Annotated in this window: 53 protein-coding genes and 1 pseudogene (2 of these 54 running past the window's edge); 32 read left to right on the plus strand and 22 right to left on the minus strand. The window is 72.3% G+C overall.

Annotated features, from left to right (window positions below; genetic code table 11):
• The 3 genes from KU893_RS18645 to ilvC all read left to right on the plus strand — a co-directional run.
• On the plus strand, nt 1-953 hold the 3' portion of the coding sequence (locus tag KU893_RS18645; protein WP_218235890.1) for an acetolactate synthase large subunit. 823 nt of this gene lie to the left of the window's left edge; 953 of the gene's 1,776 nt are visible here — the last part of the coding sequence; its start codon lies beyond the left edge, outside the window; its stop codon occupies nt 951-953.
• A gap of 2 nt (nt 954-955) precedes the next feature.
• Nucleotides 956-1,495, plus strand: a complete 540-nt coding sequence (ilvN, locus tag KU893_RS18650; RefSeq protein ID WP_218235891.1) for an acetolactate synthase small subunit — start codon at nt 956-958, stop codon at nt 1,493-1,495.
• A gap of 82 nt (nt 1,496-1,577) precedes the next feature.
• Nucleotides 1,578-2,603, plus strand: a complete 1,026-nt coding sequence (gene ilvC / locus KU893_RS18655; protein WP_218235892.1) for a ketol-acid reductoisomerase — start codon at nt 1,578-1,580, stop codon at nt 2,601-2,603.
• A gap of 95 nt (nt 2,604-2,698) precedes the next feature.
• On the opposite strand, the gene KU893_RS23710 is transcribed toward ilvC, so the two are convergent.
• From KU893_RS23710 to KU893_RS18670, 3 genes are all read right to left on the minus strand, one after another.
• Nucleotides 2,699-5,584 carry a PKD domain-containing protein gene (locus KU893_RS23710; RefSeq protein WP_218235893.1) on the minus strand — a complete coding sequence of 962 codons (2,886 nt, stop codon included), beginning with the start codon at nt 5,582-5,584 and terminating at the stop codon, nt 2,699-2,701.
• Nucleotides 5,585-5,732: 148 nt separating this feature from the next.
• On the minus strand, nt 5,733-6,551 hold the full coding sequence (locus KU893_RS18665; protein ID WP_218235894.1) for an ABC-2 transporter permease: 819 nt from the start codon (nt 6,549-6,551) through the stop codon (nt 5,733-5,735).
• Nucleotides 6,548-7,486, minus strand: coding sequence for an ABC transporter ATP-binding protein (locus tag KU893_RS18670; RefSeq protein WP_218235895.1), 939 nt, complete (start codon nt 7,484-7,486; stop codon nt 6,548-6,550). Before KU893_RS18670 ends, KU893_RS18665 begins: the two co-directional genes overlap by 4 nt.
• A gap of 200 nt (nt 7,487-7,686) precedes the next feature.
• Here KU893_RS18670 and KU893_RS18675 point away from each other — a divergent pair, with 200 nt between their 5' ends.
• Nucleotides 7,687-8,331: a DsbA family oxidoreductase gene (locus KU893_RS18675; RefSeq protein WP_218235896.1), complete on the plus strand. Its 645-nt coding sequence runs from the start codon at nt 7,687-7,689 to the stop codon at nt 8,329-8,331.
• Between the two features lie 15 nt (nt 8,332-8,346).
• Here the strand turns inward: KU893_RS18675 and KU893_RS18680 are convergent, their stop codons facing one another.
• Nucleotides 8,347-8,799, minus strand: a complete 453-nt coding sequence (locus KU893_RS18680; protein ID WP_218235897.1) for a MaoC family dehydratase — start codon at nt 8,797-8,799, stop codon at nt 8,347-8,349.
• A gap of 159 nt (nt 8,800-8,958) precedes the next feature.
• Here KU893_RS18680 and efeU point away from each other — a divergent pair, with 159 nt between their 5' ends.
• The 4 genes from efeU (at nt 8,959) to serA (ending at nt 14,033) form a co-directional block, all read left to right on the plus strand.
• Nucleotides 8,959-9,843 (plus strand): iron uptake transporter permease EfeU, encoded by an 885-nt coding sequence (efeU, locus tag KU893_RS18685; protein WP_246592863.1) that lies wholly within the window; start codon nt 8,959-8,961, stop codon nt 9,841-9,843.
• Nucleotides 9,844-9,847: 4 nt separating this feature from the next.
• Nucleotides 9,848-11,041, plus strand: a complete 1,194-nt coding sequence (gene efeO, locus KU893_RS18690) for an iron uptake system protein EfeO (RefSeq protein WP_218235898.1) — start codon at nt 9,848-9,850, stop codon at nt 11,039-11,041.
• Entirely contained in the window at nt 11,038-12,306 is a 1,269-nt protein-coding gene (gene efeB, locus KU893_RS18695; protein ID WP_218235960.1) for an iron uptake transporter deferrochelatase/peroxidase subunit, read from the plus strand. The genes efeO and efeB overlap by 4 nt, the downstream gene beginning before the upstream one ends.
• A 128-nt stretch (nt 12,307-12,434) precedes the next feature.
• Entirely contained in the window at nt 12,435-14,033 is a 1,599-nt protein-coding gene (gene serA, locus KU893_RS18700; protein ID WP_218235899.1) for a phosphoglycerate dehydrogenase, read from the plus strand.
• 99 nt (nt 14,034-14,132) lie between these two features.
• Here the strand turns inward: serA and yczR are convergent, their stop codons facing one another.
• Entirely contained in the window at nt 14,133-15,587 is a 1,455-nt protein-coding gene (gene yczR, locus KU893_RS18705; protein WP_218235900.1) for a MocR-like transcription factor YczR, read from the minus strand.
• Between the two features lie 61 nt (nt 15,588-15,648).
• On the opposite strand from yczR, the gene yczE reads away from it, so the two are divergent.
• The 12 genes from yczE to KU893_RS18765 all read left to right on the plus strand — a co-directional run bounded on the left by yczE (nt 15,649) and on the right by KU893_RS18765 (nt 29,904).
• Complete coding sequence (yczE, locus tag KU893_RS18710) at nt 15,649-16,311, plus strand: membrane protein YczE (RefSeq protein WP_218235901.1); 663 nt, start codon at nt 15,649-15,651, stop codon at nt 16,309-16,311.
• A gap of 102 nt (nt 16,312-16,413) precedes the next feature.
• A complete protein-coding gene (locus KU893_RS18715) occupies nt 16,414-17,643 on the plus strand; it encodes a toxic anion resistance protein (RefSeq protein WP_218235902.1) in 1,230 nt (409 codons plus the stop codon).
• 34 nt (nt 17,644-17,677) lie between these two features.
• Nucleotides 17,678-18,193: a hypothetical protein gene (locus tag KU893_RS18720; protein ID WP_218235903.1), complete on the plus strand. Its 516-nt coding sequence runs from the start codon at nt 17,678-17,680 to the stop codon at nt 18,191-18,193.
• On the plus strand, nt 18,190-19,878 hold the full coding sequence (locus KU893_RS18725; protein WP_246592864.1) for an AAA family ATPase: 1,689 nt from the start codon (nt 18,190-18,192) through the stop codon (nt 19,876-19,878). Before KU893_RS18720 ends, KU893_RS18725 begins: the two co-directional genes overlap by 4 nt.
• Nucleotides 19,875-21,161, plus strand: a complete 1,287-nt coding sequence (locus KU893_RS18730; protein ID WP_218235904.1) for a GlnX family signal transduction membrane protein — start codon at nt 19,875-19,877, stop codon at nt 21,159-21,161. Before KU893_RS18725 ends, KU893_RS18730 begins: the two co-directional genes overlap by 4 nt.
• Complete coding sequence (locus tag KU893_RS18735; protein WP_257441554.1) at nt 21,158-22,096, plus strand: glutamate ABC transporter substrate-binding protein; 939 nt, start codon at nt 21,158-21,160, stop codon at nt 22,094-22,096. Before KU893_RS18730 ends, KU893_RS18735 begins: the two co-directional genes overlap by 4 nt.
• Complete coding sequence (locus KU893_RS18740; RefSeq protein ID WP_218235905.1) at nt 22,093-23,223, plus strand: hypothetical protein; 1,131 nt, start codon at nt 22,093-22,095, stop codon at nt 23,221-23,223. The genes KU893_RS18735 and KU893_RS18740 overlap by 4 nt, the downstream gene beginning before the upstream one ends.
• Entirely contained in the window at nt 23,220-25,643 is a 2,424-nt protein-coding gene (locus KU893_RS18745) for a serine/threonine-protein kinase (RefSeq protein ID WP_218235906.1), read from the plus strand. The genes KU893_RS18740 and KU893_RS18745 overlap by 4 nt, the downstream gene beginning before the upstream one ends.
• The gene (locus KU893_RS18750) at nt 25,640-26,806 is read left to right on the plus strand and encodes a PP2C family protein-serine/threonine phosphatase (protein ID WP_257441553.1); all 1,167 of its coding nucleotides are present in this window, start codon (nt 25,640-25,642) and stop codon (nt 26,804-26,806) included. Before KU893_RS18745 ends, KU893_RS18750 begins: the two co-directional genes overlap by 4 nt.
• The gene (locus KU893_RS18755; protein WP_218235907.1) at nt 26,799-28,088 is read left to right on the plus strand and encodes a vWA domain-containing protein; all 1,290 of its coding nucleotides are present in this window, start codon (nt 26,799-26,801) and stop codon (nt 28,086-28,088) included. The genes KU893_RS18750 and KU893_RS18755 overlap by 8 nt, the downstream gene beginning before the upstream one ends.
• Before the next feature lie 67 nt (nt 28,089-28,155).
• Nucleotides 28,156-28,959: a double zinc ribbon and FHA domain-containing protein gene (locus KU893_RS18760; protein ID WP_218235908.1), complete on the plus strand. Its 804-nt coding sequence runs from the start codon at nt 28,156-28,158 to the stop codon at nt 28,957-28,959.
• 51 nt (nt 28,960-29,010) lie between these two features.
• Nucleotides 29,011-29,904, plus strand: coding sequence for an SDR family oxidoreductase (locus tag KU893_RS18765; RefSeq protein WP_218235909.1), 894 nt, complete (start codon nt 29,011-29,013; stop codon nt 29,902-29,904).
• A gap of 124 nt (nt 29,905-30,028) precedes the next feature.
• Here the strand turns inward: KU893_RS18765 and KU893_RS18770 are convergent, their stop codons facing one another.
• A complete protein-coding gene (locus tag KU893_RS18770; protein WP_218235910.1) occupies nt 30,029-30,598 on the minus strand; it encodes an O-methyltransferase in 570 nt (189 codons plus the stop codon).
• A gap of 561 nt (nt 30,599-31,159) precedes the next feature.
• Between KU893_RS18770 and KU893_RS18775 the strand changes: the two genes are divergently transcribed.
• The 3 genes from KU893_RS18775 (at nt 31,160) to KU893_RS18785 (ending at nt 33,594) form a co-directional block, all read left to right on the plus strand.
• Nucleotides 31,160-31,324, plus strand: coding sequence for a hypothetical protein (locus KU893_RS18775; protein WP_218235911.1), 165 nt, complete (start codon nt 31,160-31,162; stop codon nt 31,322-31,324).
• A gap of 11 nt (nt 31,325-31,335) precedes the next feature.
• On the plus strand, nt 31,336-32,433 hold the full coding sequence (locus KU893_RS18780) for a 3-isopropylmalate dehydrogenase (protein ID WP_218235912.1): 1,098 nt from the start codon (nt 31,336-31,338) through the stop codon (nt 32,431-32,433).
• A gap of 81 nt (nt 32,434-32,514) precedes the next feature.
• A complete protein-coding gene (locus tag KU893_RS18785) occupies nt 32,515-33,594 on the plus strand; it encodes a branched-chain amino acid aminotransferase (RefSeq protein ID WP_218235964.1) in 1,080 nt (359 codons plus the stop codon).
• Nucleotides 33,595-33,819: 225 nt separating this feature from the next.
• Here KU893_RS18785 and KU893_RS23830 read toward each other — a convergent pair.
• Nucleotides 33,820-34,512, minus strand: a pseudogene (locus tag KU893_RS23830) (alpha/beta fold hydrolase); the annotation flags it as partial.
• A gap of 191 nt (nt 34,513-34,703) precedes the next feature.
• Here KU893_RS23830 and KU893_RS18795 point away from each other — a divergent pair.
• From KU893_RS18795 to KU893_RS18805, 3 genes are all read left to right on the plus strand, one after another.
• On the plus strand, nt 34,704-36,443 hold the full coding sequence (locus KU893_RS18795) for a serine/threonine-protein kinase (RefSeq protein WP_218235913.1): 1,740 nt from the start codon (nt 34,704-34,706) through the stop codon (nt 36,441-36,443).
• A 152-nt stretch (nt 36,444-36,595) separates the two neighbouring features.
• Nucleotides 36,596-38,203 (plus strand): citramalate synthase, encoded by a 1,608-nt coding sequence (gene cimA / locus KU893_RS18800; RefSeq protein ID WP_218235914.1) that lies wholly within the window; start codon nt 36,596-36,598, stop codon nt 38,201-38,203.
• Between the two features lie 52 nt (nt 38,204-38,255).
• Entirely contained in the window at nt 38,256-39,077 is an 822-nt protein-coding gene (locus tag KU893_RS18805; RefSeq protein WP_218235915.1) for an SMP-30/gluconolactonase/LRE family protein, read from the plus strand.
• Here the strand turns inward: KU893_RS18805 and KU893_RS18810 are convergent.
• Complete coding sequence (locus KU893_RS18810; protein WP_218235916.1) at nt 39,050-39,661, minus strand: TetR/AcrR family transcriptional regulator; 612 nt, start codon at nt 39,659-39,661, stop codon at nt 39,050-39,052. The two genes, KU893_RS18805 and KU893_RS18810, sit on opposite strands and share 28 nt — an antisense overlap.
• Before the next feature lie 146 nt (nt 39,662-39,807).
• Here KU893_RS18810 and KU893_RS18815 point away from each other — a divergent pair, with 146 nt between their 5' ends.
• The 3 genes from KU893_RS18815 (at nt 39,808) to KU893_RS18825 (ending at nt 42,876) form a co-directional block, all read left to right on the plus strand.
• Nucleotides 39,808-40,365, plus strand: coding sequence for an NADPH-dependent FMN reductase (locus KU893_RS18815; protein WP_218235917.1), 558 nt, complete (start codon nt 39,808-39,810; stop codon nt 40,363-40,365).
• A 206-nt stretch (nt 40,366-40,571) separates the two neighbouring features.
• The gene (locus tag KU893_RS18820; protein WP_218235918.1) at nt 40,572-41,405 is read left to right on the plus strand and encodes a hypothetical protein; all 834 of its coding nucleotides are present in this window, start codon (nt 40,572-40,574) and stop codon (nt 41,403-41,405) included.
• Between the two features lie 46 nt (nt 41,406-41,451).
• Nucleotides 41,452-42,876 carry an amidase gene (locus KU893_RS18825; RefSeq protein WP_218235919.1) on the plus strand — a complete coding sequence of 475 codons (1,425 nt, stop codon included), beginning with the start codon at nt 41,452-41,454 and terminating at the stop codon, nt 42,874-42,876.
• Nucleotides 42,877-42,879: 3 nt separating this feature from the next.
• Here the strand turns inward: KU893_RS18825 and bioD are convergent, their stop codons facing one another.
• The 7 genes from bioD to KU893_RS18860 all read right to left on the minus strand — a co-directional run bounded on the left by bioD (nt 42,880) and on the right by KU893_RS18860 (nt 49,183).
• Entirely contained in the window at nt 42,880-43,590 is a 711-nt protein-coding gene (bioD, locus tag KU893_RS18830) for a dethiobiotin synthase (RefSeq protein ID WP_218235920.1), read from the minus strand.
• Entirely contained in the window at nt 43,587-44,726 is a 1,140-nt protein-coding gene (locus KU893_RS18835; protein ID WP_218235921.1) for an 8-amino-7-oxononanoate synthase, read from the minus strand. Before KU893_RS18835 ends, bioD begins: the two co-directional genes overlap by 4 nt.
• Nucleotides 44,723-46,000, minus strand: a complete 1,278-nt coding sequence (locus tag KU893_RS18840) for an adenosylmethionine--8-amino-7-oxononanoate transaminase (RefSeq protein WP_218235922.1) — start codon at nt 45,998-46,000, stop codon at nt 44,723-44,725. Before KU893_RS18840 ends, KU893_RS18835 begins: the two co-directional genes overlap by 4 nt.
• Nucleotides 46,001-46,011: 11 nt before the next feature.
• A complete protein-coding gene (gene bioB, locus KU893_RS18845; RefSeq protein WP_218235923.1) occupies nt 46,012-47,199 on the minus strand; it encodes a biotin synthase BioB in 1,188 nt (395 codons plus the stop codon).
• 84 nt (nt 47,200-47,283) lie between these two features.
• A complete protein-coding gene (locus KU893_RS18850) occupies nt 47,284-47,895 on the minus strand; it encodes an energy-coupling factor transporter transmembrane component T (RefSeq protein WP_218235924.1) in 612 nt (203 codons plus the stop codon).
• Nucleotides 47,892-48,593, minus strand: a complete 702-nt coding sequence (locus tag KU893_RS18855; RefSeq protein ID WP_257441552.1) for an energy-coupling factor ABC transporter ATP-binding protein — start codon at nt 48,591-48,593, stop codon at nt 47,892-47,894. The genes KU893_RS18850 and KU893_RS18855 overlap by 4 nt, the downstream gene beginning before the upstream one ends.
• The gene (locus KU893_RS18860) at nt 48,590-49,183 is read right to left on the minus strand and encodes a biotin transporter BioY (RefSeq protein ID WP_218235925.1); all 594 of its coding nucleotides are present in this window, start codon (nt 49,181-49,183) and stop codon (nt 48,590-48,592) included. Before KU893_RS18860 ends, KU893_RS18855 begins: the two co-directional genes overlap by 4 nt.
• A gap of 125 nt (nt 49,184-49,308) precedes the next feature.
• Between KU893_RS18860 and KU893_RS18865 the strand changes: the two genes are divergently transcribed.
• Nucleotides 49,309-49,809, plus strand: a complete 501-nt coding sequence (locus tag KU893_RS18865) for a TetR family transcriptional regulator (protein WP_218235926.1) — start codon at nt 49,309-49,311, stop codon at nt 49,807-49,809.
• On the opposite strand, the gene KU893_RS18870 is transcribed toward KU893_RS18865, so the two are convergent.
• The 3 genes from KU893_RS18870 to KU893_RS18880 form a co-directional block, all read right to left on the minus strand.
• Entirely contained in the window at nt 49,793-50,599 is an 807-nt protein-coding gene (locus tag KU893_RS18870) for a hypothetical protein (RefSeq protein WP_218235927.1), read from the minus strand. The two genes, KU893_RS18865 and KU893_RS18870, sit on opposite strands and share 17 nt — an antisense overlap.
• Nucleotides 50,592-51,110, minus strand: a complete 519-nt coding sequence (locus KU893_RS18875) for an RNA polymerase sigma factor (RefSeq protein WP_246592866.1) — start codon at nt 51,108-51,110, stop codon at nt 50,592-50,594. Before KU893_RS18875 ends, KU893_RS18870 begins: the two co-directional genes overlap by 8 nt.
• Before the next feature lie 142 nt (nt 51,111-51,252).
• The gene (locus tag KU893_RS18880) at nt 51,253-51,849 is read right to left on the minus strand and encodes a hypothetical protein (RefSeq protein ID WP_218235928.1); all 597 of its coding nucleotides are present in this window, start codon (nt 51,847-51,849) and stop codon (nt 51,253-51,255) included.
• A 164-nt stretch (nt 51,850-52,013) separates the two neighbouring features.
• On the opposite strand from KU893_RS18880, the gene zwf reads away from it, so the two are divergent.
• On the plus strand, nt 52,014-53,462 hold the full coding sequence (gene zwf / locus KU893_RS18885) for a glucose-6-phosphate dehydrogenase (RefSeq protein ID WP_218235929.1): 1,449 nt from the start codon (nt 52,014-52,016) through the stop codon (nt 53,460-53,462).
• A 45-nt stretch (nt 53,463-53,507) separates the two neighbouring features.
• On the opposite strand, the gene KU893_RS18890 is transcribed toward zwf, so the two are convergent.
• The 4 genes from KU893_RS18890 to KU893_RS18905 form a co-directional block, all read right to left on the minus strand.
• Entirely contained in the window at nt 53,508-54,104 is a 597-nt protein-coding gene (locus tag KU893_RS18890) for a VOC family protein (RefSeq protein ID WP_218235930.1), read from the minus strand.
• A 53-nt stretch (nt 54,105-54,157) separates the two neighbouring features.
• Nucleotides 54,158-55,564 (minus strand): HNH endonuclease signature motif containing protein, encoded by a 1,407-nt coding sequence (locus KU893_RS18895; RefSeq protein ID WP_218235931.1) that lies wholly within the window; start codon nt 55,562-55,564, stop codon nt 54,158-54,160.
• 89 nt (nt 55,565-55,653) lie between these two features.
• A complete protein-coding gene (locus tag KU893_RS23835; RefSeq protein ID WP_218235932.1) occupies nt 55,654-55,875 on the minus strand; it encodes a DUF1990 family protein in 222 nt (73 codons plus the stop codon).
• 38 nt (nt 55,876-55,913) lie between these two features.
• Nucleotides 55,914-56,810, minus strand: coding sequence for a helix-turn-helix transcriptional regulator (locus KU893_RS18905; protein ID WP_218235933.1), 897 nt, complete (start codon nt 56,808-56,810; stop codon nt 55,914-55,916).
• 143 nt (nt 56,811-56,953) lie between these two features.
• Between KU893_RS18905 and KU893_RS18910 the strand changes: the two genes are divergently transcribed.
• Nucleotides 56,954-57,171, plus strand: partial view of an MFS transporter gene (locus KU893_RS18910; RefSeq protein ID WP_218235934.1) — the 5' end (the start) only. Its footprint extends 1,111 nt past the window's final position; only the first 218 of its 1,329 coding nucleotides appear in the window; the start codon lies at nt 56,954-56,956; its stop codon lies off the right edge, out of view.

A 57,171-nucleotide genomic window follows, 5' to 3' on the forward strand; every position in this document is an offset into this window, starting at 1 on the left:
CCGTCGCGGCGCTGCAGAAGAGCGACCTGATCATCAGCCTGGGCGCCCGCTTCGACGACCGCGTCACCGGCAACCTCGACTCGTTCGCGCCCAACGCGTTGGTCATCCACGCCGACATCGACCCGGCCGAGATCGGGAAGAACCGGTTCGCCGACGTCCCGATCGTGGGCGACGTCCGCGAGGTGCTGGTCGACCTGATCACCACCCTGCGCACCGAGCAGGAGGCCGGCCGCACCGGCGACTACGAGGGCTGGGTCGCGTTCTGCGCCGGCGTGAAGAAGAAGTACCCGCTGGGCTACGACCGTCCCGCCGACGGCGGCCTGGCGCCGCAGTACGTCCTCGAGCGCCTCGGCGCCATCTCCGGTCCCGACACGATCTACACCGCGGGCGTCGGCCAGCACCAGATGTGGGCTGCGCACTTCGTCGGCTACGAACGCCCCAACACCTGGATCAACTCCGGCGGCCTCGGCACCATGGGCTTCTCGGTCCCGGCCGCGATGGGCGCGAAGGTCGCGATGCCCGACCAGACCGTGTGGTCGATCGATGGCGACGGCTGCTTCCAGATGACCAACCAGGAGCTCGCCACCTGCGCGATCAACAACATCCCGATCAAGGTCGCGGTCATCAACAACGAGTCGCTCGGCATGGTGCGGCAGTGGCAGACGCTGTTCTACAACTCGCGCTACTCCAACACCGACCTGCACTCGAAGCGGATCCCCGACTTCGTGAAGCTCGCCGACGCCTACGGCTGCGTGGGCCTGGCCTGCGAGTCGCCCGACGACGTCGACGCGACCATCCGCAAGGCGATGGAGATCAACGACGTGCCCGTGGTCGTCGACTTCCGGGTCCACCGCGACGCCATGGTGTGGCCGATGGTGGCGGCGGGCACGAGCAACGACGACATCAAGTACGCGCGCGACCTCGCGCCCCAGTTCGACGAGGATGACCTGTAGAGATGGCGAAGCACACCCTGTCCGTCCTCGTCGAGGACAAGCCCGGCGTCCTGGCCCGCATCTCCGCGCTGTTCAGCCGCCGCGGCTTCAACATCGAGTCGCTCGCGGTGGGTCCGACCGAGCACTCCGAGATCTCGCGGATGACCATCGTGGTCAACGTCGACTCCTCGCCGCTCGAGCAGGTGACCAAGCAGCTCAACAAGCTGGTCGAGGTCATCAAGATCGTCGAGCTCGACCCGACCGCCTCGGTCAACCGCGAGCTGGTGCTGGTCAAGGTCGGCGCCACCGCGGAGAACCGCGGCGAGGTGCTCGACGTCGTCCAGCTGTTCAAGGCGAAGGTCATCGACGTCGCCTCGGACGCGATCACCATGCAGATCGTCGGGAACGACGGCAAGATCGCTGACTTCCTGCGCGTGCTGGAGCCCTTCGGGATCCGCGAGCTCGTGCAGTCCGGCATGGTGGCCATCGGCCGCGGGCCGCGCTCCATCTCGGAGCGCAGCAAGCCCGTCGCCGTCCCGGTGCCGCCCGCCGCCCACGCCTGACAACACCCACCACTGAGGCTTCGAGGCTCGCTGCGCTCGCACCTCAACCACCGAGATACCGAGATATAAGGAGAAGCCCGACGTGGCTGAGATCTACTACGACGACGACGCCGACCTGTCCCTCATCCAGGGCAAGCACGTCGCCGTCATCGGTTACGGCAGCCAGGGTCACGCCCACGCGCTGAACCTGCGCGACTCCGGTGTCGACGTCCGCGTCGGCCTCAAGGAGGGCTCGAAGAGCCGCGCCAAGGCGGAGGAGGAGGGCCTGCGCGTCCTCACCCCGCGCGAGGCCGCGGAGGAGGCCGACGTCATCGTCATCCTCGCCCCCGACCAGGTCCAGCGCCACCTGTACGCCGACGAGATCGCGCCGGCGCTCGCCGAGGGCGACACGCTGGTGTTCGGCCACGGCTTCAACATCCGCTTCGGATACATCCAGCCGCCGGCCGGCGTCGACGTCATCCTCGTCGCCCCGAAGGCCCCGGGCCACACCGTGCGTCGCGAGTACGTCGCCGGCCGCGGCATCCCGGACATCATCGCCGTCGAGCAGGACGCCTCGGGCAAGGCCTGGGACCTGGCGAAGTCCTACGCGAAGGGCATCGGCGGCACCCGCGCCGGCGTCATCAAGACCACCTTCACCGAGGAGACCGAGACCGACCTGTTCGGCGAGCAGGCGGTTCTCTGCGGCGGTGTCTCGCAGCTGATCCAGTACGGCTTCGAGACCCTCACCGAGGCCGGCTACCAGGGCGAGATCGCCTACTTCGAGGTCCTCCACGAGCTCAAGCTCATCGTCGACCTGATGTGGGAGGGCGGCATCGCCAAGCAGCGCTGGTCGGTCTCCGACACCGCCGAGTACGGCGACTACGTGTCCGGCCCGCGTGTGATCGACCCGCGCGTCAAGGAGAACATGAAGGCCGTTCTCGCCGACATCCAGAGCGGTGCGTTCGCCGAGCGCTTCATCGCCGACCAGGACGCCGGCGCGCCGGAGTTCAAGGCGCTGCGCGAGAAGGGTGCCCAGCACCCGATCGAGGCCGTCGGCAAGACGCTGCGCTCCCACTTCTCGTGGGCGCACACCGACGACGACTACACCGAGGGCTCGGCCGCGCGCTGACCTCGCGTCGTAGCAGGACACCCCCGGACCCGTCAGGGCCGGGGGTGTCGTGCGTCCGGGCCGACCTGGGGAGAGCCACCAGCGCGCGCTCGAGCTCAGCGCAGGGCGATCGTCACGCTGGTTCCCTTCGCGGCCGCGTCGGTCGTGGCGACCTGGTCCCCGTACTGGCCCGCTGCGACGGGTCCGCCGGTGTCGGCCACGAGCTGGTCGGCGTGGCCGCCGCCGGCGCCGATCAGCCGTTGCCGCACGGTCGAGCCTGCGGGCTCGGCGAAGGTCGTGGTCGCCGAGGAGCGGTCCGCCCACACCGTCACCACCCAGTTGCCGGGGGTGGTGACCACGGGGCTGCGGTGGGCCGTCGTCGCGGTGGCCTCGGCGGCGCCGGCGACGGCGGCCACCGGCCTCGCCGGGTCGGTGCCGGAGTAGGCCAGCACGGTGAGCGTTGCCTTGACGGCGGTCGCGCCGAAGGCGACCGTCACGTTGCGACCGGCGTCGTCGGCGGCGGCGACCTTCTGCCAGACCACCGTGGTCAACGCGTTCGTGGCGACGGGGGCGCCGACCTGGGTCCAGCCCGCCGGCGCGGGCGGCACGGCGCTCGTCGCGGCCGACACGACGGCGACCAGGCCGTCCCCGGCCTGCGCGGTCGTGGGGATCGGTGTGACGACCGACGTCGCGTTGGTGACCTTTCCGGTGGAGTCCCGGTAGGCGACCTGGCTGGTGGCGCCCTCGATCACGACCGGTTGGGTGGACGTGGCGGTGCCGCCGTTCTCGTCGGTGACGGTCAGGGTGACCGGGTAGGTCCCGGGCGCTGTGTAAAGGTGGCCGGCCCGGGCGCCGCTCGCCGTTGCGCCGTCCCCGAAGCTCCACGCCCAGCCCGTGACGGTGCCGTCCGGGTCGGTCGAGCCGCTGCCGTCGAAGGAGCAGGACTGGCCGGCGCAGGACGCCGTGAACGACGAGGTCGGCGGCTGGTTGGCGAGCGGCCCGAGGAACATCGTGCCGCTCGACCACACCGGACTGGCGTCGATGCCGTCGCCGGTCACCCGGGTCCAGGTGCCGCTCGCCACCCCGTCGGTGACGGACAGGCGCCAGAGCTGGTTGGTTGACATGCCGGCCCACAGCGCCCCGTCGGCGTACACGAGGCCGCGGGGGCCCTGCAGGAGTGGGAGGTTCGATCCCGTGACCGTGAACTCGGCGGCGCCGACCACCATGCTGTCCGGGGAGAACCAGCGCCAGAAGACCTTCGACTGCAGGCTCCGCGTGTAGTACAGCCGGTGGTTGGCGTAGGCCATGCCGGTGATGCCTGAGATCTGGGGGTACAACGTGGGGACCCGGCCGCGGTAGGTCTGCGTCCCGCCGCTGGTCGTCACGTCGCTCCAGTACGGGTCGTTGTACGGGTCGATGACGTTGTCCGGGCCGAAGGCGGTGCCGTCGAAGGTCCGGTAGTGCAGCTTGTTGTCGGTCGCGCCGTAGACGAGCTTCGAGCCGACCATGAAGGCGCCGCGCACGTTGTTCCAGCTCGCGCCGCCGGTCGTCGCGACGGTCGTCGGCGCGGTGATCGACGAGCCCGTGAACTGCCGGGTGGTCACGGCCGAGCCGGACAGCCGGTAGAGGCTGCGCGGCAGCACCGGGTCGGCCTGGTTGACGGGGGCGCTGCCGCCGTCGACGGGGAAGAAGGCGAGTCGGGCGCGGCGGTACTCGCCGTTGCCGATGTACTCCGTGTCGCTGCCGACGTAGATGCCGTTGTCCGTCGCCAGCAGCTCCTCGGCGCCGACGCCGCGCGGGTGGCGGCCGGGATTCCAGCTCAGCGGCATGCCGTTGGCCGGGTCGAGCGCGGCCAGGCCGGGACGCGGCACTTGGCCCGCCTGCTGGTCGGCGCCGCTCAGGATCGCGTTCATCCACTTCTGGTGGCCCCCGACGTAGACCGCGTTGTCGGCGATCGCGACCGAGAGCAGCGAGTCCTGGCCGGTCGCGGCCTGCCAGACGGGTTGCACGTCCTGCCCGGTCGCCGCCACGTCGAAGCGGGCCGCCGAGTCGCACAGGGTGCCGTTGTACCCGGCGCCACTGGAGGCGACCACGAAGTAGGAGCTGTCGGGGGAGAAGTCGACGTCGCGCACGTAGGAGTCGAAGTTGTTCTTGCTGCACTCGGGCGTGTAGCGCAGCGTCTTCCAGTCGGGGTCGACGAAGGCGTTGTCGGGTCCGAGCCGGATCAGCACGACCTGGTCGCGTTCGAGGCCGTCGGCGTGCTTGAAGTTGCCGATGGCGGCGAGCCGGGTGCCGTCGGGGCTGGCCGCGATCTTCGCGACGCCGACCGGAGCCTTCGCCGTACCCGAGGGCCAGTTGTGGTTGGTGTCGACGGCGACCTTGAGGTACTCGTCCACCTCCCCGGTGGCTGCGTTCAGCGACGCCGTGCCGGGACGCGGCAGGCCGGCGACGGTCGTGAAGCTGCCGGCCAGCAGCAGCCGGTCGCCCACGAGGGCGATGTCGAGGACGCCCCCGTTGGGGCTGGGGTTCTTGAACCCGGGCACCAGCGCGCCGGTGCCTGTGTCGATCTTGATGATGTTGCGGACCTTGGTGGTGCCCGCGAGCTTGAAGGTGCCGGCCACGAACAGCGCGCTGCCGTCGGGCGTGGCAACGATGCCGTTGACGCTGCCGTCGAGCGCCGGCGCGAAGGTCGGGTCGACGACGCCGGTCAGCCGGTCGTACGCGAAGAGGTACGGCGTCGGCAGCTGCGCGCTCGTCCCCGGGTTCTGTGCCAGCGTGAACGTGCCACCCACGAACACCTTGCGCCCGACCTCGGCGATGGCGAGCGTCCGGCCGTCCAGGATGTTGGGTGTCGTCGCGGGGACGGCCGACGGGACCAGCCGCTGGTGGGCGGGCTGCGCGATCGCCGGGGGACCGCCGGTCGTGAGCGTCGTCACCGCCGTGACGACCGCAGCGAGCAGGACGACGGCACCGCGGATGCGGTGCTGACGGTGTCGACGCACGATGGCCCCCCGTTGAGTCAGCCGAGACCTCCCCGACGCTCGCACCGATCGCCCCGTCGCGAGTCACCCATATCGGGCAAGTACGCCGACGGCCCGCCCTGCGGGGTGCAGGACGAGCCGTCGGCGGGGGCCTGTGGGGCAGCGCCGGCTACTTCACCTCGGAGCGGAGCACGAGCCGGGTGCCGATCAGCAGCGGCAGGGCGATCCACAGCGCGGAGGTGACGCCGAGCTGGGCCCAGTCCTGGCCGGTGAGGTGACCGTCGAAGAGCAGGAAGCGGGTGTCGTTGATGTCGAACCAGCCGGCGTTGTCCGCCCACCATTCCTGGGCGGCGGCCAGTGCGCCGGACAGCCCGGGCAGCACCAGGTTGACCACGAAGTAGCCGACGATCGCGGCGGGCGAGCTGCGGAACAGCAGGCCGAGGGCGAAGCCGAGCAACATGCCGAGCTCGTTGGCAAGCACGATCTGCGCGAAGGTGCCGGCGGAGATGTCCCACACCGGGTCGACGCCGGTGATCATCGAGGTGACCAGGTTGCCGAGGGCGCCGACGCCCAGCGCGACGACCATGCCGGCGAGCCCGATGGCGAGCGTGTTGAGCAGCTTGGCGGCCAGCACCCGGGAGCGGCCCGGCACCAGGGTGAAGGTGGTCAGGGTGGTGCGTTGGCTCCACTCGCTGGTCACGGCGAGCACGCCGATCACGGGCAGGATGACCGACATCGGGCTGCCGATCGCGGCGGCGAACGAGTCGAAGGTCAGGTCGTCGCGGTCGCCGACGAGCAGCGTGATCACGGTCGCGATCGCAGAGGTGATGACGATGCTCGCCATCAACCAGTATCCCGATCGGGTGTCGAACATCTTGCGGAGCTCGACGTACTGGATCCGGCGGAACGGGGTGCGCGCTGGCGCCGGACGCGTCCGGGCGGAGGGGGGTACGACGTCCGGGGCGGCGTCGAGGGTCGTGGCGGTCATGCCGCTGCTCCTTGCGTGGTCGGGGCCTGCTTGCTGGTGGTGTCGACGCTCTCGCGCTGGCTGTCGGCGGTGAGGGCCAGGAACATCTCCTCGAGGCCCGCGCCGTCGGCGGCGCGCAGCTCGGTGACGGCGATGCCGGCCGCGAAGGCGGCCTGGCCGACGCGGGTCAGGTCGGCCTCGGCGAGGACGGCGCCCCCGGAGGTCGGGCGCGCAGGGATCCCGGCGTGGGTGAGCGCGGCGGCGAGGGCCGTCCCGTCGGTGGCGCGGACGAGGGTGCCGGCGCCGGCCAGCAGCTCCTCCTTGGTGCCCTGCGCGACGATCCTGCCGTTGCCGATGACGACGATGTCGTCGGCGATGACCTCGATCTCGTGCAGCAGGTGGCTGGAGAGCAGGACCGTGCCGCCCTCGTCGGCGAAGTCGCGCAGCAGGTCGCGCATCCAGCGGATGCCGGCCGGGTCCAGGCCGTTGGCGGGCTCGTCGAGGATGAGCACCTCCGGGTCGCCGAGCAGCGCCGTACCGATGCCGAGGCGCTGGCGCATGCCGAGGGAGTAGTTGCGGACCCGGCGGCTGGCCTCGTCCGGCGTCAGGCTGACCCGCTCCAGCATCTCCTCGACGCGGGTGCGCGGCAGGCCCATGGTGAGTGCGGCGATGGTGAGGATCTCGCGACCGGTGCGCCCGGCGTGCTGGGCCGACGCGTCGAGCAGGACGCCGACCTCGCGGCCCGGGTCGGGCAGGTCGGCGAACCGGCGGCCAAGGACACGTACCTCGCCGCCGCCCGGCTGGGTCAGGCCGACCATGACCCGCATGGTGGTGGACTTGCCGGCGCCGTTGGGCCCGAGGAACCCGGTGACCCGGCCGGGCGCGGCGGTGAAAGACACGTCGTCGACGGCGGTGAAGCTGCCGTACGACTTGCTGAGGGACTCGACTGTGATCATGGCCCGAAGCCTGTCCCGGCCGGGGCCCGCGCCGCTTCGGGCAGATCCCTTGACCCGCCCCTGAGGTCGCCCCGGGAGCCCCTAGGGGTTTCGAGGCGGCTTCGACGGCTCAGCCGGCACCTCGACCACCGGCATCTTCTGGGTCCGCGCTGCGCGCCGGCCCTGGGAAGCAATCAGGGGTACGCCGCGTTGCACCCCTCGTGCGCATCGAGATCTGGGCCGACGTCGTGTGTCCGTGGTGCTACATCGGCAAGCGCCGCCTGGAGAAGGCGCTCGCCTCGTTCGAGCACCGCGACGAGGTCGAGGTGGTCTACCGCTCCTACGAGCTGGACCCGTTCGCCCCCGAGGTCGGGACCGAGACCACGGTCGAGGTGCTGGGCCGCAAGTTCGGCGCCGACGAGGCCGGCACCCGCGCGATGATGGCCCGCGCCGACGAGGTCGCCGCCGGGGAGGGCCTGGTCTTCTCCCACGCCGACGCACTGCACGCCCGCACCCTGACCGCCCACCGTCTGCTCCACCTGGCGAGCACCGAGGGACGCCAGCAGGCGCTGCTCGAGGCGGTCCTGGCGGCGTACTTCACCCGGGGCGAGTCGCTCGGCGACCACGACGTGCTGCGCCGCGCCGCGGCGGCGGCCGGACTCGACGCCGCGCGGGTGGAGCAGGTGCTCGCCAGCAACGAGTTCCGCGACGAGGTGATGGCCGACGTCGCGCAGGCCCGGGCCTACGGCTCGAGCGGTGTCCCGTTCTTCGTCATCGACGGCCGCCTCGGCATCTCCGGCGCCCAGCCCACCGAGCTCTTCGAGCAGGCGCTGGCACAGGCCTGGGACACGCGCGTCACCGCCTGACGTCGCGTTCGGCCCTCACGGCAGCAGCAGCACGACGGTCTCCGCGACGCAGGCTGGCTTGGCCTCGTCCTCGATCTCGATCGTGTGGTGCACGGTCAGCTTCTTGCCGCGGGGGACGTCCACGACCTCGCCCATGGCGACGTGCAGCCGGATCCGCTTGCCGACGAGGAGCGGGGCCGGGAAGCGGACCTTGTTGACGCCGTAGTTCACCTTGGTGCCCGGCGTGCGCAGGGTGAAGACCTGGCTGCCCAGCCACGGCACCAGCGAGAGCGTGAGGTAGCCGTGGGCGATGGTTCCGCCGAACGGGCCCTGCCGGGAACGCTCGACGTCGACGTGGATCCACTGGTGGTCGCCGGTGGCGTCGGCGAACTGGTTGACCCGGCGCTGGTCGATGGTGACCCAGTCGCTGGTCCCGAGGTCGGTCCCGGCTGCCTCGGTGAGCTCCTCGAACGTCGTGAAAACGCGCATGGCCTGACTCCTTCGTCGACGGCGAACCCTGGTGCCTCGACCTTAGGACTCCAGGGGTACGGCGGTCAGGGGTACGGCGGTCAGCCATCGGCGCGCCGCCGTCCCGCCCCGGATCCGCCGGCGAGAAGTGAGGGCACCCTCCATTAGGCAAGGCTAACCATGGGGAGTAGCCTCGAGCTCGTGCTCGCCAACTTCCTGATCGGACTGCGTGAGGGCCTCGAGGCCGCACTGGTCGTCAGCATCCTGGTGGCCTACCTCGTGAAGTCGGGGCGGCGCGAGCTGCTGCCGCGGATCTGGGCCGGCGTCGGCCTCGCCGTCGCCGTCGCCCTCGGGTTCGGTGCCGCGCTGACCTTCGGACCGCGCGGCCTGACCTTCGAGGCGCAGGAGGCCATCGGCGGCACTCTCTCCCTCGTCGCCGTCGCCTTCGTGACCTGGATGATCTTCTGGATGTCGGCGGCTGCCCGTGGGCTCGGCGCCGAGCTGCGCGGCCAGGTCGACCGCGCCGCCGAGTCCGGACGCTGGTCGCTCGCCGTCGTCGCGATGCTCGCGGTCGGCCGCGAAGGTCTGGAGACCGCGCTGTTCTTGTGGGCGGCCACCCAGGCCGGCACCCGCGACACGATCGGCTCGGTGACCCCGACCTGGGAGCCGCTGGTCGGCGCCCTGCTCGGCCTCCTGGTGGCCGTCGCGCTCGGCTACCTGATCTACCGGGGCGCGATCCGCCTCAACCTCACGGTCTTCTTCACCTGGACCGGCGCCTTCCTCATCGTGGTCGCCGGGGGAGTGCTCGCCTACGGCATCCACGACCTGCAGGAGGCGGGGATCCTGCCCGGCCTGCACGACCTGGCCTTCGACGTCTCCGGCGCGATCCCGCCGTCGTCCTGGTACGGCACCCTGCTCAAGGGCGTCTTCAACTTCTCGCCCGCCACGACGTGGCTCGAGGCTCTCGCCTGGGTGCTCTACGTCGTGCCGGTGGGCGCGATCTTCCTCCTCCGCACCCGCGCCAAGCATCCCTCCCGTCCCTCCCGTCAGCTCCAGGAGCACTGAACCCATGCGCAAGACCCTGCTCGCCTCGGTGGCCGCCCTGGCCGTCGTCCCGACGCTCGCCGCCTGCACCGAGAACGCCTCCTCCGGGGACGACCGGCAGGGCGGCGACGCCCGCGCCCTGAGTGTCGGCTCGAGCGCCGACGCCTGCGAGCTGTCGGCGACCACGGCGCCGGCCGGCACGCTGAGCTTCGAGGTCACCAACACCGGGTCCGACGTCACCGAGTTCTACCTGCTGGGCAGCGACGGCTTGCGGATCGTCGGCGAGGTCGAGAACATCGGCCCGAACCTGACCAAGCTGCTCACCGTCAACGTGCCCCAGGGCGACTACTTCACCGCCTGCAAGCCCGGCATGGTCGGCGAGGGCATCCGCGCCGCCTTCACCGTGACCCACTCCGAGGAGGAGCAGGAGGTCAGCGCCTCGGACCAGGAGCTGATCGACCAGGCGCAGGCCAACTACCGCGCCTACGTGCAGGACCAGTCGGCCCAGCTGCTGGAGAAGACCGAGCAGTTCGTCCAGCTCTACGCCGACGGAAAGGACGACCGGGCCCGCGCGCTGTACCCGGTGGCCCGCGAGCATTGGGAGCGGATCGAGACCGTGGCCGAGTCCTTCGGCGACCTCGACCCGAAGACCGACGCCCGCGAGGCCGACGTCGACTTCGCCGCCGGGGAGAAGTGGACCGGCTGGCACCGGATCGAGAAGGACCTGTGGCCGCAGGACGCGAAGGGCTACACCGCCCTCACGCCCGCCGAGCGCGCGACGTACGCCGAGGACCTGCGCGCCAACGTCACCGAGCTCGACCAGCGGATCCAGGCCACCGGTGCCGACGCGCTGACCTACCCGATCGACGCGATCGCCAACGGCTCGATCGGGCTGCTCGAGGAGGTCGCGAACGGCAAGATCACCGGCGAGGAGGAGGCCTGGTCGCACACCGACCTGTGGGACTTCCAGGCCAACGTCGACGGCGCCAGGGTCGCCTACGAGGGCGTGCAGGGCCTGCTCGAGGCGAAGGACCCGGAGCTCGCGACCGAGCTGACCGGCAAGTTCGACGCGCTGCAGGCGCTGCTCGACGAGTACCGCGACGGTGACGGCTTCGTGCTCTACACCGCGCTGAGCCCGGCCGACACCAAGAAGCTCACCGATGCCGTCAACGCGCTCTCGGAGCCGCTGTCGCAGCTCACCGCGGCGGTGACGTCCTGAGCACCGGCGGCCGGGTCAGCCGCCGCGGACTCCTCGGCGGCGGCGCGGCTGCCGCCGGCGTCGCCGGAGCCTTCGCCGCCGGGCGGCTCGCGGCGCCCGAGACCGAGAAGGTCGCGGCGCCGCTGGCGTCGTACCCCTTCCACGGCGAGCGCCAGGCGGGCATCGTGACGCCCGCCCAGGACCGTCTCCACTTCGTCGCGCTCGACGTCACGACCGACGACCGCGACGAGCTGGTGGCGCTGCTGAAGGCGTGGACCGACGCAGCCGCGCGGATGACCGAGGGCGGCTCGGCCGGCCCGGTCGGCGCGGTGGACGGCCCGGGCAACGCTCCGCCGGACGACACCGGCGAGGCGCTCGACCTGCCGCCGAGCAGGCTCACCATCACCTTCGGCTTCGGTCCGGGCCTGTTCGTCGACGCCGACGGCAACGACCGGTTCGGCATCGCCGCGCGTCGCCCGGCGGCGCTCGAGCAGCTGCCCCGGTTCTCCGCCGACGTCCTCGAACCGGCCCGCAGCGACGGGGACATCTGCATCCAGGCCTGCGCCGACGATCCCCAGGTCGCGGTCCACGCGATCCGCAACCTGGTCCGGATCGGGTTCGGCACGACCGCCGTGCGCTGGTCCCAGCTCGGCTTCGGCCGGACCTCGACCACGTCGACCAGCCAGACCACGCCGCGCAACCTGTTCGGGTTCAAGGACGGCACTGCCAACATCAAGGCGGAGGAGACCGAGGCCCTCGAGCAGCACGTGTGGGTCGGCGCCGAGGACGACCCGCGGGCAGCCTGGCTCACCGGCGGCTCGTACCTCGTGACCCGCCGGATCAACATGACCATCGAGGTCTGGGACCGGCAGTCGCTGGAGTCCCAGGAGCAGTTCGTCGGCCGCACCAAGGGCACTGGCGCGCCGCTGTCCGGTGGCGAGGAGATGAGCGAGCCCGACTTCGAGATGAAGGGGAGCTCCGGACCGATCATCCCGGTCGACTCCCACGTCCGTGTCGTGCATCCCCACACCAACGGCGGGGTGCGGATCCTGCGCCGCGGCTACAACTTCGTCGACGGCAGCAACGACGTCGGCGGCCTCGACGCCGGCCTGTTCTTCATCGCCTACCTGCGCGACCCGCGCACCCACTTCATCCCGCTGCAGCGGGCGATGTCGAAGTCGGACGCGCTCATGGAGTACCTGCGCTTCACCGGCCAGGCGCTCTTCGCGGTCCCGCCCGGCGTCGGCAAGGGCGAGTACGTCGGCCAGGCGCTGTTCGACGCCTGATTCCGGCTCCGCGCGGCCGCGGGCGTCGTACGGACGTTCGTGCGGCCCGCGGACGGCGCCGGGTAGGCTGGCCGGTGACCGCACAGCGCCGTGCAGGCCTTCTCTCCCCATTTCGCGAAGGACCCGCTGTGACCGACCCGACCGCGCGACCCGTCGTCCTCATCGCCGAAGAGCTGAGCCCCGCCACGGTCGAGGCGCTCGGCCCGGACTTCGCGATCAGGTACTGCGACGGCGCCGACCGCGCGGAGCTGTTGGCGGCGATCGCCGACGCCGACGCGATCCTGGTCCGCTCCGCCACCAAGGTCGACGCGGAGGCGCTCGCGGCCGCGACCCGGCTCAAGGTCGTCGCGCGGGCCGGGGTGGGGCTCGACAACGTCGACGTGAAGGCCGCGACCCAGTCGGGTGTGATGGTCGTCAACGCCCCGACCTCCAACGTCGTGTCCGCCGCCGAGCTCGCCGTCGCGCTGATGCTCGCCGCCGCCCGCCACGTCGCGCCGGCCCACGCCGCGCTGCGCAACGGCGAGTGGAAGCGGTCGAAGTACACCGGCATCGAGCTGTTCGAGAAGACCCTCGGCATCGTCGGCCTCGGCCGGATCGGCGTCCTCGTCGCCCAGCGCCTGGCCGCGTTCGGCATGAACGTGATCGCCTACGACCCCTACGTCCAGGCCGGCCGCGCGGCCCAGGTCGGCGTGCGCCTCGTCGACCTCGACACCCTCCTCGCCGAGTCCGACTTCATGTCGGTCCACCTGCCCAAGACCGCCGAGACGGTGGGCCTCATCGACGCCGACGCCCTCGCGAAGGCCAAGGCGTCGCTGGTCCTCGTCAACGCCGCGCGCGGCGGCATCGTCGACGAGGGCGCGCTGTACGACGCCCTCAAGACCGGCCGGATCGCGGCCGCCGGCCTCGACGTGTTCGCCCACGAGCCCTGCACCGACAGCCCGCTCTTCGAGCTCGAGAACGTCGTCGCCACCCCGCACCTCGGCGCGTCGACCGACGAGGCGCAGGAGAAGGCGGGCCTCGCCGTCGCGAAGTCGGTCCGCCTGGCCCTGTCCGGAGAGCTGGTCCCCGACGCCGTCAACGTCCAGGGCGGCGTCATCGCCGAGGACGTCCGCCCCGGCATCCCGCTCACCGAGAAGCTCGGCCAGATCTTCACCGCCGTCGCCGGTGAGGTCGCCCAACAGCTCGACGTCGAGGTCCGCGGCGAGATCGCCGACCACGACGTCACGGTGCTCGAGCTCGCCGCCCTCAAGGGCGTGTTCGCCCATGTCGTCGAGGAGCAGGTGTCGTTCGTCAACGCCCCGCTGCTCGCGGCCGAGCGCGGCATCGTCGTACGCCTGGTGATGGACGCCGAGAGCGGCGACCACCGCAACCTGATCACCCTGCGCGGCACCCTCGCCGACGGCACCCAGGTGTCGGTGAGCGGCACGCTGGTCGGCATGGCGCAGAGGGAGCGGCTGGTCGAGGTCAACGGCTACCTCGTCGACATCGAGCCGACCGAGCACCTCGCGTTCTTCACCTACGTCGACCGGCCCGGCATGGTCGGCACCGTCGGCCAGATCCTCGGCGAGGCCCAGGTCAACATCGCCGGCATGCAGGTCTCCCGGGAGACCAAGGGCGGCGAGGCGCTGGTCGCGCTCTCCGTCGACTCCGCCATCCCCGCCGACACGCTCGCCCTGATCGAGACGGCTATCGAGGCCACCTCGATCCGGGCCGTCGACCTGGCCTGACGTTGAGTCGTCACTTTCTCCCGTTGAGTCGTCACAAACTCAACGGTGAGTCTGTGGCGACTCAACGGGAGAAAGTGACGACTCAACGGGGACGGGGGGTCAGGCCACCAGTACCGGATCGGCTCCCGACGCCGGGGTGGGCGCACCCACGCGCCGGGACGTGACGACGGTCCAGGCGTCCGCGATCCGGCGTACCGCCTCGACGAGCTGGGGCGCGGCGAGCGCGTACGGCAGCCGGACGTAGCGGTCCAGGCCGCCCTCCGGCGCGAAGGACGGCCCGGGCGCGAGGAGGACGCCATGCCGCTCCGCCTCGGTCGACAACGCGGTCGCGCCCGCGACGGGCAGGTGGCACCACAGGGCCATCCCGCCGGTCGGCGGCCGGAACTCCCAGTCGGGTAGGTGCGCGGCGATCGCCCCGGCCATCGCGTCGCGCTGCTCCCGCAGCCGCGCCCGCTGTCCGCGCAGCAGGGACTCGAGGTCACCGGTCAGCAGTCGGGTGAGCACCAGCTGCTCGAGGACCGGGACGCCGAGATCGAGCCCCACCCGGGCCCGGGTGAGCCGGTCGACCAGCGCGTGCGGCGCCCGGATCCAGCCCAGCCTCAGTCCGCCCCAGATGCTCTTGCTCGCGCTCCCGACGCACACCGCGTCCCTCGCCAGCGCCGCGAACGGCGTCCTCGGCCCCGCCCCGTCGAGGCCGAGCAGGTGGTGTGCCTCGTCGATGACGGGGACCGCTGCGTGCCGGGCGAGCAGGCGGGCGTAGCGCTCCCGGTCGGGTTCGGACAGCACCAGCCCGGTCGGGTTGTGGAAGTCGGGCATCACGTGGACCAGCCGCGGCCGGTGCCGGGCCAGGGTCGCGGCGACGGCGTCGAGGTCCCAGCCGTGCGGGTCCAGTGCGATGGTGGTCAGCCGCCCGCCCCCGGTCCGCAGCGCCTGGACGGCGTTGGGGTACGTCGGCGACTCCACCAGCACCTTGTCGCGCGGTCCGGCCAGCGCGCTGCCGATCACGGCGGTCGCCGCGAGCGCGCCCGGGGTCACCACGATCTGCTCGGGGGCGGTCGACAGCCCGCGGGCGTCGTACGTCGCGGCGATGGCGGCCTGCAGGTCCGGCATCCCGGCGGGGAAGTACCCGTGCCCGCCGAGGTGGGCAGGCAGGTCGGCGGTCGCCTCGGCGTACACCGCCGCGATGCCCGGGGGAGCGGTCGCGGCGGCGCAGACCAGGTCGATCACGCCGTTGCCGACGTCGCTGGGCCACAGCGCCCGGTCGAGCGCGCGGGTCCGCCCGCCCGGGAGCCGGGTGAAGGTCCCGGCACCTTGCCGTGCCTCGGCGTACGACGAGTCGCGGAGCACCGCGTAGGCCCGGGTCACCGTGGTCCGCGACACCCCGAGCGCCTCGGTGAGGTCGCGCTCGCTGGGCAGTCGGGTGCCGTAGCCGATCCGCCCGTCGCCGATCAGCTCGCGCAGCGCGTCGGCCAGGCCGACGTACGCGGGGGAGCGGTCGAAGCCCTCGACCAGGGAGGCCAGCCGGAAGGCGGACAGCGAAGTGGACTGCTCCATGCAGGCCAGTACAGCACGATTGGCTATTTCCTGACAGTCCAATCGTCGCGACGCTGGAGCCATGTCGATCGCCGCGCCTGCCCCTCGGGTCGCCGTCCAGCTCGCCGACCTCGGTCCCGTCGCCCAGCTCCGAGCCGGACGCCTGCCCCGCCGCCTCGTCCAGCTGTACGTCGGCCTGTGGCTCTACGGCGTCAGCCTGGCCCTGATGGTGCTCGGCGACCTCGGCCTGGCTCCGTGGGACGTGCTGCACTCCGGCTTCATCCGCCACGTCCCCCTCACCCTGGGCCAGGCCGTCGTGCTGTTCAGCTTCGTGGTCCTGGTGCTGTGGGTCCCGCTGCGCGAGAAGCCCGGCCTCGGCACCCTCTCCAACGCGCTCGTCGTCGGCGTGTCCGCCGACGTGACACTCGGGATGTTCGACGCCCCCGACAGCCTGCCCGCCCGGATCGCCCTCATGGCCGGCGGCATCGTCCTGTGCGGCCTCGCCACCGCCCTCTACATCGGTGCCCAGCTCGGCCGCGGGCCCCGCGACGGCCTGATGACCGGCCTGACCCGGCGTACCGGTCTCTCGATCCGGCTGGTCCGCACCGGCCTCGAGGTCGTGGTCGTCGCCATCGGCCTGGTCCTGGGCGGCACGCTCGGGCTCGGCACGGTCCTGTTCGCCCTGACCATCGGGCCGATCGCGCAGTGGATGATGCCGTGGTTCCTCGTCGAGCTGGAGTCCTGACCGGTCCGCCCCGCCCCCCGGCTCGGTGGGATCCCTGAACCGGACCCTGATTTGCTCTGCTGAGCCTGCATGAGGAGAGGGTTCGCTGGATAGGCTCGGGCCATGACCACCGACGGTTCCCAGGCCGCTGCCCCCGAGCCCGCCCCGCTCGCCCCTCCCGAGCCCGTCATCCAGCTGACGGCCCCCGAGGCGCCGGCGCCGGTCGTGGAGACGCAGGCGCCCAAGATGGCGCCGCAGGTCGAGGCCGGGATGGTGCCCGAGCTCGACGCGAAGGTCGACAGCTTCCTCTCGGCGCTGACCGCCACGAAGGCCGGCAGCCCGGAGTTCGCCGCCCAGGCCGAGAACGTGCGCACCATGGGCGACGCCGACATCCGCAAGGCGGCCGAGACCTCCAACCGGATGCTCGACAAGCCGGTCAACGCGCTCAAGACCGGCGGCATCGCGCAGGGCTCCAACGTCGGCAAGACGCTGCTCGAGCTGCGTCGTACGGTCGAGGACCTCGACCCGGGCCAGGCGACCGGCGTGAAGAAATGGTGGGACAAGCTGCCCTTCAACGACAAGCTGGAGGACTACTTCCGCAAGTACCAGTCCTCGCAGAGCCAGCTCAACGGCATCCTCCACTCGCTGCGCAGCGGGCAGGACGAGCTGACCCGCGACAACGTCGCGCTCAACCTGGAGAAGACCAACCTCTGGGGCGTGATGGGCCGGCTCAACCAGTACATCTACGTCGCCGAGAAGCTCGACGCGAGGCTGTCGGCCAAGATCGCCGAGCTCGAGCTCAGTGATCCTGAGACGGCCAAGACGCTCTCGCAGGACGTGCTGTTCTACGTCCGGCAGAAGCACCAGGACCTGCTCACCCAGCTGGCGGTGTCGATCCAGGCCTACTTGGCCATCGACATCATCATCAAGAACAACATCGAGCTCATCAAGGGCGTCGACCGGGCCACCACGACCACCATCTCCGCACTGCGTACCGCGGTCATCGTCGCCCAGGCGCTGAGCAACCAGAAGCTGGTCCTCGACCAGATCACGGCGCTCAACACGACGACGTCGGCGATGATCCAGCGCACCTCGGAGATGCTCAAGGAGAACTCCGCGGCCATCCAGGAGCAGGCCGCGTCGTCCACGATCGGCATGGAGCAGCTGCAGGCCGCGTTCGCCAACATCTACGCGACGATGGACTCGATCGACGAGTTCAAGCTCAAGGCGCTCGACAACATGTCGACCACGATCGGCGTCCTCGAGAACGAGGTGCAGAAGTCGAAGGCCTACCTCGAGCGGGTCCAGCAGCACGACGCACGCAACGCCGCCGGCACCCTGGACATCGGCTAGAGGCCGAGGAGCCAGGGGACAGGACGGATTCCGGGTGGGGCTGAAGTCGTGGTGGCGCAGGTCTCGGGGTGCCGCGCAGGAGCCGGCGTACGTCGTACCGCCGGCGCCGACCGAGCAGGACATCCGGGCTGCGCTCAACCAGGTGTACGCGATGCTCACCGACAACAACGCGCCGCCGGTGGTGATCTCGCGGGTGCAGCGGATCGCCCGCACCATCAACCAGACGCTGCCGCGGCTGAGCCAGCTCGGGCTGGGCAGTGAGGAGAGCTACTCGGTCGTCGCGACGGCGACCGACTACCTCCCTGAGGCGCTGCAGTCCTACCTGCGGCTGCCGCGCGACTGGGCGGACACGCGCCCGATCGACGGGCCGAAGACGGCGTTGCTGATCCTCGTCGAGGCGCTCGAGCTGCTCGGCGTCACGATGGACCAGATCCTCGACGCCGCCAACCGCGCCGACGCCCAGGCGCTCATCGCGCACAGCCGCTTCCTCGACGCCAAGTTCGGCCACTCCTCCTCGGGCGGCCCCGACCTCACCCTGGGAGCCCCATGACGACGCTCACCGAAGCCCTCGACGCCCTCGTCGCCACGGCCCGCGCGGCCGGGCTCGACGAGGCGGCCGCCCGCGCCGAGGGCGAGGCGGTCGCTGCCACCGTCTCCGAGCGCTCCCGCGGCGCGTTCGTCGACTGGTGCGCGCAGACCGGGCGCGCGCGCTCGGCCGAGGAGCACATGCTCGCGGCCAAGCGCGGCAACCGGTTCCGCGCCGGCCCGACGCCGTTGATGGCCCAGCTGCTGCTGGAGAAGTCCGCTGCCTCGGCCGACTACGCCGGTGCGCTGGCCGACGTCGCCCTCGCCGGCTCGGCGCTGGGGGAGCGCGGTCCCGACGCGGTCGGTGCCGCCACCACGGTCACCACGGCGCAGCTGGGCGGCGGATTCGAGGCTCGGTCGCTGGGCGACCTCGCGCCTCAACCACCGAGCGGCGCCTTCGACCTCCCCACCCGGCAGCCGGTGCCGGGCCTCGGCGACCAGATGCTCGACCAGGTCCGCCGCGTCGGCGAGCAGGTACGACGCCAGCTCGGCGCGCTCAACGCCGCCGCCCCGACGCTGCCCGCGGAGCCCGGAGGTCTCGAGGCTCGGTCGCCGGGCGACCTCGCACCTCGACCGCCGGGAGCCGACGGCGTGCAGACCCAGGCGGCCGAGCCGGAGCAGCCCGTGGAGGAGCCAGCCGAGGAGACGGCGCCCACGAAGACGGTCGAGGAGCTGCTCGCTGAGCTCGACGGCCTGATCGGGCTGGCCAACGTGAAGGGCGAGATCCACCGCCAGGCGGCGGTGCTGCGGGTCGAGGGACTGCGCAAGCAGGCCGGCCTGGAAAGCCCGACCATCACCCGACACCTCGTCTTCAACGGCAACCCCGGCACCGGCAAGACCACGGTGGCTCGTCTCGTGGCCGGGATCTACCGGGCGCTCGGCCTGCTCACCAAGGGCCAGCTGGTCGAGGTGGACCGTTCCGAGCTGGTCGCCGGCTACCTCGGCCAGACCGCCGCGAAGACGGCCGAGGTGGTGAAGTCGGCCGAGGGCGGCGTGCTGTTCATCGACGAGGCGTACTCCCTCTCCGGCGACCAGTACGGCAAGGAAGCGATCGACACCCTGGTCAAGGAGATGGAGGACAAGCGCGAGGACCTCGTGGTCATCGTCGCCGGCTACCCGCTCCCCATGGCGATCTTCATCTCCGAGAACCCGGGCCTGGAGAGCCGGTTCCGGACCACGATCGACTTCTCCGACTACACCGACGACGAGCTGGTCGCGATCTTCGCGTCGATGGTCGAGGGCGCCGACTACGACGCCGGCGAGCCGGTGCTGGCGCGGCTGCGCGAGATCCTCGACGCCACCGAGCGGGGGCCGTCGTTCGGCAACGCCCGGTTCGTGCGCAACCTGATGGAGGCCGCGATCGGCCACCACGCCTGGCGCCTGCGCGACGTCGCCGAGCCCACGCTCGAGCAGCTGCGCGCCCTCGAGCCCGACGACCTCGTGGTCGACCCCAACGGCGCGGCACCCACCGAGCCCGCCGCCGACGGCGAGGTCGTCCCGCCCGCCGACGTCCCGCCGGCCGAGCCGGTCGACCCGTTCGGCGACGACGCCACCGTCGCCCGCCGGCCGAAGGACCCCCCGGCCGAGGGGCTCGAGACTCGCAACCTCGCACCTCAACCACCGGCCCCCGATCAGCAGGAGGAGTCGTGAGCCAGACCGCCACCCCCGCGGCCGCCCCGCCACCGCCCGCCACCGCGCCGGCACCGGCTGCGTCGGCACCCGTGGCCGCGCCCCAGCCCGGGACGTCGTACATCGACACGCCCGCGCTGCTCAACCGCTGGCAGCTGATCGGCATGAGCGTCGCCATCGTGTTCGGCATCGTCAGCGCGCTCGTGCAGTTCGTCGGCTGGCAGTCCGACGGTCGGGCGGCCGACGACACCGAGCAGCTGGTCCGGGTCCAGGAGATCCAGTCGTCGCTCTTGCGCGCCGACGCGCTGTCCACCAATGCCTTCCTGGTCGCGGGTCTCGAGGACCCTGCCCAGCGCCAGGAGTACGACGACGCGATCGACACCGTGCTCCGCGACATCGCCAACGCGGCCGAGGCACAGCCGGCCGACCGCAAGGCCCTGGCTGCCCTGAACGAGCAGGTCGACACCTACGCGACCTACATCGCCCAGGCGCGCGCCAACAACCGGCAGGGATTCCCCGTGGGTGCCGGCTACCAGACCGCGGCCAGCGACCAGCTGCGCAATGCGGCGATCCCGGTCCTCGACGCGCTCGTCGAGGCCAACACGGATCGCGCGGACGGAGCCATGGGCGGCCAGCACCCGATCTGGCTGGGCATCGTCGGACTGGCTGCCCTGGCCGGCCTGTGGTGGCTCAACCGCGAGCTCGCCCGGGCCTTCCGGCGCCGCCTCAACAAGGGTCTCGTGGTCGCCGCGGCGATCGTCGCCGTGGTGACCCTGGTGACGACGGCCGGCGCCTGGATCCGGGACAGCTCCAACGACGCGCTGCGGGACGGCGAGTTCCAGGACGCCGTCTCCAGCGCGGTCGCCCGCACGGCGGCCAACGACGCCAAGGCCAACGAGAGCCTGCGGCTGATCAAGCGCGGCTCCGGGGCGGACAACGAGAAGAAGTGGGGCGAGCTGGCCGCGGTGGTGGAGAAGAAGGCCCCGGCCACCGACCTCGAGAGCTGGTCGACCTACACCGAGCGCCACGCGCAGATCGTCAAGGCCGACGACTCGAACCGGTGGTCGGATGCGGTCGACATCGCCACCACGGACGACGAGAAAACCGGTTCCACCGCGCCGTTCAACAGGTTCGACGCCTCGCTGGCCGACGACATCACCAAGGCGAGCGGCGCCGCGATCGACGACCTGCGCAGCGGCCGGGTGATCGCTCTGATGCTCAGCGCGCTGACACTGCTGCTCGGTGTGGCTGCGGCTCTGGCCGTCGCCCGAGGTATCGGCCAGCGACGGAGGGAGTTCTCGTGAAGCAGTCCCGTTCCCGACTCGGTGTGGCCGCCGCAGTCCTCGCGCTCCTCGCCTTGGCCGGTTGCTCGTACGACGCGACGAAGGTGCCGACCCACAAGGAGTCGCCGGCGGCCGAGCCCACTCCCGCCTCCTGTGAGACGACCGATGCGGACCTCCGTTCCTACGACCCGAGCAAGGCCGCGGGGGACGCCGTCAATCGGATCCGCAAGGCCGGTGTGCTCAAGATCGGCGTCTCCGCGGACACCCTGCTGCTCGGCGCCCGCAACCCGTCGACCAACGCCATCGAGGGATTCGACATCGATGTCGCGAACCAGATCGCCAAGGCGCTCGGCGTCGAGCCGCAGTACCGGGTGATCAACGCGGGCCAGCGGATAGAGCTCCTCGAGGACCGCGAGATCGACATCGTCGCGCGCAACATGACGATCAACTGCACGCGCTGGCAGTCGGTCGCCTTCTCTGCCGAGTACTACCGAGCGGGCCAGAAGGTCCTCGTCCGACCCGACGTCGCCGACAAGTACGCCGGCCCGCAGGACCTGGCCGGCCTCAAGGTGTGCGCTCCCACAGGGACGACCAGCGTCGACAACATCAAGGCGGCCGAGCCGGACGTGATCTCGGAGCCGGCGCTCACCCACACCGGATGCCTGGTGAAGTTCCAGCAGGGCCAGGTCGACGCGATCACCGGTGACGACACGGTGTTGGCCGGACTGGTCGCCCAGGACAAGCTCTACGCCGCGGTGCCGAAGCAGGACGCCTTCACCAAGGAGCCCTATGGCATTGCCACCAACGCCGACGACAAGGACCTGGTGGCCTTCATCAACGCGGTCCTCGAGGACATGCGGACCAACGGCACGTGGCAGAAGTCCTACGACACCTGGCTGAAGCCGTACCTGTTGATCGACGCAACCCAGCCCCAGCCCGCCTACGGCCGTCCGTGAGCGTGCCGACCACCATGACCACCACGGCGCCCACCGCCCCCGGCAAGCTCGGGGATGCGCTGGAGCCTGCCGTCATCCAGGCCTACCTGGGCGAGCTCGACACCTGGCTGCGGGTACGACGCTCCGAGCTCGACGAGCTCGACCAGGCCGCGCTGGCGGTGGGCCGCGGGGGCGAGCTGGCGGGCGACATGTCGCTGGCGCTGGCGCTGTGGAAGGCGATCTCGGACCGCTACCAGCTGGTCTTCGCGACCTGGGACGGCGGCCGGGTGCTCCAGCAGGAGCGGGAGCGGATCTCGGCGCTGATCTGGGGCCGGCTCGACGGGGCGACCGAGCTGCCCGGCGGGCTGGCGGTGTCGCTGCCCGAGGCGGGCCGGCTGTGCGACGCGCTGACCGGGCAGCTGCGAAGCAGGCTGGCGCTGGTCCCGGGTGCGGACGCCCAGGCGGCGCGGATCCGGGAGCTGCGGGCGCAGCTCGAGCGGATCCGCGACCAGGTCGGCCTCGAGCCGGCCCTGACCCGTGACGCCGCCGTCCACCGGCTGGCCGAGCTGATGGCGCGGCTGGAGGGCATCACCGCCAAGGCGGAGCGCGGCGGCGACGTCGGCGGGATGCTCGGCCCGATCGAGGTCGAGGCCACCACCTTCGAGCGCGACCTGATCGTCGGCAACGCCCGGCGCCGCGACGCGCGCGACCAGGTGATCTCGGCGCGCGAGCTGCGCGCCGACCTGGAGGCGCGGGCGGCCGCGCTGCAGAAGCTGGCCGGGACCTGCGTCGCGACGGTCGATCCCGCGCCGCGCTACGCCGTCCCCGACGTCGGCGCGCTCGGCCCGGTGCCGGTGACGCCCGACGCCATCGGCCCCTACCTCGAGCGGCTCGACCGTGTCTCGCAGGCGCTCGAGGTCGCCCAGCACGCCTACGCCGCGGCGCTCGACGAGCACACCCAGCTGGTCGCGCTGCTGGACGCCTACGTCGCCAAGGCGCGCGCCGCGGGCGTGGCCGACCACCCCGACCTGGTCGCGAGCGAGCAGTCCGCCCGGGCGGTGCTGGTGCGCTCGCCCGCCCCGATGAGCGTGGCCCGCCAGCTCGTCACGACGTACCAGACCTGGCTAGCGAAGGAGATCTCGTCATGAGCGCAGGTGCCTGCACCCAGCCCGGCTGCACGGGCAGCATCGTCGACGGCTACTGCGACGTCTGCGGCATGCCCGGCGCCGGCGGCACGTCGACGGTGGCCGCGCCGCCGGCGGCCGCGTCGCCCATCGCCGACTCCGGCACGGTCAAGGCACCGATCGCCGCAGCGGTCGCCGGCAACCCGGCCAGCGTCGCGGCGTCGACCTGCCAGCAGCCCGGTTGCACCGGCACCATCCTCGACGGCTACTGCGACGTCTGCGGTACGCCGGCCGTCCCGGGTGCCAGGGTCGCCGAGGCGACCGCGCTGGCCGAGGCCCAGCCGCTGTCGGGGCGCGAGGGCACCTCCGCGACCGCCGCGAGCCGGGTGCAGTCCGCGGCGATCGGCTCCAAGCGGGCCGGGACCGGCAGCACGTCGACGCGTCGTACCCGGACCGGGTCGCAGCGGATGCGTGCCGCCCGGATCGGCGCCGGTCTGACCGTCGTACCTCCCGCGCCGCCGGTCGACGCCGCCAAGGCGATCATGGCCAACCCGCAGGTGCCCGAGGACAAGCGCAGCTGTGCCAAGTGCGGCAACGCCGTCGGCCGCAGCATCGACGGTCAGCCCGGTCGCAGCGAGGGGTTCTGCCCGAACTGCGGCCAGCAGTTCTCGTTCACCCCGAAGCTGCAGCAGGGGGACCTCGTCGCCGGTCAGTACGAGGTCGCGGGCGCGCTCGCCCACGGCGGGCTCGGCTGGATCTACCTCGCCCGCGACCGCAACGTCTCCAACCGCTGGGTCGTGCTCAAGGGCCTGCTCAACTCCGGCGACCCCGACGCGCTCGCGGCGGCGATCGCCGAGCAGCAGTTCCTCGCGCAGGTCGAGCACCCGCTGATCGTCGAGATCTACAACTTCGTCACGCACGAAGGCGCCGGCTACATCGTCATGGAGTACGTCGGCGGCAAGTCGCTCAAGCAGATCCTCAAGCAGCGGATGGTCGCCAACAACGGCGCCTACGACCCGTTGCCGGTCGACCAGGCGCTGGCCTACATCCTCGAGCTGCTGCCGGCGTTCCAGTACCTCCACGACCTCGGCCTGGTCTACTGCGACTTCAAGCCCGACAACATGATCCAGGTCGGCGACGCAATGAAGCTGATCGACCTGGGCGGCGTACGACGCGCCGACGACGAGGAGTCGGCGATCTACGGCACGGTCGGCTACCAGGCGCCCGAGGTCGCCGAGGTCGGTCCGTCGGTGGCCTCCGACATCTACACGATCGGCCGCACCCTCCTCGTGCTGTGCATGGAGTTCCGCGGCTACCAGGGCACCTACCTCCACAGCCTGCCGCCGGTCGATGCGACGCCGCTGTTCCAGCAGTACGACTCGCTCTACCAGCTGATCGCCAAGTGCTGCGCGCCCGACCCGGCCGACCGGTTCGCGTCGGTCGACGAGATGCGCACCCAGGTGCTCGGTGTGCTGCGGGAGGTCGTGGCCCGGCACCGGCAGGGGACGGCGACCACGTCGGCCGCGTCCGTGCTCTTCGAGTCGCCCGCGACCGCGCGGCCGATCACGGACTGGAGCCAGCTGCCCGACCTGCGCACCGACACCACGGACCCGCAGTACGGCTGGCTGAGCACGATCAGCGAGGACGACCCGAAGCAGCGGCTCAAGGACCTCGAGACGGCGCCCGAGGACTCCGCCGAGGTCTGGCTGGGCCGCGCCCACGCGGCGCTCGACCTCGGGGACCCGGTGCTGGCCAAGAGCCACGCGCAGAAGCTGCTCACCGACGACCCGTGGGAGTGGCGGGCACTGTGGGTCGAGGGCCTCGCCGCCGTCCAGGCCGGCGACTGGGAGACCGCGAAGGCGTCGTTCAACGCGGTCTACCAGCAGGTCCCCGGCGAGCTCGCGCCCAAACTGGCGCTGGCGTTCGCCTGCGAGCGGGGCGGCCTGCCCGAGGTGGCGGAGGGGCTCTACGCCGTGTGCGCGTCCACCGACGCGGCCTACGTCCCTCCGGCCGCGTTCGGCATGGCGCGGGTCCGCGCCGGGCGCCAGGACATCCCCGGCGCGGTGGCCGCGCTCGACCTGGTGCCGACCACCAGCCGCGGCTACACGGAGAGCCGCCAGCAGCGCGCCGAGGTGCTGCTCTCCGGGAGCTCGGCCGACATCACCGTGCTCGACCAGGCGATGCGGACCATCGACGCCTCGAGCGTCGACCAGCAGACCCGGCAGCGGTTCACCGTCCGGATCCTCACCGAGGCGCTGCCGGTGGTCAGCAACGGCCAGGTCCCCGCAGGTGCGCGGATCGGCTCGGTCGAGGCGACCGAGGCCGGGGTGCGCGACGGGATCGAGAACGCCCTGCGGATGCTCGCCCGCGACGCCGTCGACCTCAAGGAGCGGGTCACCTTGGTCAACCAGGCCAACGCCGTCCGGAACTGGAGCCTCACGTGAACTGTCCGTCCTGTCAGGCCGCGCTCGCGCCCGGGGCCCGCTTCTGCGAGAACTGCGGGGCGCAGCTCGATGCCGCCGCCGCGCCTGCTCCGGTGGCGGCGGTCTCCGCCGACCACCCGCTCGGTGACGCCCCGATCAGTGCGCCCACCCGGAAGCCGGCGGCCGCACTGCCCGACCCGCCGGCGCCCGCCGGGCGACGGGCCTGCACGGAGTGCGGGGGAGAGGTCGGCCCGGACCTGTACTGCCTCGAGTGCGGGACCAAGGCACCCAGCGAGCGCGACCACTTCCGGGAGCAGCCCGCGCCCTGGGTCGCGGGCGTGTGCGACAAGGCGATCGGCAAGAACCGCAACGAGGACGCCATGGCGCTGCTCGCCGGCGCCGAACCGGGCTCGCGGGCGGTCCTCATCGTGATGGACGGCGTCTCCAACTCCATCGACTCCGACGTCGCCTCGCTGGCCGGGGCGCGCGCGGCGCGGGAGGTGCTGCGGATGCCGTTGCCGGTGGGCATGGGTACGCCGGAGAGCCGCGACGCCGCCGTACGCAAGGTGTTGACCGACGCCGCGGCCGCCGCCAACACGGCGATCGTCGCGGTCACCGACCCCGACTCGCCCAACCCGGCCTCGGCGACCTTCACCGCCGCGGTGCTGGAGGGGCGGCGGATCACCTGGGCCAACATCGGCGACTCGCGCTCGTACTGGCTGCCCGACGCCGGCACGCCGGTCCAGCTCACCGTCGACGACTCCGTCGCCCAGGCCCAGATCGCCGCCGGCGTCGCCCGCGAGGTCGCCGAGACCGGGCCGCAGGCACACGCGATCACCAAGTGGCTGGGCCGCGACTCCGAGGACCAGAAGCCGACCGTCGGAGCCCTCGAGGTCGACGGCAGCGGCTGGCTGCTGGCCTGCTCCGACGGACTGTGGAACTACGCCTCCGAACCGGAGGCGCTGGCCGCGCAGGTCCGCGCCGCCGCCACGAGCGACCCCCTCGCCCTCGCCCTCGCGCTCGTCGCGTTCGCGAACGGCTCCGGCGGGCACGACAACGTCACCGCCGCCGTCGCTCGGGTCGACCTGACCCCGTCGGCGGTCCCGCCGCCCCCGCCGCCGCCACCGGTGGTCGGGCAGAATGACCAGACGCCGACCCCAGGAGGAGAGCCGAGCGATGGCTGAGTTCAGCGCCGCCGTCTACCAGAACGAGTTCCTGCCCGACGGCGGGACCGACGTCAACGCGATCGTGACGATCACCTGCAAGGGCGCCGGCACGGCCGGCCAGTCCGGCGCGGGCAGCGCCGGCGAGATCATCATCGTCGACACCTCCGGCTCGATGGGCCCGGCGACGATGGCCGCCGCCAAGGAGGGCGCCCAGGCCGCGCTCGCCGAGATCGTCGACGGCACCTACTTCGCCGTCATCGCCGGCGCCGACCGGGCGATGCTCGCCTACCCGCAGGTCTCCAGCGGCCCCGGCATGGTGCAGATGGACGCCCGGACCCGGTTGGAGGCCTCCGCCGCGATCGACCGCTTCGTCGGCAGCGGCGGTACGGCGATCAGCACCTGGCTCGACCTCGCCGGCCAGCTCTTCTCGTCGGTCGGCGCGGTCACCCAGCGCCATGTCCTGCTGCTCACCGATGGCGAGAACCGCGAGCGCCCCGGCCGCCTCGACGAGGCGATCAACCGCGCGACCGGCTACTTCCAGGCCGACTGCCGCGGTGCCGGCACCGACTGGCAGGTCGCCGAGATCCGCCGGATCGCGCAGGCCCTGCTCGGCACGGTCGACATCATCCCGAGCCCGGCCGAGATGAAGGCGCAGTTCCAGGAGATCATGCGCAACGCCATGGCCCGGGGCGTGGCCGACGCGTCCCTGCGGGTGTGGACGCCGCAGGGCGCCGAGGTGCTGTTCGTGCGCCAGGTGTCGCCGACCGTCGAGGACCTGACCCACCGTCGTACGCCGGTCAACCCGCTCACCGGCGACTACCCGACGGGCGCCTGGTCCGACGAGTCCCGCGACTACCACGTCGCCGTCCGGGTGCCCGCCAAGGCGATCGGCCAGGAGCAGCTCGCCGCCCGGGTCCAGCTCGCGCTCGGCAGCGACGTCGTCGCGCAGGGCCTGGTCAAGGCGACCTGGTCGAACAACTCCGAGCTCACCACCCGCATCGACCAACAGGTCGCCCACTACACGGGCCAGGCCGAGCTGGCGCAGGCGATCCAGGAGGGTCTGGCGGCCAAGGCCGCCGGCGACGAGGCCACCGCGACCACCAAGCTCGGGCGGGCGGTCCAGCTGGCCGCCGAGACCGGCAACGAGGAGGCCACCTCCAAGCTGCGCAAGGTCGTCGACGTCGACAACGAGGAGACCGGCACAGTCCGTCTCAAGCGCGCGGTCGAGAAGGCCGACGAGATGGCCCTCGACACCGCCTCCACCAAGACCACGCGGATCCGCAAGGAGCCCACAGCATGAACCACCCCACGACGTTCTCCGCTTCCCCCGCTGCGCTCCTCCAGCGCACAACGTCGTGGGGACCCCGGTGAGCACCTGCCCGTCCGGGCACGAGTCGGCCTCGGACGACTACTGCGACGTCTGCGGCCTGCCGATCCCGGCCGGCGGGGCCACGCCGGTCCCGGACGGGTCGGGTGCCGCGCCTGCTTCCGCGGAACCCGCGGCGCCGGCGGCGGCGCCCTCGACGCCCTCGACGGCCGAGTGCCCCAACTGTCAGGCGGCCAACCCGCCCAACGCGCTGTTCTGCGAGGCCTGCGGCTACGACTTCACCACCGGCTCGCTGCCGCGCCCGGTCACGCCGTCCGTCCTCGACCTCGGGGCGCCCGCCGCTCCGGCCGGCACCGACGACCCCGGCACGGCCGACGCGAAGGGGACCGGGAGTGTCGCGCCCGCCGGATCGGCCGCGGAATCCATCGCGCCGCCACTCGCCGACGCCTGGGTGGCCGAGGTCTGGATCGACCCGGACTGGTACGCCGACCAGGAGTCGACCGACCCGCTCCCGTCCGCGGGCGTGCCGACCGTCGTACCCCTGCGGACGACGTCGATCCTGGTCGGCCGGACCTCCCGCAGCCGTGGCATCCACCCCGATATCGACCTGGCCACCGACAACGGCATCAGCCGGCGGCACTGCCAGCTCACCACCGACGGCACCCGATGGTGGGTGGAGGACCTCGGCTCGTCCAACGGCACCTACCTCGGCTCCGCCGTCGGTCCGTTGCCGAAGGACCCGGTGCCGGCGGGGGAGAAGCGTGAGATCGCCCCGGACGCGCGGGTCTACCTCGGCGCCTGGACGCGGATCGTCATCCGCCGGGCCCAGCCCGGCGAGGTCTGAGGGCTTCGGACGCCGGTTCCTGTGACCGCCGGTATCTGCCACCATGCGTCCATGGCGATCAAGGACCAGGTCATCCTCATCACCGGCGGCGCGCGCGGCATCGGGCTCGAGACCGCGAAGGCGCTCGCGGCGAAGGGCGCCCGGCTGGCGCTGACCGACCTCGACGCCCCGGCCCTGGCCGACGCCGTCGCGGCGATCGGGGCCGAGCGGTGCGAGGGCATCGTCGCCGACGTGTGCGACCTGTCGGCGATGGAAGCGGCGGTCGCGACCACACTCGAGCGGTTCGGCCGGATCGACACGGTGCTGGCCAACGCCGGCATCGCCAGCTACGGCTCGGTGATGGCGATCGACCCCGCCGCCTTCCAGCGCACCATCGACATCAACGTCGTCGGCGTCTTCAACACCGCCCGAGCCTCGGTCCCGGCGCTCGCGGAGAGCAAGGGCTACCTGCTGGTGGTCTCGTCATTGGCCGCGTTCGCCGCCGCACCCGGCCTGGCGGCGTACAACGCCAGCAAGGCGGGTGTCGAGCACTTCGCGAACGCACTGCGGCTCGAGGTCGCGCACCAGGGGATCGCGGTCGGAACGGCGCACATGTCGTGGATCGACACGCCGCTGGTGCAGGACGCCAAGAGCGACCTGCCGGCCTTCGAGGAGATGCTGAGCAAGCTCCCGCCGCCGCTGAACCGCACGACCGGGGTCGAGGCGTGCGTGAAGGCGTTCGTGAAGGGCGTCGACAAGCGGTCGCGGCACGTCTACTGCCCGGGCTGGGTGCGCGGCGCGGGCCTTGCCCGCAACGTCATCAACTCCGCCGTGGGCACCCTGCCCGTCCTCAAGCTGGTTCCTGACCTGCTGCCCCGCATGGACGCCGAGGTGCGTGCGCTCGGCCGCTCCACCAGCGCCCGGATCGTCGCCAACGACGAGCGAGTGGCGGCAGGGAAGAGCTGAGCGGGGTCGGATCGACCGCCGGACCTGTGGAGTCCGTCCGGGGTTGGACGACGAAACTCACGCTGGGACGAGGAAGCTTCCTCGTCCCAGCGTGAGTTTCACCGGCCGGCCGGTGAAACTCATTTCAGCGACGCGTCGCGATGAGCGCCGACGCGTCGGGGGCGACCATCACCTCGACGGTGGTGAACCGCTCGTCGGTGAGCCACTCCTCGCGCAGCGTGTCGACCCGGCCGCCGGTGATCGGGGGCCACATCTCGCAGGGGAAGAAGTCGTCGAGGACGACGATGCCGCCGGGCTCGACGAGGTCGGCGATCTTGTCGACACCGACCGACGACGGGTCGCCGGAGTCGAGGAAGAGCAGCGAGAACGGGCCCTTGTCGAGCAGCGTCGACCAGTCCGCCTCGAGGACGTCGACCAGCGGGTCCTCGTCGAAGATCTCGATCGCGGCGGCCGCGAGCTTGGGGTCGAGCTCGGCGGTGATGATCCGGGCCTTGTCGTTGCGGACGCCCGAGCGCAGCCAGGCCGTGCCAACCCCGCAGCCGGTGCCGAACTCGGCCATCGTCCCCTCGCGGGTCGCGGCAAGGGCGGCCAACAGGCGGCCGGTCTCGTTGCGGCAGAACGACACGTAGCCCGCGCGCCGGGACACGTCGAACGCGCGGTGGACCACGTCAGGAAGCTCGGGGGGCGCGCTCATGCCCCGAGTCTCACCCCTGCGATCAAGGAGCGGGACGCGGATCTCGGATCGTGGTCGCGCAGGCCGCCTTCCCCCCGGGCGTCGTCACAGCGGCACCACCGGTCACACCGGTCAGGGGATCCATGCGCTTGTCAGGCGTTGCAAACCCCGACAAGCGCATGAATCCCCGGACATCCGGGGATTCATGCAGACCGCCTGCCCGCATGCTGGACGAATCGGGGACAACGGCGCCCGGGTCCGCTACCGTCGTCCCATCATGCGGAGCGCTCTTCTCGTAATCGTGCGCCGCGGCGAGGCCTGAGAGAGGCCACCTCGCCGCGGTGATTGCGGCGTTCCCCGATACCGCGTCGGGCTTCTCGATCCAACCGAAGAAGTCCTGGCGCATCTCCGATCCGCACCGCGGCGGGCCCACCGGCCGGCAACGCGCGATCCGCATCCCCGTCGCAGTCGAGCTCTTGTGAGACCCACGAGCTGACGCCCCACCCGCCGTGGTGGGAGAGCCCAGGACGGCACTCGTCCAGCAGCGTCCTCAGCACCCATCAGCCTCACGGAGACTCAGCGATGTTCACCACCTCGACCCGCCCAGGCGCCCAGTACCGCGACTCCCGCGAGTGGGGGCCGGCCAAGCACGACCCGGAGCACCCCTTCCACCTCGCCCAGCTCGACACGCCCGCCGCGGGGACTGACCTGCGAGACGGTGACGCCGGGCTTCCCGACGACAACTAGGTTTTGCTCCCATGACCGACTCCTCTGTTGCAGCCCCCGTCAGCACCGGCCAGGTCGCCCTCGGCGTCATTCCCGGTGACGGGATCGGCCCCGAGGTGACCGCCGAAGCTCTCAAGGTCCTCGAGGCGGCGGCGCCGGCCGACCTGAAGTTCGCGCAGACCCGCTACGACCTCGGTGCCGAGCGTTACCTGCGCACCGCCGAGGTGCTGCCCGACAGCGTGCTCGAGGAGATCCGCAAGCAGGACGTCCTGCTGCTGGGTGCGGTCGGCGGCAAGCCCAACGACCCGAACCTGCCCCCGGGCATCCTCGAGCGCGGCCTGCTGCTGAAGCTGCGCTTCGAGCTCGACCACTACGTCAACCTGCGCCCCTCGCGCATCTACCCGGGCGCGGTCTCGCCGCTGTCCGACGAGGTGCTGGCCAAGGGCGAGGTCGACTTCGTCGTCGTCCGCGAGGGCACCGAGGGCCCCTACACCGGCAACGGCGGTGCGCTGCGCGTCGGTACGCCGGCCGAGGTCGCGACCGAGGTCTCGGTCAACACGGCGTACGGCGTCGAGCGGGTCATCCGCGACGCCTTCGAGCGCGCCCGCAAGCGTCCCCGCAAGAAGCTCACCCTCGTCCACAAGACCAACGTGCTGGTGCACGCGGGCCAGGTGTGGTGGCGGCTGTTCCAGGAGGTGGCCGCGGAGTACCCCGACGTCACGACCGACTACAGCCACATCGACGCGGTGATGATCTACCTGACGACCGACCCGCAGCGCTTCGACGTCATCGTCACCGACAATCTGTTCGGCGACATCGTCACCGACCTCGCCGCCGCGATCAGCGGGGGCATCGGTCTGGCCGCGTCCGGCAACGTGAACCCGGACCGCACCGCGCCCTCCATGTTCGAGCCGGTGCACGGCTCGGCCCCCGACATCGCGGGCCAGCTGATCGCCGACCCGACCGCCGCGATCCTCTCCGGCGCGCTCCTGCTCGACCACCTCGGCCACCCCGAGGCGGCGGCGAAGATCGAGGCCGCGGTGCTCGCCGACCTCGAGGCGCGGGTGCCGGGCCAGCAGCGTCGTACGCCCGAGGTGGGCGACGCGATCGCTGCCCGAGTAGCCGGCTGAGTCCGCGCCGGGGCGCACCGCCCCGGACGCGGGCACACGGCCCACTCCCGACCCGCGTTAACGAGGACTAACCTGATGACCATGCAGATCACCACCACGCTCTCTGCGACCCCGACCGACGACGCCCGGCTGGCCGAGATCCTGGCCAACCCGGGCTTCGGGGTGCACTTCTCCGACCACATGTTCACCGCCGAGTGGACGCCGGAGCAGGGCTGGTACGACGCCCGCATCACGCCGTACGGCCCGATCACGCTCGACCCGGCCGCCGCGGTCCTGCACTACGCGCAGGAGATCTTCGAGGGGATGAAGGCCTACCGTCACGACGACGACTCGCTGTGGCTGTTCCGTCCCGAGGCCAACGCGGAGCGGATGAAGCGCTCCAGCCGCCGCCTCGCGCTGCCGGTGCTCGAAGTCTCGGACTTCATCCAGGCCGCCGAGGCGCTGGTGAAGGTCGACGAGCGGTTCGTCCCGGGGAACCCCGACGGTGGCGAGAAGAGCCTCTACCTGCGGCCGTTCATGTTCGCCTCGGAGAAGTTCCTCGGCGTCCGTCCGGCTCAGCACGTCACCTTCATGGTGATCGCGAGCCCGGCCGGTGCCTACTTCAAGGGCGGCATCAAGCCGGTCACGCTGTGGCTGACCGAGGAGTACACCCGCGCCGGCCGCGGCGGCATGGGCGCCGCCAAGACGGGCGGGAACTACGCCTCGTCGCTGGTCGCCCAGCAGGAGGCCTACGCCCAGGGCTGCGACCAGGTGGTCTTCCTCGACGCCCAGGAGGGCAAGTACGTCGAGGAGCTCGGCGGGATGAACATGTACTTCGTCTTCGACGACGGCTCGATCGTGACCCCGGAGACGGGCACCATCCTCGAGGGCATCACCCGCTCCTCGATCATCGAGCTCGCCGGCAAGATGGGCCACCAGGTCACCGAGCGCAAGTTCGGCATCGACGAGTGGCGCGACGGCGTCGCCAGCGGACGGATCACCGAGATCTTCGCCTGCGGCACCGCCGCCGTGGTCACCCCCGTCGGCTCGCTGAAGTACGCCGGCGGCGAGACCCCCGCTCCCGCCAGCCAGGACCTGACCATGCGGATCCGCGAGGCGCTCGTCGGCGTCCAGCTGGGGCGCGCCGAGGACACCTTCGGCTGGATGCACCGCATCGACTGACGGAGTCGGGGGGGGGGGGGGGGGGGGCGGGGGGGCCCCGCCACCCCCCCCCCCCCGCCGGCACCCCGCGGGGGGCCCCCCCCCCCCCCCCGGGGGGGGGGGGGGGGGGGGGGGGCCCCCCCCCCCCCCCCCCCCCCCCCCCGACTCGTCCAGGAACCGCCTGACCGCGGCTGCGACCGCGGCGGTGTGGGTGACCGCGAGGCCGTGGTCGGCCCCGGGGATCACCACGTCGCCGGCTGCGGGGAACCATGCCAGCACCTGCCGTCGTACGGCGGCCCACCAGGCCCCGCTCGCGTCACCACCCACGTGCAGCACGGGGCACCGGATCCTGGCCGCGTCGGCGCCGGTGAAGGTCCACGCGAGCAGCGCGGGCAGGTCGGCGTCGAGGAAGGTCGCGGCGTCACGGCCCGCACGGGCGCGGGCGTCCGGGACGACCGCCTCCAACGCCGCCCACCACTGCGGCGGCGCCTGCATCGCGAGGAAGGCGTCGAGCGCGGCCGCGACGCCCCGGTCCCGGCGAAGGTCGCGCAGGTCCGCGACGACGGCCAAGAACGCGGCGCGGTGCTCTGCCACGCTCGGCGGGGGCTCGACGAGAACCAGGCCCGCGACCCGGTCCGGACAGGTGACGGCGAGCTCGAGAGCGACGGCCGCGGAGTAGGAGTAGCCGAGCACGTGGGTTCGGCCGATGCCGAGCTCGTCGAGCAGGCCCACGCAGTCGGCGGCATCGGTCGCGATCGACGGCACGGCGTGCGGCGGCGCGCTGCCGGCGTACCCGCGGCGGTGCAGGACGAGCCGACGGTGGCCGGCCAGGTCGGGCTCCAGTGCGAGCGGGAGCAGCTCGTCGGCGGTCAGCCCGGTCTGGATCATCAGTACGGGTGGGCCGTCGCCGAGGTCGCGCACCTCGAGGCCGGAGGCCATGGTCCATCGTGTCACGTGATACGGGCAGCCATGGCGCACCCGATCGTGTTCCGCGACGACGACCCCGGCCCGGCCGTGGAGGCGGGCGATCGACCTGCTGGCCGCCGACGGCGTGGAGACGTTGCGCACGCAGTGAGCCCACCGCGGTGCGCCCGGGCCTGAACCCGGGCGCGGCTGGGTAGCCTCGGGGCGTGACCATCCGGCCGGACAGCAGCGCGCCCACCCATGTGGGCCGGTACGCGCTGCTCACCAAGCTGGGCGAGGGCGGGATGGGCATCGTCCACCTCGCCCAGGGCCCCGACGGGCAGCGGGTCGCGCTCAAGGTGCTGCGCCCGCAGGTCGTGGGCGACCAGGAGGCACGCCAGCGGCTGGCCCGCGAGGTCGGCTCGCTGACCCGGGTGCGCAGCCCGTGGGTGGCGGAGATGCTCGACGCCGACCCGTGGGCCGAGGTGCCCTACGTCGTCACCCGCTACGTTCCGGGGTTCTCGCTGCACGAGCACGTCGCCACCGACGGCCCGGTCACCGGCCGCGACCTGCACTGGCTGGCCGGCTGCCTCGCCGAGGGACTCGCCGCCGTCCACGCGGCCGACGTCCTGCACCGCGACGTGAAGCCGGGCAACGTGCTGATGGAGGGCCGCACCCCGATCCTCATCGACTTCGGGCTCGCCCGCGTCGCCGACGACGTCCGGCTCACCCAGACCGGCTGGCTGCTCGGCACGCCGGGCTACCTCGCCCCCGAGATCCTGTACGGCGACGAGGCCACTCCCGCCGCCGACGTGCACGCGTGGGCGGCGACGGTCGCCTACGCCGCGAGCGGGCGGGCGCCGTACGGGCGCGGTCCGGCGATGGCCGTCATGGACCGCACCCGCCGCGGCCAGCACGACCTCGCCGGGATCGAGAGCCCGCTGGCCGAGGTGCTGGCCGCGGCGCTCGACCCGGAGCCGCTCGAGCGGCCGTTGCTCGAGGAGCTGCTGGCCTGGTTGCGTCCGCTCAGCACCCGCCCCGACCTGCCGCCCGCCGCGGCGCCGGGTGCGCTGTTCGCCGCGCCGGCACCGGTGGCCGACGACTTCACGCTTCCCCTGGCCCTCGCCGCGCAGGGGAGCGCGCCCGTCGCGCCCGGCCCGCTCACGCCACCGACCGTGCCCGAGCCGGCCGCTCCCGGCACCCAGGTGCTGCCGACTGCCGTCGAGCCGCCTGCGCCACCGCTGCCGCCCGCTCCGCCGCCCGCTCCGCCGACCACGGCCGGCCCGACCGCACCGGCGCTGCCACCGGTGCTGCCACCGGTGCCGCCCGCCGCCGCGATGGCGCGGATGGAGGAGCAGTTCGACCAGGCGTGGGACCCGGGGCAGGCGTTCGTCGTGCAGCCGAAGCCGCCGTTGGGCGAGCGGATCCGCCGCTGGGTGAGCGTGGGCCTCGGCGCGGTCGCGCTCGGCGCCGGGTTCGCCGCTGCTCCGTGGGTCGCCGCCGCCATGGTGGTGCTGACGGTGTGGCTGCTGCGCGCCGGTTCGCTGGCCGCGTCGGCGGTCGCGAGCCGTCGTACCGTCCGCGGCGTGAAGTGGTACGACGCCCTGCGCTGGATCGTCACGAGTCCGTGGCACCTGGTCCGGGCCGTGACCGGCACCGTCGTCCTCGTCACGTGGAGCGCCGGACTGGGCGTGGCCGCGGGGCTGCTGGGTTACGCCCTGGCGCTCGACGTCCCGAGCACCCTGCTGGCCGGTGGCGCCACCCTCGGCGTCGCGCTCTGGTCGGGGCCGAGCAGCAGCCGGTTCCGCTCGCCGGTCTCCCGGGTGCTCGACCCGCTGGCCCGCCGGCCGGTGCCGTGGCTGCTGACCTGTGCGGTGCTGCTCGCGGTCGCCGCCGGACTGGGCCTCCTCGTCGCCGGCGACGGCGTCGGCTGGTTCCCGTGGTCGACCGGCCCGTTTGGACTCTGAGCCGGCGAGCGGTGCATCCGTGGCACACTGACCTCGTGACCACCCGCACCATCATCATTAGTTAGCGCGTCCGACGCCCTGCCGGACGCGCCAGCCTCTCGTTCTCGGGAGGCTTTTGTTTTGCCCAGGTGACACCCAGCGAGAGATCTCCGATGACCCAGCAGCTCGACCTCCACGGCTCGTTCCACGTCTACGACACCACCCTGCGCGACGGCATGCAGCAGGAGGGGCTCAACCCCACGGTCGCCGACAAGCTCGCGATCGCGCGGCACCTGGACGGGCTCGGCGTCGGCTACATCGAGGGCGGCTGGCCGGGCGCGAACCCCAAGGACACCGAGTTCTTCCGGCGCGCGGCGCAGGAGCTGGACCTCCAGCACGCGCGGCTCGCGGCCTTCGGCTCGACCCGCCGCGCCGGCCTGCGCGCCGCCGACGACCCGCAGGTCGCCGCGTTGCGCGACAGCGGTGCCGGCGTGGTGACCCTGGTCGCCAAGTCGCACGTCGGTCACGTCGAGAAGGCGCTGCGGACGACCCTGGAGGAGAACCTCGCGATGGTCCGCGACACCGTCAGCCACCTGCGTGCCGAGGGGCAGCAGGTCTTCCTCGACGCCGAGCACTTCTTCGACGGCTACCGCCTCGACCGGTCCTACGCGCTCGAGGTGCTCCGCACGGCGTACGACGCGGGCGCGGAGGTGATCGCGCTGTGCGACACCAACGGCGGCATGCTGCCCGGCTGGGTCTCCGACGTCGTGCACGACGTCCTCGAGACCGCCCAGGTCCGCGTCGGCATCCACTGCCACAACGACACCGGCCTCGCGGTCGCCAACACGCTCGCGGCCGTCGACGCGGGGGCCACCCACATCCAGGGCTGCATCAACGGCTACGGCGAGCGCACCGGCAACGCCGACCTGATCAACGTCGTCGCCAACCTCGAGCTCAAGCTCGACAAGCAGGTGCTCCCGCCGGGCCTGCTCACCGAGGCCACCCGGATCGCGCACGCGGTCGCCGAGGTCACCAACGTGCCGCCCGCGGCCCGGCAGCCCTACGTCGGCGCCTCGGCCTTCGCCCACAAGGCCGGCCTGCACGCGAGCGCGATCAAGGTCGACCCCGACCTCTACCAGCACATGGACCCCGCCGCCGTCGGCAACGACATGCGGCTGCTCGTCTCCGACATGGCCGGCCGCGCCACCATCGAGCTGAAGGGCAAGGAGCTGGGCTTCGACCTCTCCGACAACCCCGAGCTGGTCACCCGCGTGACCAACCGGGTCAAGGAGCTCGAGCTGCGCGGCTACACGTTCGAGGCCGCGGACGCCTCCTTCGAGCTGCTCCTCGCCGAGGAGGCGGACGGTGTGCGGCCGTCGTACTTCGACGTCGAGAGCTGGCGCGTGATCACCGAGACCCTCACCCATGCCCAGCCGGGCGAGGAGGCGGTCTCCGAGGCGACGGTGAAGCTCAGGGCCGCCGGCGTGCGCTACGTCGTGACGGGGGAGGGCAACGGCCCGGTCAACGCGCTCGACCAGGCGCTGCGCTCGGCGATCGAGCAGGCCTACCCCGAGATCGCGAAGTTCGAGCTGATCGACTTCAAGGTCCGCATCCTCGACCAGGGCCACGGCACCGACGCCATCACCCGGGTGCTCATCGAGACCACCGACGGCGCGTCCTCGTGGGTGACCGTCGGCGTCGGCGCGAACGTCATCGAGGCCTCGTGGGAGGCGCTCGCCGACAGCCTCACCTACGGCCTGCTGCGCCAGCACCGGGACTGATCTCCCCGGCCCCGGGCCGATGAGTTCCGCCGCCCGCACGGGTCCACCCTGCATGGACATCCTCGTCAGCGGGCTCGGCCTGGTGGAGTCGCCGCGGTGGCACGACGGCCGGATCTGGTTCAGCGACTGGACCCACGGCCGGATCCTCGCCGTGGACGACCGCGACCGCGTCGAGGTGGTGGTCGAGCACACCTCGCTGCCGCTGTGCTTCGACTTCCTCCCCGACGGGCGGCTGGTCCTGGTCTCCAACCAGGCGCACGCGCTGCTGGTGCGGGAGCCCGACGGCACCCTGGCGACGTACGCCGACCTGGCCGGCCTCTCGTCGTACGGGCACAACGACATCGTCGTCGACGGCCGTGGCCGGGCGTACGTCAACAGCTGCGACTTCGACTTCGCGGCCGGACCTCCGAGCGGTCGGCAGGCGCCCGGCTTCGTCGCCCTCGTCCTGCCCGACGGCAGCTCGCTGGTCGTGGCCGACGACCTCGCGTTCCCCAACGGGATGGCCGTCACGGCCGACGGCCGGACCCTCGTCGTGGCTGACTCCTACCGCGGCGAGCTGGTGGGCTTCGCCATCGCCGAGGACGGCTCGCTGTCGGGGCGCCGGGTCTGGGCCGACCTCGGTGCCGCCAACCCCGACGGCATCTGCCTCGATGCCGAGGGCGCCGCCTGGTACGCCGACGTCCCGCACCAGCGCTGCGTCCGGGTGACCGAGGGCGGGCGGGTGCTGCGCACGGTCGAGCTGGATCGCGGTGCCTTCGCCTGCGCGGTCCACGGCGACCAGCTCTACGTCGTCGCCGCGCACTGGCCCGGCCCGGCGGCGCTCGCCACCTTCGCGGACTGGGACGGTCAGCTGCTGCGCGTCGGGCTCGGCTGAGCGACGACGCGCGCCACCAGGTCGTTCCAGCCCGCGATGACCCGCTCCTCGCTCATCCCGCCGGCGTCGATCTGCTGGCGCAGCACCGGCACGGCCAGCGGCGCGACCAGCGCGGTGGAGAGATAGCCGAGGTCGCCCTGCACGCTGAGCTGGGAGAGCAGCGTGCGCACGTGCAGCGAGACGAAGCCGAGCACGGCGTAGTTCTCGCCCCACGTGCTGCCAGCTGCCTCGATCAGCGCCGCCTGCTCGCGGTGGTGCCGCAGCCGGGAGGCTCCGAAGGCCACCAGCCGCTCCATCGGTGGCGCGCCGGGGCCCAGGGGAGGGGGACCGCTGATCACGCTCGCCTGCCACTCCTCCTCGCGGTGGTTGAGCAGAGCGGCCATCAGCCCCTCGCGGCTGCCGAACCTGCGGAACACGGTGCCCTTGCCCACGCCCGCGCGCGCGGCCACGGCCTCGGTGGTGAGGTCGCGGACGCCGCAGGCGCCGACCAGCTCGGCCGCCGCCTGCAGCAGTGCCTCGCGGTTGCGCGCGGCATCGCGGCGGATGACGGGTCCGTTCGCCAGGAGGGGCAGCTCGTTGGGCATGGTGCGACCACCCTAGGGCGAGCCTGGACGACAAAACTGGCGCTTGGACGAGGAAACTTCCTCGTCCAAGCGCCAGTTTCACCGGTCGGCCGGTGAAACTCCCGCGATCCGGGAATATAAGCGGACCGCGGTCCGTTTCGACCTCCATGACTGACACCCCGAACACCCGCGTCGCCGTCCTCGTCGGATCCCTCCGGGCCGGCTCCGTCAACCGCAAGCTCGCGGAGATCCTGCGCGACGAGGCGCCTGCCGGCGTCACGCTCGACATCGTGGAGGGACTCGACCAGGTCCCGTTCTACAACGAGGACCTCGACGGCGCGGACGCCCCGGCCGCCGCCGCCGCCCTGCGCGAGCGGGTCGCCTCGGCCGACCGCGTCCTCGCCGTCACCCCCGAGTACAACGGCACCATGCCCGCCGTCCTCAACAACGCCATCGACTGGATCTCGCGCCCGTACGGCGCCGGCGCCGTGGTCGGCAAGCCGTTCGGCGTCATCGGCGCCACGCCCACGCCGTACGGCGGCAAGTGGGCCCATGGCGACGCCGCCCGCTCCGCCGGCATCGCCGGTGCGATCGTGGTCGAGGACGTCATCGTCTCGCAGTCGGCCGTCGACGTCGACCCGGCCACCGACCCCGAGGTCCGGGCCAAGCTGCTCGCCGCGCTCAACACCCTGGTCGAGTTCGTCCCTGAGGTGAGCGCGGCCTGACTCGCCGCGTCCGAGCGCCCCGCCCGACCATCGATGCCGCACGCCTCAGGCGTGCGGCAGCGATGGTTCTGAAGGGCGCTCCCTAGCAGTAACAGCGTGTGACAACAAGAGTTGACCTTCTGGTGACCCTTTGACTGGATGGTCGTCGGCGGGATGTCTCGGATCCCGGCCGACCTCCCTCCATCCTCGCTCCCAGGAGAAGAACCATGGCGCTGCTCCCGTCCCGTCGTACCCGCACCCGGTTGGCCGCGCTCGCGGCCGCCGTCGTCGTCCCGGCCGCGACCCTGGTCCCGGCCGCCGAGGCCGCGGACCAGCCGCACCCGTTCGAGGTGTTCCGCGACTGCCCGGCTCAGCAGATGCTCGCCGAGGCGGACGACGCCTCCACCTCGTGCGTGACCGCGGTGGTCACCGGCGGCACCTTCGTGATCGGCAAGGGCACGGTCCCGGTGACGAAGGAGTCGGTGCTCTCCCTTGGGATCGCGAGCGTCGGCTCGGGGGACAAGACGTTCGGCACACCCGGCAAGGTGTTCACGTCCAGCCCGATGCAGGTCCCCGGCGGCCTGCTCGGCGTGCCCGGCCTCGAGCGCCTGCTGCCCGGTCTGACCGACGTGACCGCGACCGTCGAGCTCGCCACCACCGAGCTTCCGCAGGTCGACATCCTGGCCACGATCTACGGTGGCGAGGTGGTCGCGCTGCCGGTCAAGATCCGGCTCAAGAACGCGCTGCTCGGCGGCAACTGCTACATCGGCTCCAACGCCGACCCGATCGTGCTGCACCTGACGACCGAGAAGACCGGGACCTTCGAGTTCGTCCCCGTCGGCGAGACCGGCAGCCTGGTCCACGCCAAGGGCGGTGTCGTCGTCGACCGGTCGTTCGCGGTGCCCGCCGCAACCGGCTGCGGCGTCGGCGGGCTGCTCAACGGTGTCGTCAACGCCCGTCAGGGGCTGCCGTCGCCGGCCGGCAAGAACAGTGCGGTCCTCGACCAGGACGCCTACCTGGGCGGGCCGGCCTCGCAGGTCCTCGCCTTCCAGCAGGGCTGATCGCGGCCCACGCGTCGCCGGTGGGCTCGACGGATAGGGTCGGGTCGTGGCCGAACTCCACGACCTGACCGCCCTCGAGCAGGGGGCGCTGATCCGCGCCGGCGAGATCAGCCCCGTCGAGCTCACCGAGCACTACCTCGAGCGCGCCGAGCGGCTCCCGCAGGAGTACGTCGACGGCGCGTTCGTGTTCCGTGACCCCGACGCCGCGCGACGCCGGGCCCGGGAGGTCGCCGCGGTCGGGCCGGTCGGGGACGGCGCGTCCCCCCTGGCCGGCGTACCCACGGCGATCAAGGACCTCAACCTCACCCGCGGCGTCCCGACCGCGTTCGGCTCGCCGGCGTTCGCCGGCTACGTCCCCGACGTGTCCGACGGCGTCGCGCTGGCGATCGAGGACGCCGGGATGGTCAGCCTGGGCAAGACCAGCACGCCGGAGTTCGGCTCGCCCTGCTACACCGAGCCCGAGGGCCGCCCGCCGGCCGTCACGCCGTGGGACACCACCCGGATGGCGGGCGGGTCCTCGGGCGGCGCGGCCGCCGCCGTCGCGGCGGGACTGGTGCCGCTCGGCCAGGGCTCCGACGGCGGGGGCTCGATCCGGATCCCGGCGTCGTGCTGCGGCCTGGTCGGGCTCAAGCCGACCCGGGGCCGGATCAGCGGCTTCCCGATGTACGGCGACCCGGTCGGCCTGGCCGTCTCCGGTCCGATCGCCCGGACCGTCGCCGACGCGGCCGCCCTGCTCGACGTCCTCGCCGGCCGCCGTGCGGGTGACCCGACCTGGGCGCCCGACCCGGCCGCGACCTTCCTCTCCGCGGCGAGCCGCGATCCCGGCCGGCTGCGGATCGCCCGGTTCGACCGGCCGGTCATCGCCGACGTCGAGGTGCACCCCGAGGTCCAGCAGGCCTACGACGACGCGTCGCGCCTGCTCGCCTCGCTCGGCCACGTGATCGAGGACGTGCAGGTGCCGCTGCCGGCCGAGGCCGTCGCCGTCTTCGAGACCTGCTGGGCGGTGCTCACGGCGCTGTCCACCGTGCCGCTCGTCCCTGCCCAGCGAGAGCAGATCCGGCCGCTGACCCGGTGGCTCGGTGAACGCGGCGAGGCGGTGACGGGGCCCGAGTTCGGGCTGGCGATCGGCGCGATGCGCCGCTATGCGGCCGACGCGCTGGTCGCGCTGGCGCCGTACGACATCGTGCTCACCCCGACCCTCGCCACCCCGCCGCTCCCGGTCGGCGCGATCCGCGACGACGCCGACCCGGCCGCCGACTTCGAGGCGCAGAAGAGGTTCACGCCGTGGACCTCCGCCTGGAACGTCACGGGCATGCCCGCCATCTCGCTCCCGCTCCACCAGACCCCTGAGGGCCTGCCCGTCGGCGTCATGCTCGCGGCGCGTCCCGCCGAGGAGGAGCTGCTCATCTCCCTGGCCGCGCAGGTCGAGGCCGCCGCGCCGTGGAAGGACCGCCGACCGCCGCTGTGGTGAGGCTCAGGCGAACCAGGTCGGCACCCCGGCCTGGAACTCCGAAGGCGGCAGGGAGCCGGCGCCGTCGGGGATGACGGCGACGACGGGCACGCCGGTGAGCCGGGCGAGGTCGGTGCGGTTGCAGGTAGCGGCGACGCCGGGCTCGGCCGGCCAGGCGCCGATGACCAGACCGGCGGGCTCGACCTGGACGGCTCGCAGGGCGGTGGTGGTCAGCTCGGTGTGGTTGAGGGTGCCGAGGCCGGCACGGCACACGACGACGACCTCGACCGGGGAGCCGTCGGCGCGCATCAGCGCGAAGGTCAGGTCGCGCGCCAGGTCGAGGATCGTGCCGCCCTCGGTGTCGAGGCGGACCAGCAGGCCGCCGGCGCCCTCCACGACCACGAGGTCGTACGACGCCAGCTGCTCCCGGATCCGGGCGACGTGCTCGCGCACGGTCGGGATCGCCACCCCCTGCCGGCGGGCGGCGGTGTCGGGCGCGAGCGGCTCGTCGAGGGCGACCAGCTCGAGCACCTCGGCGCCGCTGAGGTGGCCGACGGTGGCGGTGTCGTGCGGGTCCGGATCGGATCCGCCGACCCCGGTCTGCACGGGTTTCACGACGAGCACCCGCTGACCGGCCGCGATCGCGCGCGCTGCGATCGCCGCTGTGGCGACGGTCTTGCCGACCCCGGTGTCGGTGCCGGTCACGACCACGACGCGGGTGCCGGGGCCGGTCACTGGTGCTCCTTGACGAGGTCGACCAGCACCGCCACGGCGCGCGCCCAGTCGTGCTCCGCGACGCCCGCGGTGACGGTGATCCGCAGCCGGGAGATGCCGTCGGGGACCGACGGCGGGCGGAAGCAGCCGACCCGGAGGCCGGCCTCCAGCGCCGCGGCCTGCGCGGCGACGGCGGCCTGCGGCGAGGACATCGGGACCGACAGCACGGCACCGGCGGGGGCTACGACGCCGAGCGTGTCGGCGAGCGCGGCGACCCGGGTCCGCACGGTCGCGCCCAGCTCCGGTCGCGCCCGGATCGCCCGCAGCGCGGCCAGCGCGCCGGCGGCCGGGGCCGGCGCCAGGCCGGTGTCGAAGATGAACGGGCGGGCCCGGTTGACGAGGTGCTCGCGCAGTGCGGGGGAGCCGAGCACGGCGCCGCCCTGCGCGCCGAGCGACTTGGACAGGGTCGCGGTCACGACGACGTGGGGGAGTCCGGCGAGCCCGAGTGTGGCGACCAGCCCGGGGCCGTGCACCCCGACGCCGTGCGCTTCGTCGACGACCAGCAGGGCGTCGTACTGCTCGCAGAGGGCGGCCAGCTCCACGAGCGGTGCCGCGTCGCCGAGCACGGAGTAGACCGACTCGACGAGCACCATCGCCCGCTCGCCGGCATCCGCGGCGGCGGCCAGGCCGGCGTGGACGGCGTCGACGTCGCTGTGCGGTACGACGCTCAGCCGGGCCCGCGACAGCCGCACCGCGTCGACCAGGGAGGCGTGGATGTGGGCGTCGGAGAGCACGCGCGTCGTGCGGTCCGCGAGCGCGGTCACGATCGCCAGGTTGGCGTGGTAGCCGGTCGAGAAGACCAGCGCGGCCGGCTGCTCGAGGTAGTCGGCGAGCTCGCGCTCGAGCTCTTCGTGCAGCGCGAAGCTCCCGGTGACCAGTCGCGAGGCGCTGGCGCCGGATCCCCACTCCAGGGCGGCGTCCGCGGCTGCCCGGCGGACCGCGGGGTCGCGCGCCAGGCCGAGGTAGTCGTTGCCGGCGAGGTCGATCGTCGTGTCCTCGGCCGGTCGCGGCCGCAGTCGTCGGGTCAGGCCGGCCGCCTCCCGCTTCTCGGCCTCCGCCGCGAGCCAGGTCTCCCAGGCGCTGGTGTCTTCGCTCATCCCGCCTTCACCGCCTCTGTGATGCCGCTGACGATCCGGTCGATCGCGTCCGGCCCGGCGACGTACGGCGGCATCGCGTACACCAGGTCCCGGAACGGCCGCAGCCACACGCCCGCGCCAAGCGCGGCCTCGGTCGCTGCGACGACGTCGACGGGGTGGTCGAGCTGGACGACCCCGACGGCGCCGATCGTGCGGACGTCCGCCACGCCCGGCAGGTCGCGCAACGGCTGCAGACCCGCGGTGAGCCGGTCGCCGATGCCACTCACCCGCGCCCTCCAGTCCGAGGCGAGCAGCAGGTCGATCGACGCGCTCGCGACCGCGCAGGCCAGCGGGTTGCCCATGAACGTGGGGCCGTGCATGACGACACCCGCCTCGCTGCCGGAGATCCCGCGGGCGACGGCGTCGGTCGTGAGCACCGCGGCAAGGGTGAGGTAGCCGCCGGTCAGCGCCTTGCCGAGGCACAGCACGTCGGGCGTGACGAGGTCGCTGGCGAACAGGTGGCCGGTCCGGCCGAAGCCGGTCGCGATCTCGTCGAACACCAGCAGCAGGCCGTGTTCGTCGGCGACCTCGCGCAGCACCCGCAGGCACGCCACGGGGTAGGGCCACATCCCGCCGGCACCCTGCAGCAACGGCTCGACGATGATGCCGGCGAGCTCGTGCCCGTGCCTCTCGGCGAGGTCCCGCACGGCGTCGGCCCACGCGGCGACCGCGTCCGGGCCGGCGTCGTACGCCGGCGGCCGGGGGGCGAACACCTGCTGCGGGAGCAGGCCGGCCCACAGCGCGTGCATCCCGCCCACGGGGTCGGTGACGCTCATGCAGTCGAAGGTGTCGCCGTGGTAGCCGCCGAGGACGGTGAGCATCCGGGTGCCCTCGGCGCGGCCGACACCGCGCTGGTACTGCAGCACCATCTTCATCGCGACCTCGACGCTCACCGAACCCGAGTCGGCGAGGAAGACCCGGTCCAGCGGCTCGGGGGTGATCTCGACGAGGCGCCGGCCCAGCTCCACCGCGGGCTCGTGGGTGAGGCCGCCGAACATCACGTGGCTGAACCGGCCGGCCTGCTCGGCGACGGCGGCGTCGAGCGCCGGGTGCCGGTAGCCGTGGATCGCCGACCACCACGACGACATCGCGTCGACGACCCAGCGGCCGTCGACCTCCAGCTCGCAGCCGCGGGCGGCCGTGACCAGCCGGACCGGCGTCGGCTCGGTCATCGAGGTGTACGGGTGCCAGAGGTGCTCGCGGTCGAAGGCGAGGGTTTCGACAGGCTCAACCATCGGAGGAGTCCTCAGGCGTTGGCGGCGACTTCGGTCCCTGCGCCGCGCGAGCGGATGACGGGCTTGTTGTCGGCGGCCACCGAGCAGCCGCCACAGCCGTCGCCGCAGCCGGTGCCGGCGGCGGACCCGCAGGGCGTGGTCGCGTGGACGCGGTGGGTGACGCCGGCCTCGTGCGCGGCGATCAGCTCGTCGAACGCGTCCTGGTCCAGGCCGAGGATCGAGAAGCCGTTGTCGCGCAGCAGGTGCAGGTCGCTCAGCGCGTCCTGGCCCTCGGAGGTGAGGTAGTCGCCGAGGAAGATCGAGTTCGCGACCTGCAGCGCCGTGGCCTGCAGTGTGCGCAGGTGCATCTCGCGGCCGCCGGCGATCCGGATCTCCTTGTCGGGGCACACGAAGCGCGCCATCGTCAGGATCTTCACGCACCGGATGGGGGAGAGCTCCCAGGTGTTCTGGTACGGCGTCCCGTCGAACGGCATCAGGAAGTTCACCGGGATCGAGTCGGTGTCCAGCGCCTTCAGCGCGAACAGTGCCTCGACCAGCTGCTCGTCGGTCTCGCCGAGACCCGCGATCAGCCCGGAGCACGGCGACAGGCCGGCGTCCTTCGCCTTGCCGATGGTGCCCACGCGGTCGTCGTAGGTGTGCGTCTGGACGATGTTGTCGTGGTGCGACTCGGCGGTGTTGATGTTGTGGTTGTAGGCGTCGACACCGGCCGCCTTGAGCCGGGCGGCCTGGCCGTCCTTGAGGAGGCCGAGGCAGGCGCAGACCTCGACGCCGTCGTACTCGTCCTTGAGGGCCTCGGTCATCTCCACGACCTTGTCGATGTCCCGCTCGGAGGGACCGCGGCCCGACGACACCATGCAGACCCGGGTCGCGCCGCCGCGCAGGCCGGCACCCGCCTGCTTGAGGGTCTCCTCCTTGGAGAGCCAGGAGTACTTGAGGATCGGCGCCTCCGAGCCCATCGCCTGCGAGCAGTAGTTGCAGTTCTCGGGGCACAGGCCGGACTTGAGGTTGACCAGGTAGTTGACCTTGACCGTGTTGCCGAAGTGCTCCCGGCGCAGCCGGCCGGCCGCTGCGACGATCGACATCAGGTCGCCGTCGGGCGCCTGAAGCACGGCCAGCGCCTCGGCCTCGGTGGCCGCGCCCCCACCGAGGATGCGGGTGGCCAGCTGGTCGAAGTTCAAGGCGGTCTTCGTCGTGGTCATCGTGCTCCTCGGGCAGGTCCTGGATGCGAACTGAACAGTGTTCAGGTCGCTCAGGATAGCCGGGATGCGGACCGGCGTCGAGACTCAGTCGTCGCCGAGACCGCGCGCGTGCAGCGCGTCTCCCGTCGCCCGGGCATGCGCGACGACCCGGATCACCAGGGGCGTGAGGTAGGCCCGGGGGTTGCGTTCGAGCCCCCGGGCGCGGGCGGCGTCGCGGGTCTCGCCTGCGATGGCGAGGGTGAGCGGGATGCCGCGGATCATCAGCGAGAAGGCGAGCGCCACCAGCTCCGGGTTGACGCCGAAGCGGCGCAAGGGGCCGAGCCAACGGGTGATGGCGTCGACCATCGCCTCGACCGAGGTGGTCGTCGTGAAGACGGTGGCCAGCAGCAGCAGCCCCACCAGGGCGCCGACGACCACGAAGGCGTGCTCGGCCCCCCGCTGCCAGGTCTGGTAGGCCGCCAGCAGGGTCATCGCCACCACGACGCCGCGCAGCGCGCGGGCCGCCCGGGCCAGGCGGACCCCCGCGACCACGCAGCACACCACCGCCAGCACGAGCAGGCCCGCGGTCATGGGCACACCGCGGAACGCCACGGCCACCACGCTCAGCACCAGCAGGCCCAGCAGCTTCGCGCCGACGGGCAGCCGGTGGAACACCGACGTTCCCGGCACGTAGTCGCCGAGCGGGCTGGCGGTCATCTTGCGCTCGCGCGGTAGTGGTCGACGACCTCGGCAGGGGCGCCGTCCGCGACCACCGCGCCGTCCTCGACCAGCAGCGCCCGGTCGCAGCGCAGCGCCAGGTCGAGGTCGTGGGTGGCCAGCACCAGCTGCTGGGGGAGGCCGAGCAGCAGGTCGCCGATCATCCGCGCGTTGCGCAGGTCGAGCAGCGTCGTCGGCTCGTCGGCGACGAGGATCGCCGGGTCGGTGGCAAGCACCCCGGCCAGGGCGAGCAGCTGGCGCTGGCCGCCGGAGAGGGTGTGCACGCTGCGGTCGGCCAGCTCGTCGAGCCCGTACGACGCCAGCACCTCGCGCGCGGCCGCAGTCCGCTCCTCGCGCCCGCGCACCTGGTGGCGCAGCGACAGTGCGACGTCCTCGACGACGGTCGGCATCACCAGCTGGGCGCTCGGGTCGGTGAAGACGAAGCCCACCCGGCGCCGTACCTCCCGGCCCTTCCGCTTCACGTCGAGCCCGTCGACGAGGACCCGGCCCGCGCTCGGCTCGACCAGGCCGTTGACCAGCCGGGCGAGGGTCGACTTGCCCGAGCCGTTGGGGCCGATCAGCGCGATCCGCCGCTCGGTGAGGTCGAGCGTGGTCTCTCGCAGGACGGTGACCTCGGGGGCCGGGCCGCCGGGCGTCGCGGCCCGGACGACCACCCGGTCGAGCTCGATGCGGGTCACGCCGCGGAGGTCGCCTCGACCTCGGCGGAGCTCGGGCGAGAGCCGATCAGGTCCGGGAAGGCGCGGTGGACGGCGGTCGCGACGAGCGCCATCACGACGTTCTTGGCGATGTCTCCGGGGAAGTAGGCGGCGTCGAAGCTGAACGCCTCCTTGAGGCTGAGGTCCGCGCGCCAGGCGAGGTTGAGCGGCCCGAGGGTGTGCACGACGAGGAAGCTGCTGAGCAGGCCGCAGGTGAACACGAACGCGAACTGGGTGGCGTTGGTGCGGTTGCGATGGACGAGGAAGCCGCACAGCGCGGCCGCGATCGGGAAGGCGACGAGGTAGCCCGCGGTGACGCCGCTGTAGTGCGAGATGCCGGACGCGCCGCCGGAGTAGATCGGCAGCACCAGGCCCGCGACCAGGTAGAGCGTCACGCACAGGAAGCCGCGCACCGGCCCCAGCACGGCGCCCGCGAGGAGCACGCCGAAGGTCTGCAGCGAGTACGGGACGCCGATGCCGGTCTTGATGTCGGGCAGGATGGCGCACACCGCGATGAGCGCGGCGAAGCCGGCGATCAGGGCGACGTCGGTGGTGGGGGTACGGCGGGTCATCGGGTCACTCTCGGTTCCGGGGAAGCGCGGCGGCGCCAGTTGAACGGTGTTCAGGTTAGGCTGGGTCCTGCGCCCGGGTCAACGCGGCGCGGACGACGGGACCAGACGGGACGAGGAGGTGCGGGGTGCGGTACCGCAGGGACGACGTGGTCGCGCGGGCGATCGAGGTGCTCGACGCGCACGGCCTCGACGCGCTGTCGATGCGCCGCCTCGCCGGCGACCTCGGGGTGCAACCCGGCGCGCTCTACCACCACTTCACCAACAAGGACGCACTGCTCGCGGCGATCGCCGACGAGATCCTGCGCCGCGGCCGGCGGCCCGCCGAGATCATGGCCTGGGACGCCGAGGTGCAGCTGCTCTGCCTGGGCCTGCGCGACGCGATGCGCCGCCACCGCGACGGCGCCGTCCTCATCGCCCAGGTCAACCGCGCCGACGCCGAGCCGCTGGAGCGCCCGCTGCGGGAGGCGCTGGAGCGTGCCGGAGCCGACAGCGACCTGGCCCGGGTCGGCGCCCGCACCCTGCTGCGCTACGTGCTCTCCCACGAGGACGAGGCCGACGCCGACTTCGCCCTCGGCCTGGGTCTGCTGCTCGACGGCCTGCGCCACCGGCTCACTGCCCGAACGTGATGGACCCGACGATCCTCCTGGCGCTGCGGGGAGGGTCGCCCGCACACGGGTCGCACATGCTCTGCAGGACCACCCGCTGGCCACCCGCGTCGAGGATCCACCACTCGCCGACGTAGGTGGGCGTGACGTTGTTGTTGGTGCCCTCGATGCCGGGCAGGTTCACTTGCCCGTCGCGGCAGCCGGAGGCGTCGAAGCCGGGAGCGATCCGCACCATCAGGTACTGGCCCTCGGCACCGCCGACCGTGACGGGCTCGGGCACGCCGACCTGCAGGCCGGGCTGGTTGCGGATCGCCTCGACGAGCTCCTCGACGCTCGGCCCGACGGGCGTGATGCCGTCGCCGTGGCACGGGTCCTCGGCCACGCCGTACCAGTCGGTGGCGATCTCGGTCTTCAGCAGGGCGTTCGTCGTCTGGATGTAGCGGCCGCCGGCCTCGGCCTGGCTGCCGGACGGGAGGTCGACGTCGATGGCGAGGGTGTCGCTGATCGGGACGCGGTAGCGGCCTGCCTCGAGGGCGCGCGGCTCCTCGCCGTCCCGGTACGCCGGCAGGGCCCGCACGCCGTCCGGGAGCTCCACGACGGGTGCCGGGTCGTGCACCGGCTGCGGAGGGCCGGCCTGCTCGCGGGTGCGGAGGCCGATCCCGACACCCGCGCCGACGACGAGGGCGAGAGCCGCGGTGACGGCGGCGATCCGGGTACGACGGTCCCGGGAACGGGCGGTCCGCACCAGCGATTCGAAGGTCGGCGGCGAGACGTCCTCGCCGACCTCGCGCAGCGAGTTCCACTCAGCCATGGCTCGGCTCCTCCCTCTCCGCCAGCAGCTCGCCCAACCGGGCCCGGCCACGGCCCAGGCGTGACTTCACGGTCCCGACCGGCAGGCCGAGGTCGGTGGCGATCTCGGCGACCGAGAGGTCGGCGAGGTGGTGCAGCACGAGGACCTCGCGCTGGTCGGCATCGAGGAGGCCCAGCGCCGTCACGAGCGCCACGTGCTCGGGCCCCACGTCGGAGGCCGGCTCCGGTCGGCGCTCGGCGGCCTGGTGCCGCCGGACCACCGCGTCGTGCCGCCAGCCGTGGTGCAGCCGGTGCAGCGCGACGGTCCGGACCCAGGCCTCCGGATTCTGCACTCTCGCGAGGGTGCGGCGTTTGCGGATCGCCGTGATGAAGGCTTCCTGGACGGCGTCCTCGGCGTCGGCCATCACCCCGCAGATCGCGTACATCTGGACGACGAGGCGGCGGTAGCACGCGGCGTACAGCACGTCGAGGTCGTCCGCCTCCCGCCTGCCGTCCATGAGCACCTCCGTCATCTGCGACCACGGTCCCGCGTCAGGACGCCGGTGTGAAGGTGACGGTCTCGACGACCTCGCGAACGCGATCGGACACGTCCGCCGCGCACGGGTCGCACATCCCCTGGAGGACGACCCGGCGGCCGCCGGTGTCGAGGATCCACTACTCGCCGACGTAGGCAGGGGTGACGTTGTTGTTGGTGCCCTCGATGCCGGGCAGGTTCACCTGGCGGTCACGGCACGACGAGACGTCGTAGGCCGGATCGATCCGGACCCGCAGGTGCGTGCCCGTGGCGCCGCCGAGCGTCGCGGGCTGCGGCCGGCTCACCTTCAGCCCGGGCTGGTGCCGGATCGCCTTCACGAGGTCGGCCACGCGCGGTCCGACGGGCGTGATGCCGTCGCCGAGGCACGGGTCGCTCGCCACGCCGTACCGCTCGGTGGCGATCTCGGACTTGAGGATGAAGTCCGGGGTCATCAGGTACAGGCCCCCGCTGTCTCCCTCGCTCCCGGCGGGGAGGTCGACGTCGTAGGCCAGCGCCTCGTCGAGCGGGACGTGGTACCGCCCCGCGCCGAGGGACGAGTCCTCACCGGGCCCGGGCAGCGCCTGGACGCCGTTCGGCAGCAGGCTCGCCTGCTCGCTGGCGCTCGGGGAGGACTCGCTCCCGGACGCCTTGGCGTTCTCGTCGTCGGAACAACCCGCGACCAGCGGCAGGAGGGCCGCGGCAACGGCCACGCGGGCCGTGAACGTGCGTGAGGACATGGGAGTCTCCTCGATGGGTGGCGGCGGACGCCGAGTCGTCCCTGACACAGCGACGAGGCCTGGCCCGGCGGCTGGGTTCCCGACGCGCCGGAGGCTTCGCCCGCGCTGCGCGCGATACGGCAGACTTGACGTGCCGGAAACACCAGGGAGGCACTGTGGACGACATGGCAGCGAAGACCCAGAAGCCCGTGACGGTCGTGCTCTTCGGTGCAACGGGCGACCTGGCCCGCCGCAAGCTGCTGCCCGGGATGCTCCACCTGTTCGAGACCGGGCTGCTGCCCCAGCTGCAGATCATCGGCACCTCGCTCGACGAGCACACCACCGAGTCGTTCGTGCAGTTCGTGCACGAGGCCGTCCAGGAGTTCTCCGGCGACGACGGCGACATGGCGGCCTGGCCGGAGTTCTCCAGGCTGTTGCACTGGGCGCCGGGCAGCGAGGGCCCGGCGGGGCTGCGGGCCGCGGTCGAGAAGGCCGAGGCGGAGTGGTCGGGCGACCGGGTGCGGCTGCACTACCTGAGCGTCCCGCCGAAGGCCGCGCTGTCGGTGGTCAGGACCCTCGACGACGCCGACCTTGCCGAGGGCAGCCGGATCATCATGGAGAAGCCCTTCGGCGTCGACCTCGCCTCGGCGAAGGCGCTCAACGCCGAGCTGCACCAGACCTTCGCGGAGTCGCAGATCTACCGGATCGACCACTTCCTCGGGAAGGAGGCCGCCCAGAACATCCTCGCCTTCCGATTCGCCAACGGCCTCTTCGAGCCGATCTGGCACCGCAACAACATCGACCACGTGCAGATCGACGTACCCGAGGAGCTCGGGCTCGAGCAGCGTGCCAACTTCTACGAGTCCACCGGCGCCTACAAGGACATGGTGGTCACCCACCTGTTCCAGGTGCTCGCGTTCACCGCGATGGAGCCGCCGACCTCGCTGCACCCCGACGCCATCAACGAGGAGAAGAACAAGGTCTTCCGCTCTATGATGCCGATCGACCCGGCCAACGTCGTGCGCGGGCAGTACCAGGGCTACCGCGACATCGAGGGCGTGGCGCCCGAGTCGGAGACCGAGACCTTCATCGCCCTCAAGTGCTTCATCGACAACTGGCGCTGGGCGGGCGTGCCGTTCTACCTGCGCACCGGCAAGCGGCTGGCCGAGGGCGCGCGGATCATCTCGATCGCGTTCAAGGAGCCGCCGCGCTCGATGTTCCCGACGAACTCGGGCGTCGGCGACCACGGCCCCGACCACCTGACCTTCGACCTCGCCGACAAGGCCAAGATGTCGCTGTCGTTCTACGGCAAGCGGCCCGGGCCGGGCATGAGGCTCGACAAGCTGTCGATGCAGTTCGCGATGACCGACACCACCTGGGCCGGCTCGGTCCTCGAGGCCTACGAGCGGCTGATCTACGACGCCGCGCGCGGCGACCAGACCCTGTTCACCTCCGCGGAGGGCATCGAGCGGCTCTGGGAGGTCTCCGAGCCGCTGCTCGAGAACCCTCCCGTCGTGCGGCCCTACCGGCAGGGCAGCTGGGGCCCCAACCAGATCCATCAGCTGATCGCGCCCTACGCCTGGCGGCTGCCGTTCGAGCGGCAGTGGCGCAACCCGAACGCGATGGGCGGCTGATCCGACTCCCGGATGATCCGTGCCCTGGCCGAGTTCGCGTGGGGCTCAGCGCGGCAGTGGGTTCGGGCCGGTCGCCGTCGCGAGCCGCTGCGGCACCCAGCCCTCGACGTGGTGGAAGCCTTCCTTGAAGCTTCCGGCGTCCGCCTCGACGGAGGCTCTGAGGGAGCGCCGATAGAACTTCACGTGGGTGAAGTCCTCGAACAGGATGTAGACCGGGTCCGGGTTGCTGTGGGGGCCCTGGAACTGCTGTCCCGTCAGCACCGGCTTGTGGACCTCGACGAACCGGTCGAACGAGTCCCCGACCACGATCCCGAGGTGCTCCAACCCCATCTTGTAGACGCGCTGGTGCACGGGCGGGATGAGCTCGAGGAGGGGAACGGTCTTGCCGTCGAGGACCTCCAAGGGATCCGCGAGGACGATCAACGAGATGGGCCGGCCGTTCCAGACGTTCTCGCTGTTGATCACGGCGTGGCGTTCGAGCTGGCCTCGCACGCGGACGTAGTCGTCCCACTCCGCGACGCGAACAGCCAGGTGGCTGAGTGCGTACGCACCGATGTCGATGCCCCGGTCGAGCAACCGCTGCTGCTGCCTCGCCGCGAACGCCTGGTAGTCGCCGATGAGGTCACCCACTGGATCCGCCATCGCGGCCTCCTCTCCGCCGAATCCTAGGACGGGACCGGTCGCGGCGCACCGGCTCAGGCGGCGCGTGGTCGGGCGGGTCGGTAGGTCGCTCTCCCGCGGAGGCTGTCGAGGGTGTGTCTGGGTGGTGGGGTCCAGACGGGTTGTCGGGTGTCGGGGTCGATGTGGACGGCCCACGGCGTCTGGTGGACCAGGACGTGGTGGTGACGGCAGAGCATGACGAGGTTGTCGAGGCTGGTGGCGCCGCCGTCGGCCCAATGGACGACGTGGTGGGCATCGCAGGCCAACGGCATCCGGGTACAGCCCGGGAAGGCACAGTGCCGGTCCCGGACGACCAACGCCATCCAGATCGCGGCGGTCACCAGACGTTGGGCCCGGCCCACGTCGAGAACTTGGCCTTCGGCACCGAGGACGCTCGGGATGATCTCGGCATCACACGCCAGCCGTCGTACCGCACTCGCGGAGAACCGGGCACCGGTCGGGGTGTGCCCGGTGCGGGCCAGACCGGCATCGATCACCTGCTGCTTCAAGCTGTCCTGGTCGATGAGGACCACCACCCGCGGCTTCGACCCGTGGTCACGAGGAAGCTCGTCGGTGGCGGCGAGCCGGTCACACGCATCGACCAGCGCGTCCCACAACCGGGCCCCGGCCTGCCGCGGGTCGCGGCCATCATGCCCACACTCCGGGGTCAGACAGGGTGCGCTGGTGGCGACACCGTTCTCGTCGAACATCGCCTCACCCGGCCGGCGGCTCACCCCGCCACAGGCACCGGGTTCGGTGGCGACCGGAGCCGCGAGGGGGTGCAGGGTGGCCTTGATCCTCTCCGCGTCTTCGACGGTGCCGTAGCCCTTGAGGCGCACCCCGCCGTGCCCGTCCTCGGCGAAGGACAGGTGCCGGGCGTGGTGCGCAGCGCGTTCGGCCTTCGCCTTCTCCTTCTCGGCGTCGACGACCGCGCCGTCGGGGTCGAGCTCGCGCACCACGTCGCTGAACGCGGTCTGCAGGTCGGAGGCGTCGTGACCGTGGGTGTCGACCAGGTCCAGCATCGCGCCGGCGACCGCGGTCCGGAACTGCGGCACCCGCGGCAACGTGTGCACCTTGGACGCGATCGCGCGGGCCTGGGGCAGGGTGACCCGACCAGTCTCGAGCGCGGCCTGGACCTCGGGCAGGTCCCGCAGCTGCTCGACCGCCCGGACCAGCCCGCCACCGGCGCCCTTGTGGCCACCGGTGAGGTGGGTCAAGAAGTCCTTGACCGTCGCCCACCCCAGGCCACGCACCGCGTCGGTGGCCTCAACACGGGCAATCGCTCGCAACAGGGCGGCATCGAGAAACGAACGGGCGGCGGTGATCGCCTCCACGCCCGCCACCGCGTCCGGACCGGCGAGCACGTCCCAGTCCTCACCGGCCAGCTCCGCGGCACGCTCGGCCACGGCTGTGGCCTGGTCGAGCGCCCCGAGAGAAGACATGCGCTCAGTCTAGTCGAACACATGTTCGAGTCAAGGGTTTCGGAGGAGCAGGTTCCGGGCTGGGTGCAGCGCGGCAGGCGGGGAGGTCGTCAGAGGCGGTCCAGCGCGCGCAGGTAGCGCGAGGTCATCCCCTGCTGCACCATTCGCGTGAAGGGACCGCCGAGAACCGCGAGACGTGAGGCAGGGCGCGAGAAGGCTGTGATCGTGAGGGTGATCGTCCCGGCGGGGTGTTGCTCCAGAAGGAACCGCTCGCTCCTCGCCGGACTCGGGATGGCCGGGCGGGCACGGGCCGACGGTAGGTCACGGGCCACCCAACCACGCTGGGAGACGGCGACAGTTCGCGACGTGCCTAGTCGATGACGCCGGCCTCCCGCGCCAGCCGGACGGCGTGAACCCGGTTGGTGGCGTGCAGCTTGCGCATCGCGTTCTTGAGGTACGACTTCACGGTGCTCTCGACGAGCCCGAGCGAGGCGGCCACCTCACGGTTGCTCTGTCCGAGCGCGACCTGGGTGAGGACGTCGATCTCGCGCGCGGCGAGCCCGGTCGGCACCGCCGCGGCGGTACGACGGGAGGTCGGCGCCGCGGGGGAGTGGCCGTGTTCCACACGATCGCGCACCTCCTCGAGGCGGGCGCGCAACGTCTCGTCCTGCACGAGCGAGGCGAGGTCGGCGAGCTCCTCGGAGATGTCGCGCAGGTCGGCGCGGGTCAGCTGCACCTCGGGCGGGGCGGCCGGGGCGGCCGGCTGGCTGAGACCGCGCAGGGCGCCGACCCGGCGGCGGACCTCGTCGTCGACGGCGATCTCGCGCTCGAGGCGACGCACGAGCGGGAGGAAGGCGTCGTACCAGACGTCGCCGAGGACGACCTGGGCGCGGTGGCCGAGGTAGATGACCATCCGCGGGGCCCGGTCGACGACGATCGGCAGCGCGGTCACGGTCTCGAGCTGCTCGGCGCGAACCGGGCCGTCGTACTGGTGGGTGATGCCGCGGGCGTCGTGGTAGTTGGTGACCGACACGGGGCGGCCCATGAGCAGGGCCTTGCCGCCGAGGCCGTAGCCGGAGCGCACTCGCAGGCCCTGCAGGGAGCGGGTGTGGGCGCTGTGCAGGCCGGTGATGTCGAGGGCGGTGCCGTTGTCGATGACCGGGCCGCCGAACGCCATGTCGCTGTGCCCCGTGGCCCGGAAGGCCGCGAGCGTGCGCAGCAGCCGGCCCCCGTCGTGCGGGGCCTCCTGGACGAGGTCGAGTGACATGTGACCACGGTAGGTGACTGCGGTCACAGGCGGCAACGGCAGCACCCTCTTTGGGGGGGTAGTACCTCCTTCGAGGGGTTCGGCGCGGATGTGGCCCGCCTCACACTCCCGGCGATCGACCGAAACCCGAGGAGTGGATTCCCATGTCCGAACGACCGACCCCGATGCGTCGGGTCGCCTTCGCCAGCTGCGCGGGCACGACCATCGAGTTCTACGACTTCTTCATCTACGGGACCGCCGCGGCGCTGGTGTTCCCGACGGTGTTCTTCCCGGCGCTGGGGGACTCCGCTGCGAGCGTGGCGTCCTTCGCGACCTTCGCGGTGGCGTTCATCGCCCGGCCGCTGGGCGCGATCGGGTTCGG

The organism is Nocardioides daeguensis, from assembly GCF_019192965.1.
Taxonomy (GTDB): domain Bacteria; phylum Actinomycetota; class Actinomycetes; order Propionibacteriales; family Nocardioidaceae; genus Nocardioides; species Nocardioides daeguensis.

Coding starts and splice junctions, on each gene's coding strand:
- ilvN (WP_218235891.1), top strand. CDS start 956: ATGGCGAAGCACACCCTGTCCGTCCTCGTCGAGGACAAGCCCGGCGTC.
- KU893_RS18665 (WP_218235894.1), bottom strand. CDS start 6,551: ATGACCGCCACGACCCTCGACGCCGCCCCGGACGTCGTACCCCCCTCC.
- KU893_RS18670 (WP_218235895.1), bottom strand. CDS start 7,486: ATGATCACAGTCGAGTCCCTCAGCAAGTCGTACGGCAGCTTCACCGCC.
- KU893_RS18680 (WP_218235897.1), bottom strand. CDS start 8,799: ATGCGCGTTTTCACGACGTTCGAGGAGCTCACCGAGGCAGCCGGGACC.
- efeU (WP_246592863.1), top strand. CDS start 8,959: ATGGGGAGTAGCCTCGAGCTCGTGCTCGCCAACTTCCTGATCGGACTG.
- efeO (WP_218235898.1), top strand. CDS start 9,848: ATGCGCAAGACCCTGCTCGCCTCGGTGGCCGCCCTGGCCGTCGTCCCG.
- yczR (WP_218235900.1), bottom strand. CDS start 15,587: ATGGAGCAGTCCACTTCGCTGTCCGCCTTCCGGCTGGCCTCCCTGGTC.
- yczE (WP_218235901.1), top strand. CDS start 15,649: ATGTCGATCGCCGCGCCTGCCCCTCGGGTCGCCGTCCAGCTCGCCGAC.
- KU893_RS18715 (WP_218235902.1), top strand. CDS start 16,414: ATGACCACCGACGGTTCCCAGGCCGCTGCCCCCGAGCCCGCCCCGCTC.
- KU893_RS18725 (WP_246592864.1), top strand. CDS start 18,190: ATGACGACGCTCACCGAAGCCCTCGACGCCCTCGTCGCCACGGCCCGC.
- KU893_RS18745 (WP_218235906.1), top strand. CDS start 23,220: ATGAGCGCAGGTGCCTGCACCCAGCCCGGCTGCACGGGCAGCATCGTC.
- KU893_RS18755 (WP_218235907.1), top strand. CDS start 26,799: ATGGCTGAGTTCAGCGCCGCCGTCTACCAGAACGAGTTCCTGCCCGAC.
- KU893_RS18765 (WP_218235909.1), top strand. CDS start 29,011: ATGGCGATCAAGGACCAGGTCATCCTCATCACCGGCGGCGCGCGCGGC.
- KU893_RS18770 (WP_218235910.1), bottom strand. CDS start 30,598: ATGAGCGCGCCCCCCGAGCTTCCTGACGTGGTCCACCGCGCGTTCGAC.
- KU893_RS18775 (WP_218235911.1), top strand. CDS start 31,160: ATGTTCACCACCTCGACCCGCCCAGGCGCCCAGTACCGCGACTCCCGC.
- KU893_RS18780 (WP_218235912.1), top strand. CDS start 31,336: ATGACCGACTCCTCTGTTGCAGCCCCCGTCAGCACCGGCCAGGTCGCC.
- KU893_RS18785 (WP_218235964.1), top strand. CDS start 32,515: ATGCAGATCACCACCACGCTCTCTGCGACCCCGACCGACGACGCCCGG.
- cimA (WP_218235914.1), top strand. CDS start 36,596: ATGACCCAGCAGCTCGACCTCCACGGCTCGTTCCACGTCTACGACACC.
- KU893_RS18805 (WP_218235915.1), top strand. CDS start 38,256: ATGGACATCCTCGTCAGCGGGCTCGGCCTGGTGGAGTCGCCGCGGTGG.
- KU893_RS18810 (WP_218235916.1), bottom strand. CDS start 39,661: ATGCCCAACGAGCTGCCCCTCCTGGCGAACGGACCCGTCATCCGCCGC.
- KU893_RS18815 (WP_218235917.1), top strand. CDS start 39,808: ATGACTGACACCCCGAACACCCGCGTCGCCGTCCTCGTCGGATCCCTC.
- KU893_RS18820 (WP_218235918.1), top strand. CDS start 40,572: ATGGCGCTGCTCCCGTCCCGTCGTACCCGCACCCGGTTGGCCGCGCTC.
- KU893_RS18835 (WP_218235921.1), bottom strand. CDS start 44,726: ATGAGCGAAGACACCAGCGCCTGGGAGACCTGGCTCGCGGCGGAGGCC.
- KU893_RS18840 (WP_218235922.1), bottom strand. CDS start 46,000: ATGGTTGAGCCTGTCGAAACCCTCGCCTTCGACCGCGAGCACCTCTGG.
- bioB (WP_218235923.1), bottom strand. CDS start 47,199: ATGACCACGACGAAGACCGCCTTGAACTTCGACCAGCTGGCCACCCGC.
- KU893_RS18850 (WP_218235924.1), bottom strand. CDS start 47,895: ATGACCGCCAGCCCGCTCGGCGACTACGTGCCGGGAACGTCGGTGTTC.
- KU893_RS18860 (WP_218235925.1), bottom strand. CDS start 49,183: ATGACCCGCCGTACCCCCACCACCGACGTCGCCCTGATCGCCGGCTTC.
- KU893_RS18870 (WP_218235927.1), bottom strand. CDS start 50,599: ATGGCTGAGTGGAACTCGCTGCGCGAGGTCGGCGAGGACGTCTCGCCG.
- KU893_RS18875 (WP_246592866.1), bottom strand. CDS start 51,110: ATGACGGAGGTGCTCATGGACGGCAGGCGGGAGGCGGACGACCTCGAC.
- KU893_RS18880 (WP_218235928.1), bottom strand. CDS start 51,849: ATGTCCTCACGCACGTTCACGGCCCGCGTGGCCGTTGCCGCGGCCCTC.
- zwf (WP_218235929.1), top strand. CDS start 52,014: ATGGCAGCGAAGACCCAGAAGCCCGTGACGGTCGTGCTCTTCGGTGCA.
- KU893_RS18890 (WP_218235930.1), bottom strand. CDS start 54,104: ATGGCGGATCCAGTGGGTGACCTCATCGGCGACTACCAGGCGTTCGCG.
- KU893_RS18895 (WP_218235931.1), bottom strand. CDS start 55,564: ATGTCTTCTCTCGGGGCGCTCGACCAGGCCACAGCCGTGGCCGAGCGT.
- KU893_RS18905 (WP_218235933.1), bottom strand. CDS start 56,810: ATGTCACTCGACCTCGTCCAGGAGGCCCCGCACGACGGGGGCCGGCTG.